Below are 57,671 nucleotides of genomic sequence, written 5' to 3'. Positions count from 1 at the left end.
GAGTCGTCTTAAAGGTATTCAGAATGATAACTAAGAAAGGAAATAGAAATACTAGCAGCAATATATAAAGGGAAATTGTTTTCAAATAGATCGTCGTTTTAAGAACGCGCACTACTCTTCGACCTCCAATTTTTTCAAAAAGTATGCCTGAGTCAACGCGATAATGGCCACGACGGCAAATAATACAACGGCTTCGGACTGCCCTATTCCATATTCATTTGAAAGAAAAGCTTTTTGGACGACATGATAGGACGACAATTCGGTAGAATTGAATGGCCCTCCCTTGGTTAGCGCCAAATTAAGATCATAGGTCAAAAAGGAACGGGAAATCGAAATGAAAATACAAATCACGATCGCCGGCGCGGACAGCGGAAGGATGATTTTTCTGATTTTAGTTAATCCGTTAGCTCCATCAATGCTTGCTGCTTCTAATACATCAACTCGAACGCTCATGAATCCGGCAATATAAATAATCATTAAATAACCGATAAATTGCCAGGCCGATACGATAACCAGTGCCCAGAATCCCTTGTCCGTATCTGTCAGCCAAGAAGTTTCGAATAAGGACCACCCATACTTTTCGCCTACATAAGGAAGGACCTGAGAAAACAGAAGTTGCCATAAATAGCCTAGCACAAGCCCCCCGATGAGATTCGGAGTAAAAAATCCCGTCCTGAGAAATTGCTGTCCTTTAAAACCGCTAGTTAACGCAAACGCAAGAAAGAATGCCGCAATATTGGCAATGGCAACCGTAAAGAATACGTATTTCAACGTGAACCATAACTGGGTAAAGAATACCTTATCCTTAAAAACTTCCACGTAATTAGCGAATCCTAGGAATGTATGGTCTCCTACGCGTACATCCCAACTCGTAAGCGTTAGGTATAGCCCGAATAGAAACGGGATCAAAACAACGGCAAAAAACGCAAATACGGAGGGGCCGCCAAAGAGTAGAAAAGTTCCCGCATTCCTTATCGTCTTCTTGTTTGTCATAGCATTACATCCTCTTGTTATGATTAGTAAATAATCGAAGGGTATCGGTTATCACCGAATACCCCTCTTTTATTATCATACTTGTTGAATTATTATTTTCCCGCAGTTGATTTCCAGTAATCTTGAATTTCTTTGGTTAGTCCCGCGCGATCTAACTTATCGACTAAATACTTCTGCATGGAAGCACCGGTCTTCGCCCACCAATCCGCCGGGAAGTAGTTGGTAACTCCGATGTTTACTGTCTTTCCTTCCGCGACATATTTGGCGATGGCACTAGACATTGGATTTGAACTTTCGACCTTCAAGTTTTTATAAGGCATTGCAAGACCGCTTTCGCCGATAATGGCTTTTTGGCTGGCTTCGCTTGTAATCAACCATTCAATAAACGTCTTAGCCGCTTCTTGTTGTTCGGGCGTGGATCCCGAATTATCGATGGCAAACAATTTAGGCTCCGTATACGCCACTTGCGTATTCCCATAATCCGCAGCGTTATCGCTAATCGGAACCGGGAGTATTCCGAATTCGTTGTCCCGACCTTCAAGCGGCCCGATGACAGCCCATGACCAATCCCCCATAAAGAAGAAAGCAGCCTCACCTTTTGCAAAATCTGCGCTATCTTTATTATAATCGGCAACTAGCGGATCGCTTTTACGCGCATTGTATTTTTTTAGCATATCGAGCGTATCCATCAAGCCGTTGAAAGCTTGGTTCGTCGACAAATCGGCAGTGCCGTTTTTCACATCTTCCACGAATTGACGATTTGTCTCTACGTCATTTGACTGCAAGGAGTACGCCAAGCCTTGATAGTGGGAGCCTAGTGACCAGTCCGCACCATGAATCATGATCGGAGCTTTGCCGGTTGCCTCGATTTTCTTAAACAAAGCTTCAAGATCGCTGCGTGTTTGGATAGTCGCTGGATCGAAAGCCCCGCCAATAGCTTCCTCCACTACGCGTTTGTTATATAACAGTCCGTATCCTTGCGCGGAATAGGGTACGCCGATAAATTTCCCGTCAAGCAATGCACCGTCTATCGCGCCTGTTAAGGCAAGGTCTTCGTATTTGGCTTTCTCGGGTTCCAGGTCGAGAAATTTGTCTTTATACTGAAAAATCGTTCCCGCATCTAGATTCACTACGGTTGCCGGATTGCCGGAGGCCAATAAAGACTGGAACTTCTCGATCTGCGCACCTCCGATAGGCGTCGGAATCAATTCCACGGTCACGTTCGGATGCTCTTCCTTATACACTTTGAATAGGTTCTCGAATACCGTGTTTATTTCTGCCGACGTGTTAAAAAAAGTAATTTTCACTTCTTTTGCCGACTGCGACTCCGTACCCGTAGCTTGTTGCGTTTCGCTCGGCTCGCTTGAAGCTCCCGATGCATTATTTTTTGTATTATCTTGAGAGCAAGCCGCTAACAACGAAAGAACGAATACCATACATACCCCTAAAATTAGTAACTTGGATCGTTTCATTTGTACTCCCCCATGATTGTATTGAAAGCGTAATCAGCTCACTTTCAAATTTATATTAACCGCTTGACATATAATGTGTCAAGCGGTTGACATACATTTATTTTTCCTCCTGTATATCACAAGTCGCCCAGGCTTTCGACCGGAAAACGGACGAAGTGCCGAGCGACAATTGTAAGTTGAAGTAGATGAATGCCTATCGCCGATTCGTATTTCTCTACGTAGTCCCTCTTTCCGCTAACGTGACTTCTAAAGTGTATTTCTTTTCCACCTGCTCGCCTTGAATCTGTTTAATGATTAAGTCTATCGATTGCTTGGCCATTGCCTCAATCGGTTGCCTAATACTCGTAAGTCCGGCCGGCGCAATCAGAGAAGCCAACAACACGTCGTCATACCCAACGATCTTGACATCGTCGGGAATTTTTAAATTCATTTTTGAACACGCTTGAATGGCGCAGGCGGCGATAATATCGCTCGTTGCAAAAATTCCGTCAATGCTATCGTTTTCTTGAAAAAAACGCATGAGTTGCTCCACTGTGCTCTGTTGATTCGCAAAACGATTGATTTCCAGGTGAAAATCCGTGCTCTGTATATCTCTCTTCTTGCATTCCTTGGAATATCCGTCATACCTTAGTCCCGCTAACATGCTTTTGTTATTCAGTAAATCTCCGGAATATCCCTTGATTCCTCCATACACAAATGCGAGTCGTCGGCAGCCCTTTTCGATCAATATCTTAGCCGCCAGTTCTCCCCCGTTATAATTATCGGAGGATACTAGCGGAATGTGATCTGCAATACTTCTGTCAAAGGAAACTAACGGTAAATTCAGTTCCAGATAATCATCGGTCTCCTGCAACATACTTCCCATAATGATTCCATCCACTTGATTCTTTTTCAGCATATCTATGTATTCTTTTTCTTTTGCCCGATCATGTTCGGAATTGCACAATAACAGCTTATATCCGTTTTGGAATGCGTAGTGTTCTATAAATTGCGTAAGTTCGCTAAAGAACGGATGCGCAATTTCAGGAATAATGAGGCCGATCAAATTCGACTTTTTCCTAAACAAGGATCGAGCAAGCTCATTGGGCTGATAATTGATCTCTTTCATAACCTGATATACTTTTTCTCGCGTGGCGCTGCTTATGTATCCCCGATTATTAAGCACGCGGGACACGGTCGTGACCGATACTCCCGCTTTCTTGGCCACGTCATCGATTGACGGCATCGGATTTCCTCCTTTGTTGTATATAAGTCATGCATATAATGTAAGCGCACCAACGATTTAAATACTTTAACGTCGAATCAACGCATGTTAAATTATATCAGGAACAAAATGTTTATGTAGTAAAAATCGGACACCTTACTGGCTGTAGTTCTCCTTGCTTGTTCATATCAAAAAAGCGGCTGCATAAGCAACCGCTTCTCCCGAGAGTATGGTTAACCATACGGATTTAACTAAGTCGATTGCCTCTCTATCAATTTAACCGGCAAAATATTTTCCTTCGATACGTCTTGTCCTTCTATCTGCTCGATTATGAGCCTCACGGCCATTTTACCGATTTCCTTGGTTGGTTGCTTAATTGTAGTAATGCCTGGCGTGATGAGTTGTCCTAGCTGTATCCCGTCATACCCGACAATCTTCATATCTTCGGGAACCGACTTTCCGATTCGATAACATTCTTTAAGGACCTGAGCCGCGATGATGTCGCTGCTAGCGAAGACTCCATCGATATCCGGATGCTCCCGGAACATGGAGGAGACGAGTTGTTCGTATTCATCATAATTGAATCCGTTAATTTCCGTCTGCAATACGATATGCTCGATGCCTTTGTTAGTTATGACTTTCTTAAAAGCATCGTGCCTTAATTTTGCCAATAGATTAAGGTGGAGATTACCGCTGATATGAGCGATTTTCTTGCAACCCTTCTTTATTAGTAAGTTAGTCGCTAGCTCCCCCCCTTTATAATTGTCCGATGAGATATACGGAATCGTATCCGTTATCTGACGATCAAGGGTCACCATCGGCAACTTAATGGAAGTATAATCTTTGGTGTCCATCGTATGGCTGCCCATAATAATGCCATCCACTTGACTTCCCTTTAGCATGTTGATGTACTCTTTTTCCTTCAGTTTGTTTAACTTCGAATTACAAAGCAATAATTTGTACCCGTTCTTGTCCGCATAATATTCGATATATTTCGTCACTTCGCCGAAGAACGGATGGGAGACGTCCGGTATGATAAGACCGATAATGTTCGATTTTTTACGAATTAAGGAACGGGCAACTTCATTGGGTTGATAATTCAACTCTTCCATTGCTTCTTGCACTCTCTTCTTAAGCATCTCGCTGATATATCCTCTGTTGTTCAGAACCCTCGATACGGATGTGACGGTCACGCCGACTTTATCTGCGATGTCCTTTATCGTAGCCATTAAATTGTCCTCCAAGCGTGATCCAGCTCAAACCTCTAATAGCCCAAGTATAAGTTTAGCGCTTATTTAGGTCAAGCGGTTGACATATTCGTACCGACAGATGTTACAAAGGGCGTCCCACGTATCTCCGGAGTAGTAGCGGCCTATGGCCTAATGGTACCGAAGAGCCGTATCGGCATTTGGGCAAGAAACACCGCAGCGCAAGAATAGAACGTATCATGCAACTCAAGCAGACCGATCCGCTTCCGGTCTACCAACGGGAGCGGTAAATATCGATGCCGTTTTTCTTAGCCCGCAAAGTGACTTAGTACTTCGATACTTATTCCGATTACTTTGCGGGGACCACAGCTTCTGCTTCGCTCCCCTGCGCGCGGAACACCCCAAATTGGTTCGATCAATTTAGGGTAAAGCCGTACTTAAAAAGCGATACCTACCCGAAAATCCGGAGTCGGTATCGCTTTTTTCATAATCTAGTCGATTTATTCCTTTCCTTTGGGGCCATTCGATTTCAGAGTAATTTTATACAGGACGGATTGCGCTCCAGCCAAGCTTATGTTTATTTGCCCGGCCCCGTTCGTATTGTACGAGTCATCCGTCCACAGGTCGGTTACCGTATAATTTGTTGCGCCTGAAATGCCTGCCCGGGCCAAATCAACGGTTTTGGTTACGGGGGTCTGTGTATAATTGAACACAGCTAAATAATAGTCTCGCTTGTCCTTCAGTACAAACGTGTCCGCTGCGTTAATCCCCGTATTCCCCTCGACCGGCCGGAATGCTTCGCCCTTGATGGCTACCGCGTTCACTTTCGGATTCGTCAACAGCTCCTCCATATATTGCTGAGCCGTAGGGTCATTCACATCGTCGGAATTCAGGAATACCGTTCCCGAGATCACGGCCGAATTCACCCGCGTCTGCGCTGCGGCAAGCGACCCCCCTTTCAAAAGGGTCATATAGTCAGGATCCGTGTACGTATAGATCGTTCCGTTCTGCCACCAGCCATAGGTCAGATTATTCAATTGGTATTCGGTTGAACTGAGCGTGCCGTCAATATCGGTTGAAATCCGTCTCGAGTGCGCATATTGGCTTGGAAAAAGCGGCGCTATGGACGCGCTGATAAACATTTTTCCGCCCAACACTTTATTAACGTACGCCAATCCCTCATTATAGGCTTGAGTTCCCGTCTTCACGTTCGGATCATAGTGTTGTCCTTCAAGCGAAGCGTGGGTCAAAAAGTCGATCTTGATGTATTCGAAACCAAGCTCAAAAAAATTCTTGTAATAATATTCAATCCGCTGCTTCGTACCCGGATGTGTCGGGTCAAGCGCGTATCCCCCATCCAGCTTGGGCAGGATCTGGCCATTGTAATCCTTCATTATAATTTCGCCATACGTGTATTGCCCATTCGTACCTTCAACCACCTGATTCATATTGTCGCCCCAATAGACGAAAACTCCATCATAAATACCGGGTTTTTGCCCATTCTGACGAATGACTTTCACCGCATCCTTCAACTGTTGCTGCGTCAGCGAATTCCAGTAGGAATCCATGTTGATGTAGATATTTCCCTTATTATTGAAGGATTTGTTTTGTATATTCTCCTTGAAGTAATTGGACACAGCAATCACCTTATCATAACTTAAGGTACCGCCGTAAGCGCCCCAACTGTTCCATCCGACCGGCACCCCTTTCGGGACATCCTTTCCAAAAGCCAGCGGCGGAGCTACGTCTGCATTGGCCTGTCCAAAGCTTTCCAGGCCGTCACGGTAATCTTCATAATAGCCGACCAAAATCTGCGGCGACTTTAACGTCGTACCCGATATCGTGCCATGCGGGATCGTATCATGCGTCGTCGCGATCGATGAAAAACCGCCATACACCTTTAACTTGTTCAATCGATCGTTGCTGCCGCTCCAAGAAATGCCCGTTTTCCAGGTGTCGTGCGTAATCGATCCGATAATCAAGCCGTTCCTGTTATCGTTATTGTAGATGGCTGTTAATTCCGAACTGACATACCAGTCCGTGTTTAAGGGAGTATTGATCGTCCGCGCATTGTACCTCGACCACATATCATTATCGTAAGGAACAACGAGTACCCGGTTATCCGTATAGCTGCCGATGTCGATCCCGCCCTGCGCGTTCATAACGATCGGAGCAATATTATTCGTATGAATAGGGGTCTCGCTATGCACTTCCTCACTTGTCACGAAATACGGCAAATCCTCATAGATTTGATAGATTTGCTTCATCGTTGGAAGGCCGGCCTGGTTATTTTCAAACGTGACCTGAATTCCTTTGCCATGACTATCTTTTATTTTCTTGACACTACCCAGCGAGAAGAGATGCTCGGCGTAATCCTTGCTTGATAAAGACTGATCCAGTTCCACCGTGCTGTAGATGCCTGTAGCCATTACTTTTCCGTTCCATTCGTAGGCTGCAAGGCCAGACTCCGTATTATAGGTAACTTTGTAAGCATCGGTAGAAAGCGTCACCCCTTTTTCGTGTTCCGTTACACGGATGTGACCGAATTTCTTCGAATCGACAGGTGAACCAATATCACCGATCTGTCCATCATTTCCTGGGTTCTCAGGGGGATTTTCTGAGACAGAAATCTTAATCCTATCGATATCCGGCCCCCATCCCCCGTTATCATCGATTAAGATTGTGTTGCTCCCAGCATTCAGCGATACCTCCATATTGAAGCTGCCAAGTGTGTCCCAATTCGCCGTCTTCGGCAACGTTAAGGTATCCGGTGCTCCACCGTTCACAGTCACTCGGATGGGATCGGAGTTTTGTGTAAGATAATCAAGTCTTAACGTATAGATGCCAGGGGAAGGTACGTTAACGTTGTTAAATTGCAGCGATGCACCTTTCCCGAAATCACCTATCTTTTTGCCACCAGAACAGCCGGTCGCGCGATGGCAATCACGAACTGCAGTAGTGCCCGTTAATGTATTATCCGGTGATTCCGCTTCATAGGAATTCAAATCCACTTCACCTGGATCCTCTTCATCTGGAATGTCTGAGACAGAAATCTCAATCCTATCGATATCTGGCCCCCATCCTCCGACATCGAATTTAATGGTGTTGTTTCCAGCATTCAGCGATTCCTCTATGGAGAAGCTGCCAAGCGTGTCCCAATCCGCCGTCGTCGGCATCGTAAAAGTATAAGGTGCTCCATCGTTCACAGTCACTCGGATGGGATCGGTGTTCTGTGTAATATAATAAAGTTTTACAGAATAAGCGCCAGAGGAAGGTACGTTAACGTTGTTAAACTGCACCGATGCGCCTTGCCCGAAATCTCCTATCTTTTTGCCGCCGGAACATCCGGTCTCGGGTTTGCAATCACGAACAGCAGCAGTGCCCGTTAATGTATTATCCGGTGATTCCGCTTCATATGAACTCAAAACCTCGGAACTATTTACAGCAGGATTCGTCATTTCACTGTTTGCTGAAAGTGTAGGAAGGTTGCCAGAGCATGCGATCACAATAAACATAAATAACACCAACAAAACAGTCGTTAATCGCTTCGTCCTCTTCATCATTATCACCCTTTTTAATTGATTTTCCTAAAAAAGCGCTTACATATTTCTGCAAATTTCATGGGACTACATTCGTCTCACCTCCTTCTCCATTTGGTGCTCCAAAAGCCCATGGCTTCGGGAGCACCTTCTTTCCATTAACATCATTTACAAATCGTTCGTCCGAAATGGACGTTCCATATTTTAACCAACCACACCGCTGCGCTCCATACTCTCAACAAAGTTGCGCTGAACGAACAGATACATAATGATCAGTGGCAAAATCGCCAGCAGAATAGCCGTATTCTGAATCATGGACGCATACAACGGGTCTTCGCTTTGCGTCGGGTCTAAGCTTCTTAAGTAAAAGATGATTTGCCCCCATGCTCCGGAAACCATAGAGGACATGATAGGGTTATCATTCAGTATCATTCCGGTGAAAAAGGAATCGTTCCACTGCCATACGAATGAGAACAGCATGACGGTAACTACAGCCGGAATAGCATTAGGCAGAATAATTCTGGTGAAGGTGCCGAATGTACCTGACCCATCTACCCAAGCCGCCTCTTCCAAATCGTTCGGAATTCCTCTGAAGAATTGGCGGAAAATATATACAAATAATCCCGTTTTCAGACCCATACCCAATATGGATGAAATCAGAAAGGGCCACTTGGTATTGATCAGATTCAGCGGATGACCCTGAATAAGGGAAATAAGGCCCAAAATATCAAAGTTTTTGTACTGCAGGTAGGTCGGAATCATTATCGTTTGCGGCGGTACGAGAATGGTGAAGACGACGCAGCCGAACAACAGTCCGCTGCCGCGAAATTTCATCCGAGAGAAGCCATATCCAGCAAGCACGCAGGTAAAGGTTTGCAATAGCATGACCAGTCCGGACAGCACCACCGTATTGAGCAGTACATCCTTATAATTCAGCACTTGGATGACGAGTTTGAAATTGTCTAAGGTGAAGTGCTTCGGTATCAACACGACGCTGCCATCATATATGTCGATGGGATCCTTAATCGCAATCAAGATCTTTAAGATAATGGGATAGAGGACAATGAAAGAAATTCCCGCAATCAGCACCGTACGAATACAAATCCAAAGCCATTCTTTCAGCTTGCTGGCCCAAAAGCTTGTCCCGGACATGCGTTCCCGCAACTGATGCAGAACCCTGCGCGTTTCGCTTGCAGTTTCGGTTTTCATGACAGGCTCCCCTCCTTTTCGGTTAATCATAGTAGAATACTCTCTTGGAAATGAGCAGTGTGAATATCCACAGGAAAATCGAGATGACGACGAAATAGATCCAGGCCATCGATGCGCTGAGCCCGAACTGGAACGACTTAAAGGCCGTATCCCGAATTTGTGTGGTCGTAGGGCTGTTGAGCAAGTTATCGATGATGGAATAAATAACATTCGTCAAAATCAGCGGGCTGATCATTGGAAATGTAATCTTCCAGAACGATTCATAACCTGTCGCTCCTTCAATTTTAGAAGCTTCATAGAGCGAGCCGGATATCGATTGCAAGCCAGCCAGAAAAATTAGAATTTGCACGCCTGAGGCGGTAATGATCTGATAGATCCGATCGACCGCCCCGAGAAAGTATTCAACAATTTGAAAGTTGACGCCCGAACGCAGCAACAGCTTGGCAAACTCTAAATTTTGGAACATGGTGAATTCTTCGTTCGACTGCTGTGACGCACTCCCAACTATTGCCTGTGCGTAATCGCCGCTTTCGGCAGCGGCGATTACGCCGGAAGCCAGAATGACTGGTAGGAAGAAGATCGCCCGGGTCAGCGCTCTTCCCTTAAATCTCTGATTTAGCAGCACCGATGCGAACAAGCTAAAGATGACGATCAGCGGCACATTAATGACCATGGTAAGCATCGACTCGATTAAAGTCCGCACATAAGTCTCATCTTGAAATAGAGCATTTTTAAAGTTGGCCCACCCTGCCGACTCTAGCGAAAATCCAGAATCGTTCACCTTCAACGTACTAAAGCTGTAGCGGAGCGAGTTGATTAGAGGCACAAAAAACAAAAACAGAAATCCGACAAACCAGGGGAGAATGAACCATATTCCTCTATACTTTTGCTTCTGATGCAGCGTCAGCCTGATTTTGGATAGCTTCAATTGCTCTCGCCTCCAGTAAGGTATCCCATAGGCTCAACAGCAATCCCTCCTACGTCGACCGTATAATCGTTATAGTTGACGAATACTGCTGTTCCATCTTCATAGGTAGTTTGATAAACACCCGTCTCTAGCATTTGATGATCCTTTATGACTTGGGTTCGTAATTTGCTCTGCATGGTGTTCAGTTCGTCATATGCAGTCTTTGCCTCATCTATCCAATTCCGATAGTCAGCCGAATACAAGAAATCGAACTCCGTTTCCTTGACAGCTGACGATTTGGCATAAAACCATGTGAAGTTCAGATTAGCCCCTGTCTCAATCGCCTTCAACACGTGGTAGCGCATCGTTTGCTCATCAGAGAGGTTGACTGCCGAACCAGCGTAATCGATATACCCGTGCAGGACCATCTCGTAGAATGGCACGCTCCTGTCCGTAATGTTGTAGCCGCTGTTCTCAAGCGGGGCGTTGACGACACTATCGACGTAAGGCAGTGTATAAGCGTTGCCGCCCGCAACCATTACGTGCGAATCGGAACCCAGCTTCGCCAGTTGTTCCTCCACCGTCCGCTTCGCCTCTTCCCGGTTCATGAATTGCCGCTTATTGAAATCGGAGTTCAACTCATCGCCTAGATCACGCAGGGACAACCCCTTAAGTTCAAGCTTGCCGTATTTAGCCAAAAATTTATCCATCACCGAAGGCAGCTTCACCGGCGAAAGCGCGTAGGACGGCTTCACGCCCGATCTCCTGCCATATCCCGCGAGATGGTACCGGTAGATAGCTGCCACATCGTCGAGCATTGTCCGCGAAGCCATCTTCGTTCGGCTAAAGCCTCCTCCATCTTGCAGCACTCTCAGGAAAGAGACATCCGGAAATAGCTCGATCTCCTTGCCGTCCGCATACTCCTGCAGCTCTGCCAACCCGCGTTTGCCGCCAAGCTTGCTATCAACCGAAACGGAAGTCGGGATTTCGTGCTTCACGCCGCCATTGAACCACCCGGTATAACGTAACTGGATATCGTTGATGCCGCCTGCCTGCAGTTGCTCAAGAATTTCCTGCGCCTGATCGAAGGTCGTCAGCGTCTTGTAGGAGTTGTAAGGTATGCCCAAAAAGAACTTCCGTGTCGGAATTCCTCCGATCAGTTCGAGATCAAACGGGATTTGCTCCTTCTGCTCCAGCTTTTCCAGCCCATACTTATGGATCAGATACGAACGGTAATAAGAGGCCATGCCGCTGTAGTTCGCATCCTCGCCCTGCAGAAATCCGTAGCGAACCGATAGATCTCCCAGGTAAGGCTTCGCCTGAAATTTCGGAACGGTTCGCGTCATCCAATTGGCCGTCAGCTCAAGCGGCTCCCAGCCGGTGATCTCATAGGTACTGTACACATAATTGTACGAATTGGTACGGCCGCTCACATCTGCCTCAATGCGCCCGATCCCGTCTCCGTTTTCTATGATGGCTATGAATGCAACATCGTTCTGCTTCATGCCGAACACAGGCAAGCGGGTTGGCGATCCGCTTGGCTTCTCGAGCTCCTTCAAGCGAGTCGCATCGGTGCCATATAAGGTCTCATTATAGGGATAGGCATCAAGCTTGCCGTTATTGAGGTTAATGAGGGAACCGGAGCCGTCCGGAACGAACATATAGCCTTGCCGATTCATTCCCGCGGCTCCGAAATAGGGCAGGACAGAAATCGACTGCAAAATATAATCATTGCCTTCCATGTTCTCGGTCGACACGTTAACGATAAACTGATCGCCTTCCAAACGGTACGTAACCGGAATCACGAACAGCGCTCGGCTGGCCCCGCCATCCCCATAAGCCTCGCGGTCGACGTTCATTTCCTCTTCGCCGTACCCAGCCTCCTCAAGCGTTTCGAGTGTCCTGGTCAAGGCAAATCCGGTCAAAGCTTTATCGCGCCGCATGTAGATCTTTTTCTCAGGATCGAAAACAAAGCGCGTCAGGATATCTTTCTTGCGTTTTTCATCCGTGATTTTGTCCAAAATCAACGATTGAAACCGTTCCTCTCCAATGGATGGGGGAATTTGCTCCACGCCGCTCAGCTTCTCGCCGATCGTATAGATAATCCGGATGCCGTCTTCAAGCTTCTCCTGTGTAAATTGCCCGTACTTGACGCTCTGATCGAAGCTGTTATATTGCTGTGGTTGGCCCGTCTTCTCCTTATCCGAGAAGTTAACCAGCAATTGACTGGATAGCATCGACTTATTTACACCCGATGCCTTGCTGTCCTCCTCGCGATCCTGTGGATTCGAGAACCAGATCGTGCCGTCCTTCTTGTTTTTGACCGCGATCTCGGTCGTCTGCGGGTTGTAATAGAGTGCCATCGCTTCATTCTCTGCCGTCAGTTCCATCGACTTCCCGATCATTCCCTGAGATGTCGCACTTTCCGAATCAGATTCCGCCACCCGCGCCGTCTCGACGGACAGCGCAGCCGTGGAATCAGTCGCAGCAGCCGCGTTTCCCCCGGTGCTTCCCGCGTTGCTCGTCGTAGCCAGCATACCGACAACGACCGCTGATACGACCGCCACTCTCCATTTGCTTCTCACCTTGCCAACCTCCTTCCTACGTACGGAATGAAATCTCCGTATAGATTGAAAGAACGAAACCGATCATTTGCTGAAGTAGGCTGAAGAACAGCAAGACAAGGAATATGATGATTCCCATAACAAATAACGTAAGCAGCATCGTAACCAGAGTCTTAAGAACGGTATACTGATGCACGGTCATCGTTCCGATAAACAGCAACCAGACGAACCATAACACAGAGAGAGAATCTATCATGTAATAGAAGGCCGATTCCCGCAAAGTAATGACATTGCTGATAAGGATATTGCCGAACCGCATCAGAACCAACGGCAGCAGCGCATAACCGGTCGTCATGACAATCTCCCTGAACTTCCCCTCCCCGTCCATCAAGGTCGTAAGGGACCAGTTCGCCACACACCATAGGAAGAAGGGCAGCACAATAACCTGCAGCTCATATATACTATTTAAGTCATATGGATAGTTGAAATTCACGACAAATCCCGCGTACTGCCGCAGCAATATCGTCGCAATTGTCAGTAACAGCAAAATACCGAGCGCAACGCGCAGCTTGCCTTTATTCTCATACTTCAAATCCCAGAACCCTTGAAAAGGGTGAAGCAGCACATAAAATGGGGTTTTGGTCATCTCACGTAACATTTGACTTCACCTTCCCTCTCGTCCGTCTTCTGAGGATCTTGAACGACCACAACCCTACGCCGAAGACGATAACGGTTGTCATCCCTAGGCCGAAGTTTTCACGCACAAACTCTTTGCGGTATTTGCCGAACGCCTTGGAATAATACTCCCTGTCGTAACCGAACTTCAAATATTCCAGCGCCTGCTTGTACTCTCCCTGACGAAGCAGCCCTTTGCCGATGCCGGCATATGCGATCTCATTGTTAGCATCAAGACGGAGCAGTTCTCTCCACAGACCCTCCGCTTCGTCGTACTTGCCTGAGACCAGCAAGTCATTCGCTTCATTGACCAAGGTGCCGTAGCGGGTCGGTTTAAACCGTGTTATCTGATCCATATCTCTATCCAAGACTAGGAATTGGTCGCCTCTGCGCTCTACTGCGACAGGTGTCCTAAACGTCCCCTCCTGCTCGCCCATGCGACCGAATATATACATCAGATTGCCGTCCTGATCATAGGTGAATATACGGCCTTTTCTTGAATCGAGCGCGCTGTATACGCCGTTCTCCCCAACCTTGACATCGATCAGCAGCGAGCTTTGGCTTGCGGCACCCGAATAAATGTCCCCCATCGGATTGAAATAGCCTTTGCGCCGCATCACATCTTCCCCGCTTGGGTTCAGTCGCTTAATGGGATCCTTGGAGGTGAGTTCGGCTGTCGTCGAATAGATAAACCCTTCACTGTCCATATCCAGGTTGTTGAATTCGAGCGGGATGAACTGGGCCAGCTTGCTTCGCTGCTCTTTCGTTGATAGCCGCTTCCAGAAATAGTCCCACGCATTAAATTTCACCCGGTTCGTCCCCATAAAACCGGTGAACGATCCATCCGCATCCATCTCGATAATGCCGTCGAAGACACCTCTGCCGATAACAAAAATCCGGCCCGCATTGTCTACCGCGACTTTAAGCGGGTAATATTGAAAGTTTGGACCGATGACCTCCGAACGAGGAGCACCGATCTCACGGACAAACGCTCCTTCGCCCGTCAGTTCCACCACACGCCGATTTTCCGTATCGGCGACATAAATATGATTGTTCTTCGTCACGAATAGGCCTTGCGGACTGGTGAACTGTTCCTGCTTGCCATCTCGGACAAATCCCCGGATTTCCCGTACAACCTCCCATTGTTCATCGAAGACGACAATGCGCCGATTGCCAGCATCGAGCACATAGAGCAAGCCGTCCGCTGCGACATACATGTCCGTTGGGTCCTTGAACTTGCCGATTGCAAGCATGCTGCCGTCAACAATCCCCGCCGGGACATAAGCATTCGGAACGTTAACCGCTGCTCCCCAATACGAGTAATTGTATCCCTCGTAAGGAGCGGCTTCGGCTTGAAGCGGCGAAGCGAATAAGCTTAATGAAGCAAGCACAATCGCCGTTATACCCATTGACTGAATGAACTTCATTGCTATCCCTCCGCCCTATTCCTTCATTCCGGAAGTTGCCATCGTCTGAATGATTTGGCTCTGGGTGATGATGAACAGCACCATTGGAACGATCATCAAGAGCAGCGCCACCGCCGCCGCCACACCTGCCCGGGCAATTCCTCCAAGAATAATTTGCCCCATCGCATAGTGCATTGTCTTAAGCTCCTCGCTGTAGATAAAGTTACCGCCGTCTGTCGCCCATAACATCTGGAACAATAGAATAATGAGCGTAAACCACGCCGGCTTGACCAGCGGCATAACGATCTTCCAGAACACGCGGTACTCGCTGGCTCCGTCGATTTTGGCCGATTCGATCAAGGCTATCGGAATCTGTTCAATAAATTGCTTCATCAGATAGAGCCCAAGCGGGAACGCAAACGCCGGAACAATGACAGCCCAATAGGTGTCTATCCACCCAAGCCAGGACATCGTCATATAGTTCGGAATCGCAGTCACCTGCGGCGAGAACATGAGCGACAGAACGACGATGGAGAACAAGGTGCCGGATCCAATGAATTTGTATTTCGCCAACGGGTAGGCGGCTGCCGAGGCGAGCAACACGTGCCCTACGGTTCCAGCCAACGTAATAAATACGGTATTGAAAATGTACCGCGAGAAGGGTACCCACGATTTGGCCATCAGATGAAACAGATCGGGAAAATTGTTGAACGTTGGGTTTCGAACAAATAGGGTAGGAGGAAACAGGAACAATTCATCGAGCGGCTTGAAGGCGTTGTTGATAACATAGATCAATGGAATCACCATGAAAGCTCCAAACAAGCCTAGTAAGAGAAACAGTAAAACGTCTACCTGCCACGAGCGGTTGATCCTTCTTTCCCCGCCCCATCTGAAATTAAGCGTCATTTTCACTGATCCTATTCACCCACCTTGCTGAGCAGCTTCTGAACAATTAAGTTGGTGCCAAGCATAATGATGAACAGAACGGTGGCGATCGCGGAGGCGTAGCCCATCTCGAAGCGGAGCGTACCGTAATCGATCAGGTGTGTGACGACTGTATGCGCCGAATACTGTACGCTCGGAAAGCCTGCCAAATTCATTGCTACTTCCGCTACCGCCAACGAAGATGTAATTTGAATAACTGCCCCGAACATCAGCTGCGGCCGCATGGAAGGCAGCGTGATATACCACAGTTCTTGCCAGCGGTTGCGGATGCCGTCCATCGCCCCGGCCTCGAACAGCGTCTTGTCCACCGTTTGCAAACCGGCTATGAAAGCCAGGAAACTGGTCCCCAGGCTGAGCCACAGCTGCACAACAATAATAATTCCGAGCGTATATTGCGGATTTTGAAACCAGAGGATCGGTTCGTTGATAAACCCGAATCTCATCAGGAAGCCGTTCACAATACCGTAAGAATCGCCGGAGAACATGATTTGCCAGATGAAATAGATATTCCCGGAAATCGACGGTCCATAAAATACGAGCGTCATAAGGGCCCGAGCTTTCGGGCGCAGCTCGTTGATCAGCCAAGCGAACACAAAGCAGGCAATGTAACTGATCGGACCGGTAATGACGGCGAATATAATCGTATTTTTCAAAGCAATGAGAAAGACATCGTCGTCAAGCAACAACCGGGTATAGTTGCTCCATCCCGCCCAGCGCGGAAACTCCAGCATGTTGAAATACGTAAAACTGATGAGCACTGACAGCACAACCGGAAGCACGGTGAATAGAAAGAATAGAACCATATATGGCGCCATTAGCACATAAAGATGTTTGTCGTTCTTTAATCGGATCATTGTAGACTTGAGCTTGCCAGGTTTGGACTTGGCGCCAATACCTCTCTGACGCGAAGGCTCGTTGACCATTGTCGGCAATGCATCAGAATGCCGCAATCTGTTCACCTCCGACTCTGATTCAGATTGATTTCTTGTTGCTTGAATTCAAGCTCTCGATTGATCTCTTCTACATAATCGTACAAGGCATCCCTCGTATTCGTCTTGTTATTGGTCACTTCCCTGAAGGCATTGTCGAGACTGCGCCCGGTATAGTAGCCACCTGGCACTTCCGGTATTCCCTTCACCCACTGCCATTGCTGTTTCAAGTTCCGAATATCTTCGGTCGGCCAAGGCAGTTCCTCCAGCGCTTCGATATTCGCGGTCGGATAACGTGCGGATGCACCCAGCAACGCTTCCATCTCTCTTCCAAAGCGAACCTGCGTATCTTTGCTCGTCCACCACTTCATAAACTCCCAAGCGGCATCCTTATCCTTGGCCTGATTCAGCATAATCACGGCCGATCCGCTACCCGAGACGTCACGTCTAATCGTTCCGTCGGACTGCATAATCCCCGGAACAGGGACAAATCCCCATAGACCTCTTATTTCAGGTGCAGAAACAGACAACGTATTGTAGAAATTATAATCGGTTATGGCCATCGGAATTTCACCTGTTCTAAACCGTGTCGGCAAATCAAACACGAGCGGTAATTTATAGTTGACGTAAATATCCGTCCATTTCTTGAAGGCCTGCATGGAAACTTCCGAATCCAATGCGCTCGATTCTCCGTCCTTGTTGTAAAATTGCCCATCCAACTGGTACAGCAACATAGCGAATGCCTTGCTTGGTTCAAGTACGGAGACGCCCGTTGTTGCCGGAACGGGGAGAGCAAATTCCATTTGCTGCTTTTTCAACACCGGGATGATGTTGTAAACGTCTTCCCATGTTTGCGGAACATTCAACTTGAGATCTTCCAGAATATCCTTACGGTAAAATAGCATCGGGAACAATTGCTGCTCCGGCAATCCATAGACGGCACCCCGGAACTTGTAGGGGGTAATCGCACTATCGAGAAACCGGCTAGCCACCTGTTCGTAATCACTGAATTGTGTCAAATCGACAATCGCATTGCGCATCCCGTAGTTTACCGGAATGTCATTGGCGATTTGCATGGCAACATCGGGTCCTTGCCCTGACAATGTGGCGGGCATAAGCACATTCGGATTGACCAGCTTCAAATCAACGCTAATTCCTGTCTGCGTTGTAAATGTATCGTCAGTCATCGCTTTCAACACCTGAGCCTGATCACGTCCGGCCGTACCGACCCACACCGTAACAACCCTTTCATTTTCACTCGTATTCCCGATGCTGTTATAGTCTGTGGAGAATGAACTGAACAAGGTAGTTAGTTCGTGTTTGACTTTGCTTGCAAAGGACGCTGCCGCTTTCGGCATCTTCTGCTCAGGGGAAGCGAGAACGATATAGTCGATTTCCAAAGGCTGCTCTCTAACCTGCATAATCCAGGTTCCCAGGCCGCCGACATTGGTTTTAAAGGATTCCATGCGAGTTTGCACCGACTCGGGCTTTTTGGCCAAATCCTCTAACTGGTAAGCCATTTTGGTCAGAATCGCAACCTTATCGCTTTTCTCGCCCGTGATCTCGATCAGTTGATTGGAAACGCTATACAGAATTTCGCTGTGCTTTTGAAAAACTTCGGTCATCTCGGGAATTCTTTGGACCAGATTGTAGTCCCGGAACGGATCCGGAACGCTGCCGGTAATCATACGAATTTTGCGGTACATGTCATTGAGCTCCAGAATGCTGGCTTGCACCTGAAGAATAAGCGGCGCAATCGAACCGAGGCTGACCTCCAGCTTCAATTCATGACTCCCTGCCGTCAGATAGAACAGATACGGCTCCTGCACGTTGCCCAGCGTAATCATCTTCCAATCGCTCGAATAGTTGAAAGAGATTTCCTTCATTTCCTGAAAGGGGATTTCATTATCAATGTACAAGGTTCTAGTCGAGTACACCCCGCGCAACAATTCCTGCCTGCTCTTCAAACCCAGTTTGTAAAGACCATCCGCAGGCACATCGATCTTCCACGTTATCGTATCGCCCGGCAAACGCCAGTTATTACCGCCTATTGTATTGATACGAATCTGCGAAACCGACTTCGGCTGGGTGCTCGGACTGGAACGGTCCGTGGTCGGATACAGGATCGGCGAAGATTTGTAGATCGCGTCCTCACCCTGCACTTTAATCAGCCGGCCATCCGCCTCTTGAAGGCCCTGCTCCCGATAGCGTTGCTTTATCTCTTCGTAAGTGGGCGGCTCGTCGATTTGGCCGATTTCAATCGTGTCGACAATGACCGGCTCCTTCATGGAAACCAGCGTAAGGGTATGCTTGCCGGATGATAGATAAAAGGCATATGGCTCCGCGTGATAGCCTTCCGCATCCCGGAAAGGAAGTTCCTGCCAGCCGGAGGTTTCGATTTGGCGGGGGCGGATATCATTCCCTTGGTTATCCTGTTCGACTTGCGTCTTCTCGTTCGTCCAAATTCGCGGAAAAAGGAAGCTTCTTGCGCCTGCGAACGGCAGAGCGCCGTCAATGAGCAGTTGCCTCTCCACGGATGACGATTTGCCTTCAATCGTGTAATAGCGAAGCGTCATATTGTACAGGCCGTCTTCGGGAACCGATACCTCCCACGAGATGGAACCCGTGTCGTAGGTCTCGACAAAGCTCCCCTGTCTGTCTCCTGCCGTGCTTATTTCCCTCGGCTCCGCGCCGTCGAACCGGCTGTAATCGCTGCCGTGAATCACGATTTGATGGTCTGGTCTGCGCGCATCCTGATGCTGCCGCAAATAATGGTCATAGCTGTCCGCTTGCAAAGCTTCTATGCTCTCCAGTTGAATGGACTTGTTCTCACCCGCCGCATGAACCTGCCGCCAGCTGTTTTTCCCTCCTTTAATGGGAAACACAATCGTGCACAGGATTGTCAGCGCGACGGCAATGCGAAACGTTTTAGTCATGATCAACGCATCCCCTGCCTGCAGAAATATTTATCGCCTTGGCATGTACGACTCTAGAAGCAGAATGCCCGGACAGATTGCCCGGGCATTCTGCTCCCATTTGTTCCCGGTTTCTAGTTGCCCTTCACTATTTTGTCCGTACTAGCCTGCATCGTCGGAAGCACTTGTGCGATCCCTGCTGCCGGCGTTACTTTTCCATCTACGACATCTCTGTACAGCTGCCCCATTGCTTCTTCGATTCCGAACCCGCTAATCAGTTCGTACTTCGCAATCTTAAACGTATTCATAGCTTCGTTGACGGAATCTTCATCGCTGAAATAGGATTCAGCGAGCGTGCGATTGTCCTCGTCGATGGTATCGAAATTTTGCAGGTCTTCCCAAATCTTGTAGACGGTCTTCGGATCTTCAACCCCGCGAGGAATCGCATATACGTGCATTTGGTTCAGTCCCATAACGAAATCGGCGCTTTTGGCTTTTGGCCCATTCGGCCATGGAACGAAGCCGTATCCATCTTTCATGTTAGCCAGGAAACGAGGCTCAATTTCAAAAATCCCTGTTGGATAGAACGCAACTTTTCCTTCTGTGAAATATCTCGCAGGATCCTCCCAATCGTTACCTTCATCGCGTTTGAATACTTTGTATTCATTGTACAGTTTGTTCTGGAACTCAAGAGCTTCTATGACTTCAGGAGAATCGGCAACAACCTTCTGTGTTGTCTCGTCGTAAAGGGAACCGCCGTTAGCATAAATCAAAGGAGTACCTACTGAATGGGCAGAACCGGTAAGCCCCCACTGATCAATCTCGCCGCTGCCGCTTTTGCTTATCGTCAGCTTTTTGAGCACATCAACGAAGGTGTCCCAATTCCACGTACCATTTTTAATGTCTTCCTCCGGCGTCGGAAGACCGGATTCTTCAAAAATCCGCTTGTTATAGAGCAAGCCTTTATTATCGAAGAGTGGCGGAGCAGTCAGGAAGCCATACGTTTTGCCTGTCCCATAGCTGGCTGCCTTGATTATCTCATCGGAGAGTTTGGTCTCTTCCTGGACATTCATATAATCATCCAGTGGTACAATGTATCCTCCCTTAATCAGAGTCTGTGGAGTATTCGAGGGTATGTACACGATATCTGCAAGTGGCGCCCCAGCCATAACGGAGGTAGTGATCTTCTCGGCATAAGTGTCCCAATCCGTATTGACGTACTTAATCTTGACGTTATATTTTTTCTCGACTTCACTTATCCGCTTCAATCTTTCTTCGCCAGCAGGCGTATCCGCATTCGGCGTATCGTCCCACCAGTGTGAGATAACGATTTCCCGCCCGCCCAAGTCGTAGGTTTCTTCTGCGGGAGCTACTTCGGATGCGGAAGGTTCGCTGCTAACCGGAGCTTCAGCGGTCGCGCTTTGGGAGGCTGGAGTCGTTTCCGCGGCGCCGTTGTTATTGTTTCCGCTGCTGCAAGCAGCCAAAGAAAATACCAAAACAAGGAAGAAGGTAAGTAATGAAAGCGATTTCGATTTACTCATTTGATATGCACCCCGCGTCACTTTTTTTGTGATGAGACATTAATGGAATACTTTTGTGTTTTAGTTAAATAATGTAATTAAAAACGCAAAGTATGACCTCTCCTAAGACCACTATGTCTATTAAGGCAATTCACCTAAAGTTACATCTCACTCACCCCCTCTAATTCCCCGCATTTATTAACCGCTGCTGCCCCGTACAATTAATTTGGAAGGCACAACCACCTGTACCGGGGTATCTCTGCCCTTGATCTGATCGAGCAGCAGCTTTACCGCCATTCTCCCCATGAATTCAGGCTGAATTCGGATCGTTGTCAGTGGAGGACTCACATACTCGGCCATGTCGATATCGTTGAAACCGACGACTGCTACATCTTCCGGTACGCGCAATCCCACCTCCTTGACTGCGTGCATCGCACCAATCGCCAGCGCATCGTTGGCCACGAAGAACGCCGTTGGCAAATCACCCTTCTGAATGGCTTCGTTCATCATTCTGATGCCCTCGGTTGTCCACCACCCCCCGACATAAACATACTCGGGATTGAACAACTCCTGTTCCTTCATGTAGCGTTCATAGTGGAATTGCCGTTGATCTTTGCCATAGGTACGACTGCCCCCGATATAGCCGATCTTCGTGTGCCCCAAAGCGGAAAGATGATCCAACGCAAGCTTCGTTACCCGCTCGAAATCTATGACGACCGAATCAAAGCTTTCCACATCCGGTGACGAATCAATAAACACGACATTGTTAATTTGCTTGACCTGCTGCAGATTAAAGTCGTAAGGTCTATCGATGAAAATGACGCCGTCCACATCCCCGAAATTCATATCCGGTGTTTCGTACATCGACATCCTGAATTTGTCGGCCGTCCGGATACCAGATGCCACGCATTCCTTCTCAATCCCCTGTCTAATCGCATGAAAATAATGATCGACTTCTTCCTGATCTTCTGTCAAAAACATCACGGTACCGATTTTGATATTCGAATTATCGTTCAATTCAGTCGTATCCTTGTTGCTCGACGTTTTGCGATTACGCGGTGTCCTGTAGTTCAGTTCCTCAGCAATCGCAAGTATACGTTGTCTGGTTTCAGCGGATACCGACAGCGTGTTGTCCCTGTTGAGTACCCGGGAGACGGTCACGCTCGACACACTTGCTAATTTTGCTATATCGCGAATAGTTGCCATGATTTCACCCTCCCTATAAAGGAAATTAATTTTTTATTGTAAATGATATCACGAAAGTTATCTATTAAAGTACATCCTGTACAATATTCAGTGAAATAATATTTATTTCAGTGTTACAATCATATCAGCACCTTGCTTTATACGCAACCATTTTTACATTTTCATGCTGAAAAGCGCTTTCTTCTTGATTTTATCATTAGTTTTAGTCTAAAATCAAAATAATATTTCTTTTTTCACTCAATTATTTTATATTCATTAAGTAAATATTCACTAAAGTGAGGCGAATAGAATTGGCATTGTTGTATGACAAAGAAACATCTCGCTGGCTTCTTCAAGGGACAACCTTATCGTATGGCTTGGGCATTCATGAGAACGGCACTTTGCAGCATCTTTACTATGGTTCCAAAATTCCTTTTATAACAGACCTGCCTGCTCCGAATAAAGCAGCGATCCACCATTCATCCTTCGAGCCCTCGGGGGGCATCATTCAGCAGGAATTTCCGGCATGGGGTGGGATGTACTACTACGAGCCTTGTCTGAAAGCAACCTTCCCGGATCAAGTTCGGGACACCAGGTTAGTGTACAGCGAACATCGGATGGTCGAAGGCGACGAATGCGAAGAACTGATCATTGTATTGAAGGACACTGTCTATCCGCTGCTCGTGCATCTGCATTACCGTCTCTTTCCTAAGCACGACATCATGGAGCGATTTGCCGTAATCGAAAATACAGGCGAACAGCCGATTAAATTGGATCAATCACTTTCGGCGACATGGCATGTGCCCAGAGGCGATCATTACAGACTGACTCATCTAGCGGGCAAATGGATCGAAGAAACCCAAATTTATCAGGACGAGATCACCCCAGGGAAAAAGATAATGGAGAGCAGACGCGGGAATACCGGTTGTCAGGCTAACCCGTGGTTTGCCATCGATCGGGGAACTGCAACAGAGGATTACGGCGAAGTATGGTTTGGAGCGCTCGCGTGGAGCGGCAACTGGAAAATTGCGGTCGAGTACAGCCCGTTCAAGCTGCTGCAGGTAAGCGGCGGGGTACATGACTTTGACTTCTCTTGGCATCTGGCCGGTGGGACCACGTTCCAGACGCCTGCTTTCGTAGGCGGTTTTACTAGAGGGGGCTTCGGTGAAGCGAGCCGCAATTTCCATCGTTACCAACGCGAACACGTACTGCCTAAGCCGAACTCCGAAGGTTTGCGTCCCGTATTGTACAATTCATGGGAAGCAACCTACTTCGATGTCAACGAAGAAGGACAGACGAAATTGGCTGAGAAAGCGGCAGATATGGGTGTGGAGTTGTTCGTTATTGACGACGGCTGGTTTGGCGAGCGCAATCATGACCGCGCCGGACTCGGCGACTGGACGGTCAACCCGGCGAAATTTCCGAACGGACTAAAGCCGCTCATCGACAAAGTAGAAGCGCTTGGCATGAAGTTTGGCATCTGGGTTGAACCCGAGATGGTGAATCCGGATAGTAACCTGTACAGAGCCTATCCGGATTGGGTTTATCATTTCCCTAACCGTCCGCGTACAGAGAGCAGAAACCAATTGGTACTCAATGTCGCCAAATTAGAGGTGCAGGCCTTTATTGGCGAAATGATGGATAAATTACTGAGCGAGAACAATATCTCGTTTGTGAAATGGGATATGAATCGCTCCCTCAGCGAAGTCGGCTGGCTGGAAGCACCGACGGAAATCCAAAAGGAAATATGGGTACGTCACGTACAAGGGCTGTACAACATTCTCCATAATCTGCGCGCCAAACATCCGGAGGTCGCCTTTGAGGCATGCTCCGGCGGGGGCGGACGGATCGATCTGGGCATCATGCAACTAACCGACCAAGTGTGGACAAGCGACAATACCGATCCCTATGAGCGCCTCTTCATCCAAGAGGGATATTCGTTCGCGTATTCTGCCCAAGCGATGATGTGCTGGGTTGCCGATGCAGGCAAGTGGGTGAGAAACCGTGCGGCTTCCGTCTCTTACCGGTTCCATTCCGCCATGATGGGCTCACTGGGCATCGGCGGCAACTTGCTGAACTGGTCCGAGGAGGAGCTAGAGGAATCACGCCTCTGGGTGAAGGAATACAAGGCGATCCGCCACATCGTTCAGAAGGGCGACCAATATCGCTTGATCTCGCCAAGAGCGGGCAATGCGACCGCTGTGCAGTACGTAACAGCCGATCGGCGCGAATCCGTGCTCTTCGCACTGATGCATTCGCAAAAATTTCAAAACCCGTTCCCTCGTGTCTATTTACGCGGTCTGAAACGCGATGCTCTCTACCAAGTCTCCGGCTTCGAGCAGCCGTTAAGCGGAAGCGCGCTGATGAATCGGGGGATTGATCTCGACCTGCGGTCAGATTTGGCCAGCAAACTGGTTAAAATTACGGAAACCTCTTGATTCAACTTGACAGGTACGTTAACTCCAAGATATGAAGCATTAATAGAAAATGGGACAAAAACGGCCTGTTTGCAAGAAAAATGGCAAGGTTTGTGAGACAACAATGACTAATTATTTGGGATATTCGGTTGAAATGACATAGTAAACGAGATTAGCTTTGAGACAAAATAAGAGGCTGTCTCAAAAGTAAGAATTAGCTCACTTTGAGAGTTCAGCTCTCTCGAGGAAAAAACGTGTGAATTGAAAAATGACGGCGTAGGAAGCCTATCCCTGCGCCGTCATTTCGTATTTTTGATTGACTGCTGCCTTCTTTAGCAAATTGTGGGCAAGCGAAAGCCATCCGACCTCAGCTTCTCTCTTGCTTGCTGTTTGAATTGCTGATACCTCAAGCTAACGCTAATTTCCCGATTCCCTTGCGCCTTCTTGCATGCTATCTTGAGTGGGCAGTCTTCGCAGTTCTCGCTTCGATAGTGCCTCTTTCGAATTTCATATCCGCTTTCCGTCGTTTCCTTACTTTCATAGCGAGAGTTTAGCTTGCGGCCAGCCGCGCATGTCCATGTATCTTCCGTTTCGTCGTACTGCCAATTGTCGAGTTTGCTGATATTTTTCTGCCATGATCTGACGGGAAGAGTAGATCCGCTGTGTATAGGCGTAGATGATAACTTTGGTAAGCATCTTGGGGTGATAGCTGTCTCGTCCGCCACCGGGATAGGCAGCAGCGAAGAGGCTGTCGTCGATTCGATTAACAGCTTCGTTGACGACACGAACGAGGTGTTTTGAAGGGATATCTTCCTCGAGATCCATTGGCAGGGTAAGTTGGTCCATGGTATATTGAATGTACAAAGAAACCTCTCCTTTAGTAATGGTTGCTCGACACTTCCATTTTACTAAAGAACGGTTTCTTTTTGTTTGTCTAACTAAAGACAAAAGGGCTTGCCCCTTAGGTCAAATTTTTGACCTTTTGGGACAGCCCCTTCTCTAATTATCGTTGCGTGAAGTAGGACATCATGGCTTTGTTCATGGCGAATCGCACGGCAGACTGGAAGAGCGTCAAGTTATCGGCCAAGCCGAGCGAAGCGAGCGGAGCGACGGCTGACATGATGTTAAGAATTTGGAATCCGAGTTCGTTTCGGTAGACGTCCCATAAGGCATCCCAAGTATCTCCGGCGTCGTAGCCCGCTTGCACCAACTGGATGCACGCCGGGATCCAGTTCCAGCCGAGCCGTTGCATGATCTTCGCGAGATCGTCGGCCTCCCATCCCGCTTCCCGCATAATCGCGAACGGGATGCCTTCCTTGAGGTCGGTCAGCATCGCGCTGATCGCGCTGTCGAGCTCGTCGTTGATGAAGCTTACCCCGATATCCGCCACCTCTTTGAGAGCGAGGTAAACCTGCCAATCGGAAAAGTATTTGGTGCCGCTGGTCGTTTTCGCGATCTTCATCGAATAACCGAGCTCGACGAGCGTCAGTTCCGAATGCCTGGATATCTCGGAGGCAATCTTCTCAAGCGTCCAACTTTGAGAAGGCTTGGCTCCCCAGAGATCTTCCACGTAATACTTCGGATCTTCCTTCGTTGCCTTGAGCGCTTCGACCGAATCGCCGAGCTCCGTCCAGCCTGCCTGATAGAGATGAGTGATCATCCACGCACGGCTTTCGTCCATCGCGTACCCGATGACGGCTGCTTTCTCGATCGGAAGGTTCAACGAGCGCATAGCCGTGTAAATCTGCGCGTTCTCGGCTTCGCTGTCGACCGCGCGTCCGATGTCCTCGAGCGAATAGCCGAGCGACATTAGATTTTGTATGACGCTTTTCCAGTCGTAGCCCCACTGAAGTCGAAGGAGATGGTAGGCGTTCTCCGGCCGCAACCCCAGGCTGCGAAGCTGCGCGATGGCTGTAGCGTCTCCCTTGCCGAATTCCGAGTCCAGCATGACATCGTACAGAATCGTGTAGAAGTAGCCGGCTTCCTTCATCGCGACGAGAATGTCGCCCTGCGATTTGCTCGGCAACGCGCGCTTGAGCGCCAAATACGTCTGCAACGGCGTTTGGTTTAACTTGGACAGCTCAGTCGCGACCTTCGACAAGTCGCCGTTGCCGTACAGTTGCACCAGGACGAGCGCGTATTGTTCGGCGGTCTCGCCGTGGAAATCGTGGCCGATCGCGTAGAGAACGCCCGTTTGCGAATAACCGGCTTGAATCATCAGCCGCGCGAGCTCCATGCCGTCGTCGATGTCGAAGCTCTGCTGTAAGTGAATGACCACGTCGGAAGAGGGCATATTTCTTTTCGTTTGCAGCATGGCGACGTAAACCTCGATACCCGATCGGGCGAAATACGCGCCGACGGCGTTGATGACTTCCTTATCGTTGGAGAACGAGCGAACTTGCAGCAATTCATCCAGCGTATCGACGGCGTTTAACCCGTAGACGCGGGAGAGAATGCCAATCGTGTCGCTTAGCGAAACGCTCAGCGTTTGCAGTACGTGAATGGCATACTTCGGCGTACGGACGTCGGATGCGCGCAACGTCGCGTCCAATCTGTCCGTTACCTCCGGAAAGACGGTCGCTATGACGTTGTCCATCGTCGATACGGCGTTGGCCGAGTAAATATACCCTTCGCAATACGCTTGGAAAATTGCGGCGATCACGTCTTCCCGCGAATAGCCGGCGGCGGCAAGCCCTCTGGCCATCGCGACGGGATCCTCGACGCCCAAAGAGCTCTTGAGATTCGTGGCTGCTTGCGTCGCCGTAGCGGTGTTGCGATCGTGCATCTCTTTGGCCAGCGCGGCGAAAGGATCGACGCCGAATACCTCCCCGACCGCTGCCTGGATATCCGCACCGTCATATCCGTTGACGGTAGCGGTCAGCAACTCCGTTACCTGCCTGATAATCGCATCGGTCGTGCCTCCGCCGAACAAATTGCGCAACGCCATTGTCACTTCGTTCAGGCTGTAGCCGAGGTTTTTCAAGCCGAACGCGATCTCGCTTAATTGAACGCCGCTCTTATACATCATAAATCTTGCGACCTCGACCGGGTTATAGCCTGCGTTCTTAAAGCTAACGGCGTTCAGTTGCAAACCGTCGGCGATCTGGTACGTCGTATATCCCGCTGCGGCAAGATCATGGATCAAAATCGTCGTGTCCGTATGGCCGTATAACTCGGACAAAATGGTTTTTACCGTGTAAATTCGATATAAATCGGGGATGTAGGAGCCCCGTAAAGCGCGAATCGCCTCGATCGGAGTTGCCCCGTAAAGGTCCTTCAGCACTTCGCCCACGAACAATATGTCCGACTGGCTACCTTGATAGAGCCTCGTGTCGTTCAGCACTCTGAGCATGTCGGCCATCGTCGCCCCGCTCGTTTCTTTCATCGCGCGAACCGTGTCCAGCTTGGTGAAGGCCGCTTGCAAGTCAGTGGCGAGGTTGTAATTGTTGGCGAGTCCCGCTCCGATCAGAAACCCGGCGATTTCCGCAACGGAATAACCCGGAATCGGCTGGTTCGTCTCCGTATTGGTACCTCCCAGGGCGAGCAGCTTGACAAAGTTCGCATTGGTAGAGCTCCGGTAAACCTTGTAGGAAAGGGAATTAAGCACGGACCTCAAGCTGGCAAGCTGGAAGCCCACCTCTCGCAATTCGATGATCGCGTTGCTCGCTTGTTGCTCGGTCAGCGTGCTCGATGGCGCAAGGAACTGCAGGAGCTCGCTCAGATTGAAGCCCGCCTGGCCGAGCGCGTAGGCGATCGTCTTTTGCCCGTCTTGCTTCGTGAGAGCCGTCGGAATACCGAATTGCGCAAGCATTTCGGCGTTTTGCAGGAGCGTCCCGCCGTACGTCCGTCGAACCGCGTCCGCGGCTTCGCCGATCTCGACACGAGGAAGATCATTATAAATCGGCGGGTCCGTTACGAGCAATTGCGACATTAGGTCGTTCCTCGACTGAACGTCGCCGTGCGCTTTCAATTGGCCGGCGATTTCGACCGCCGAAAAGCCGCCGCGGATCATATGCTGGGCGGTGTAGTTGACGCGACCGCCGGAGGCCGAGAAGAAAAACTCGTAAAACTCCTTGGCGTTATACGCGAACTTCATCGCCGATTCGATAGGCACCACGTAACGCAAACCGCTAAATACATCGCCGGTCGAATAGCCTGCTCCCCGGAGCGCAAGAGCCATTTCCTTAGGCGTCGCGCCGTAATCGAGGTACAGCATGTCGCCCACGTCAACGGCGGCGTACCCGTTATCCTTGAGAAGCGCCGCGATTCTGTCCGGATCGTCGCCATAGACGTTCTTCAGCGTTAGGCCCGCGCGGCTGGCGTCGATGCCCGCCGCTTTCATTGTCGTGGCGGCTTGACTGTCGTCGTTTCCGTATACCTCTTTAAGCACCTGTCCCACGTCGTTGGAGAAGCTTGTTATCGTATTCAATATTTCCACGGCGCGTACATTCGTCGTGTCGTAATATTTCCGCAACGATTCCGTCAGCTTGGCGTTCGGGAAGAACCAACTGATATCCGAGACTTGCTCGTCGGTGTAGCCCGCCTGATGCAGCGCCCTTACCCAATCGTCGGATTCGCCGTTTAAGTATGCGAAGTTTTTGCCCAAGTTGTTGACGTTCAGGATGCCGGCTTCCTTCATGCCAAGCAACAGATGATAGACGCTGATGCCGCTCGGCAAAAGCATCCCTGGCATGTTCTCGTTGCTGATCCCGTACACGGTATTCAGTGCTTTAATAAGTCCGTTCGTGTTGTAGCCGCCTTCGATCAGCGCCTTGGCGGCGGTACTTGCGTCCACTCCCGCGTTGTCTTTCAGATCGGTTGCGGCGTCGACGGCCGTCATGCCGAGCATCCGATCGTAAGCCGCTCTACCGCTAGGCGCGCTGCCGTCGGTAAAGATTCGGTGGGTTAACGCTGGCAGCACCTTGCCATCGGCCGATCGGATCGCTCCCGGCATGTAGCCAAGCTCCAGCGCATTCGGATGTACCGCCGTGCCGAGCGTCAGCTCGATCCGGGTCTTCGTTTCCGACAGCGATACTCCCTCTATCGAGACTGGCGCGCCGGAATCCGCAAGCGAGAAGCCCGAGGGCGATTCAGGCAAATCGGCAAGCGGTTTGCTGAACGATATAATCAGTTTCGTCAAATCCGGCGTCACTAAGGCACCGGTGACGGCGGGCAGATCGGGAACAAAGACCGTCTTGCTTCCTCCGAACGTATATCCCGGCATGACGAGCGATAAGGAATACGTGGCGCCGCCCGTCAAGAAGCCGTCCGCCCGATAATTCGCTCCTTCATCCGCGCTGCGGAGCTTGGATACGAGCGCGGGCATGCCGTCTTCATTCACCATGACGACGTTCGCGATCGTCATGTTCGGAACCGCCGGCGTAAACTTCAGATCGAAACCGGCTGCCGACGGACTGCTTACCGTTACCGACACCGGCGTCACGACCGGCCCGCCGCCCGAACCCGGACCTGTACCCGAGCCCGGACCCGAGCCCGGACCCGAACCTGGGTTCGAACCCGAGCCGGAGCCCGAATTCGAACCCGAGCCGGAGCCACCCGAGCTCGAGCTCGAGTCGGAACCCTCCACGGCCGATCCGCCGATTTGGGCGGAAATGCCGTCCGCCACGATCATCTGATCCGGCTTTTGCTCGATCGTCACGCCGGCAACCGTAACGGACGCGGTGCCGATTTTGCCGTCTCCTTTGATCGTTGCCGCCGCGTCCGCGTTCACGACGCCGACTTGAACGTTCGCGTTCAACGTCACGTTCGCGCCGGCGGCTTTGTCCGTCAAGGTCAGACTGTCGACCTTGCCGCTCGTAACGGTCACTTGCGCGGCCGCCACGAGCACGACGTTCGGGAAGTCGCCGTCCAGCGTCACTTCCCCGGTCGTCGATACCGTTACGGTGCCGTAGCTCGCCCCGCTTCCGCCCGCTACCTGCAGCGTCGCTCCCGATTCGACCGTCACCTGATCGACGGCCGTCGAGCCCTCGATGACGACCCGGACATGTCCGTTCACTTTCGTCACGAATACGCGGGTCAGCGTCGAATCCAGAATGTGCACGCTGTTATGGCCGCCGCCTTTGACGGTCGTCGTCCCTTCGACGACGACGCGGTCGAGCGTAACGTCGCCTTCGCCGATTCCCTCTCCGAGCAGCAAATCCCCTTTGATCGAGACGTTTCTAAGAACGACGTTCGGTACGTTGATCGCCACGTCGCCCTCGATCGTCGCCGTCCCGGAAGCCGGGCCGTACGTTCCGGCTTTATCGATGGAGGCCGGCACGGTAGCGTTCTCCGGCACGGCGACATTCTCCGACGCGCGGGCCCGATCGAGAATAACGACCGTCTCGGCGCGCGTCAGCGACTTGCCGGGCTTGAACCGGTTGCCCTCGGCTCCTTTCATGATCCCCGCCGAGACGACGGCGCCGACGGCCTCGCGTCCCCATACCGCGATTTGCTTCGCGTCCGCGAACTTGGAGGCTTGCGCTTCGTTCGCCTTTGCCGACGTATCCAGCTTCAACAGGCGCGCAAGAATGACCGCCGCCTCTTCCCTCGTTATTGATGCTTCCGGCCGGAACAAGCCTTTGGCGTCTCCCTGCATGTATCCGGCTTCTTTGGCGCGCGCCGCGTCCGAAGCGTACCACTTCCCGTCCGGCACGTCCGCGAAGGAACCGGCCGCCGCCTTCGTATACCCATAAGCCCTGTTGACGATCGCCGCCAGCTCCGCTCGGCTTACGTCGGCGTCCGGACGAAAGCTACCGTCCGGAAAGCCGTTAATCAACCCGTTATTCAACCAAGCCTGAATGGCGGTCTTCGCCCAATGGCCGGCAATATCGGACGGTTCGGATTTCGGGTTTGCCGACTCGGCCCCTACCGCCGCGATGAGTTCTTCCAAAGCCTCGGATGCCGGAGCTTCCGCGTTAGCCCGTTCCGGAGCCGGAACGAATTGCGCAAGCAACGTTAAGACAAGCAAACACGCAACGAACCGAATTCCCCATCCTTGCATTTTACTTACCACTACAACTCCACCTTTCGAAATCCGCCTAAAAACGACGCTTTTTTCTCAAGCATACAAGCCTCCGGTAAAATACCGGTAAAATGGCTTGCATTTTGTCGAAAACCAGCCCCGAACACGGTAAAAAGGACGAAGCAGCCGTAACGCGCAGCTTCGTCCTTGTTATCCCTTACCCTTGCGATTAGTGACCGAATTACACGTTATGCATCATATCTGCCTAGCGATCGTTCTTTCATCCGCTTCCGCCGACTTTCGGTGCCACTCTTCGCCCGTTGGATCGTATTCCGCATTCGTCATTCACTCCCCTTCGACTAGTACCTCTTGGACGATACTCCTCAAGACTTGATTGGAATACAAAGCTTCGCCCTCTGTATTTTCAGCTACTAATCGAATACTTGACATACCGGTAACATCCTTTCCCTCGGGACCCGTAGGCTTGATATCTGACGCCCAAAATTATTGTCACAACAACAACAACAACAACAACAACAATAATAAAAAATTGCTCACCCTCGCGTTCGGTCAATCGGCCTTACATCATCTAACCAATCCTCTGCCTATCCGCAAAATAGCCAGACCGGTTGCCCACAGGATCAAAGCGGAACCAAGGCCCGTTATTGACATAAATGCATTGACTTGATGATCCCCTATCATGAACTCCGAAGGCACGAACAGCCATGTAACGATAGCGAGCAAACATAGGAGCGCGCCTGTCCAATAATAAAGTCTGACTTGGAATAGAGGAGCCAAAGGGAAAAAATGAACGCCGACAATAATAGCTATGACAAGAGGGATTAGTTCAGTGTGCCCGGTAGCGTTGCAAACAGCAATCGTAATTGCGACAGCAATTCCTTCCGCAGCGAAAATAAGGTTGAACCATAGTCTTGTATGCTTTTCTAACCGTACGTCTGTTGAAGATGCCTGATTCGTTAATTTTCGAGATGCGCTTATGAGTGAAAATCCTCCGATGAACAGTGACGCGCCTATGATTCCAGCAATGACTAACAACAATGGAAGCCCCCGGCCTTGCAGTCCCATAATTCCAGTGTAAGCCCACAGAGTTCCGAAAAGTGCCATAAAAAATACGCCGGATGCCGTTCCAACAACCGCGGCTCTTGGAATAATGTTTGGTGTATGAGTCATAAATGAAAATCTCCCTTCAATTCATGTTGTAGTTAGCGATTTAATAGTGAATCCCTTACTGGGATGCTTTCAGTATAAGAAAAAGGATGAGCCTATGTTAGTACATAAGTTCATCCTTTGAACATGAAAATAATCATATGCTACGGGTTAACCCTATGATCTTTCTCACCCCTTGGTTCCGAAGCGGCAAGCTCCTCTGATAGATATGGTGTTTGCGGTTGATTGTGAACCAGCACTTGATCCGCGTCGCAAACACCTTCTGTTCCCGCATGCGCTCAAACGGAACTTCTTAGCCGACATTATCCACTCATATAAACTCTTATTAAACATAAATTTGAAATCCTGCCAATGAGCGAGCATTCGTGAGAAAATCCTTATTCTCTGAGGGAGGCTTAATGAAACTCTTCTTCTTCAGATCCCCTCGGCTCCAAATTCGAAGCCGCGTGACAAACTATGCAAGTTCTTGTCTTCACGAGAATCGATGTATGTTCTTGTCCTTCTAAATCAACGCGGCCCGATAGATAAATTGCCCGAACCGATTACAACTTGAACCAGCGTGAAGCCTTCTCCGAAAACGACATTCTTAATGTCCTCTCCGTCCGTCGACTGCTTTGCCCCATCCCATTCGTTGCTGAGATCGCCTGAACCTGAATACAACTTAAATTGGGCGGAAGCCGGCTTGATATCCGTCTCAATAACGACCTCACCATTGCTTAAATTTATATCCATCGGATGTTTCAATTCGTCTAGTTCCACTCGAATGTTACTTCTGTGACCATTAACATTGAGTTCAGCATCTACATCATATATTTTAATGTCCCCGCTGGACACATTGATGGTAAGCTTACTTGCCTCTAGCTTCTCAATAGTAATATTGCCCGAGCTGGCATTGAGATCGATCTTCTTAGCGTATACTTCCGTGATGTCAGAATCGCCGCTGTCGACATGAGACGTGAGCGTGCCGGTTGTCAAATCTCTCATATCCATTTTGCCCGAATGTCCAATTAGATTTATTGTATCAGCCGACAATTCCGATATGTTCGAGTCGCCGTTGTTCGACTCAAGAACGAACGAACTATACTCCTGCTCAGGCAATTCTAACTTGAGGTTAAGATTGCGAAAGGTGTTGCCGATAGAGGCTCGGATATCGCTTTCCACGGAAACGTTGACTGCGTCACCGTTCCGATTCAAATTCAATTTAATTTTGTCCACATATTTCTCGCTTGCTTGACCAGTTAAATAGGCTTTAATTTTGCTGGTTGAACCCTTCACAACCTGGAAATCAGTGCTTCCGGATTGTACCTTAATATTTCTTACCCCTTCACCTTCTACCGTCTGATTCTGCTCAACCTTCACGCCTCCAGGATCGAACATGTTACCAATACTAAATGTCCCTCCTATTCCAATCAATCCGATCACCAGCAAAATGAAAGCGACTATAATCCATTTTCTCATTATCTTTTCTCCCTTACATAAAGTAAAAAAGAATGCACCAAAATAGAAAACCACACAATAAGGAGTAAACTACTTACTATCATTGCTGGAGTAATCGCGGTAATGGAATATCCTTGATAGGTCTGTACAAACATACAACATATTGCTGATAGCCATAACCAAGCCGACGTATGGACTATGCGGACAGAACGGGAAAAGTCGAGTCTTGATCGTTCCAGAAACCATGCAATCAAGGGAATTGCCTGGAGCCCGTGGAAGCCAAGAAAGTGAATCGTCATCACATTACCGCCTGATCCTGTTATTCTGCTTGATAGAATAATCATCCAGATGCCTGAAGAAAACCCTAGCATAGTTGCAATAAAACCATACCGTATGCCTAGGACTAACAAAGGACGTTCTTGCATTGGTTTTTTGGCAAGAAATTTGATCAGAATGATTACATACAAACCTACAATCGTAAGCGATATAACACCAAACAATATACCAGGTAATTTATTTGTCAAAAAATCACCTTGGCCAAATCGTGGATCCACACCGCGATAGGTCTGAATCACTTCTACCATATAGGCATATAGTACAGTTATGATTAACAGCCAACTAAATCTTTTTTGCCCTGTTACACTAAACTTAGCTAACGGCATCATAAAGAATGTAGTTATTAAAAAGACTCCCAAGGCAAAATTAAAAGTTATCGGCTTGATCCAATCACCGTAAGGCGGAGCATTGTTACCATGAACTAGCATAAAAACCAAACATAATAGCGCTAATAATATCCCGAAGACTCCTGTTAAAAACAATCCTTTTTCTTTTCTAATCAATAACGTTTTCTGTAATAAACCAATTCCGGTCTCATGTATGATCATTTCTATCTGCTCCTTTTATCAATTGCTTCTGCTTCAGCATATCAACTATTAAAAGAAACGAAATCTGCAATACGATAGATTTTATAACAAAAAAAACACGTACACTTGTACGTGTTTCCATACTATTTACATAGGTAACATGTAATTAGTCATGCTCAGAGTTGGACGATACCCTCTTTAACTGCAAAAATCGCTACCTGCGTCCGATCACGAAATTCCAGTTTGGCAATAACATTCGACACATGATTCTTTACGGTTCCCTCGGTAATAATCAACTCATCTGCTATTTCTTTATTGTTCAAGCCTTGGCCTAACAGTTTCAACACCTGTATTTCACGGTCAGATAACAGATTGAGCAGCGCCACTCTTGGGTCCTTGCTTGGAGAAATAGCACCTTCAATTGAATGGTCGCTTTGATGCTTTTTCCTTTCGCTGAGCAAATGGTTTGTGATATCTGGTTGGAAGACCATTCCGCCTAAATAGACTGTGTGAATCGCATTTACGATCGCTTCCGAGGGAATATCCTTTAATAAGTAGCCATGAGCGCCTTGGTCCAATGCCGTGAAAATCAATTCACTATCATCGAAAGTAGTCAGTATTAACACCTTTACATCTATAAGATGACTGCGGATTAAGCGTGTCCCTTCTATGCCATCCAGTATAGGCATCCGTATATCCATTAGAACGACATCTGGTTTTTGGACAATTGCTATTTCATACGCTTCTCTTCCATTCGACGCAGTATCGATAACTTCTATATCTGTTTCTTGACTGATAATCGTCGATAATCCTTCACGAAAGAGACGCTGATCGTCTACAACCATCACTCTGATCATTGGGGTTTCCTCTTAAAGGGAATAAGAACATGAATCTTAAAACCTTTCTCTTGAAAAGAGTCAATTTGCAAGGTTCCCCCATGTTCTTGAACTCGCTCTTTCATATTAAGCAATCCAAATTCTGGTGCGAACTCAGCTTTACCCGTTCCATTATCCTTAATCCTCAATTCGATTTGCTGCTCTGAGCATTGAAGAGTTACCCATGCTTCAGTAGCGTCTCCATGCTTTTTTGCGTTGGTTAAAGATTCTTGTACAATTCGCGATAAGTTCAAACGTAACGCATCCGGTATAACGGGAAATTCTTGATCGACTTGTACCGTTATTCTCATGTCTGTCATTTCAGCAAATTGCCCCGCTAACCTATCGAGCATTTCCTTGATCGTTCGTTGATTATCGTCTTCTCGCATATCGCGAACGGAAAGCCGAATTTCTTGCAAGGCGGAACGTGCTAATTCTTCACAATGCATGAAGCTCATCTTGCTCTGATCCGAATGACTCTCTTGCAGCTTGCGAGCAACCTGCAGTTGCATAAGTAAAGCTGTCAATTTGTGACCTACGGTATCGTGAATTTCTCTGGCTATCCTTATCCGCTCGCGGCTGGCTGATAAAGACTCCACTTTATGCGAATATTCGATCAACTGCTGGTTAGACTTTTTTAATTCGGCATTCAACAAAGCAGTTTGGCTGCGGGCATGCCGGTAATAGCGGATTAATGAGCCTACCAAACTGGCGAATACGACAAAGGTTCCACTTACAAAGTACATAACGATTTGAAATTTTCCGAATTCATGTTGTTCAAGTATAATCTGTATCCCGATATTGAGTGGAACGAAAATAAACCAAACTATGGTAACCGCACGTATTTCTATGTACATGAAAAGAAACAAGCCTACTAAACCTAAAAAAAGCAGATCCGGATAATCCCCACCCAAATATACGTACCCATAGGGGGCTGTGATCGCGGTATCAACGACTGCTAATGTGAGTACCTGCGCGGTACGGCTTGCAAAATAATAGAGAAAGTGATTGATAAATAATATCAACATACTGACAATAACAAAAGCTTTTACCCAACCTACAGTATTATCGTTAATAAATAAGTACATACAGCTAAGTATGATAAAAAAGCTCAAGCGAAGAATAGATAAAAGCAAATAACTTGACGGGTTATTCAGCTTCTCTAACTTTGAATAGTTTGCCACACAAAATTCACCTCTTGTTGAGTATTTGTCGTGAATAAAGGAATTCATGGATGTAATAGGTATTTGTCCTGCCGATTTCTTGCTGATGCTGGGCAACAAAAAAGAATAAGCATCCTCATTCATTTTTGAATTAATTAATTCAGTCCCTCTTACGAATAAGAATAATACCACACCAGTGGGTCGCTCTGCTACGAAGATTAAATCACAAGGGAGACAAAATCACTCAAGCCTGCCTCCACCCATGCGTTGATAGCTATCAACTCTATAGTTGATTCATTTACCATCAAGATCCGCGAAAAATGATACGAAAAGTTTGGTTCTAAAAAAGCGATCATTCATGGTAGCAACTACCTGAATGATCGCTTTTTGTTAAGTCAAATGCATAAATATACATTCTAATGAAATGTGGAGTTTTTCATATAATCAATTTTGGAACAAATCTAATTAAATATGGAATATCACACATTATTTATTTCGGGTTTTTTGCCGTTAATTCATCTCAATTACACTTGCTATACCCGCAATTCCCGCACGTTTTACATCCCTCAACGTTAAGCAGAGAGGCCGAACCGCAGGATGGACACAGATCCTTCGAGGTGTAAGTGATTTTATTCTTCTCCGTAACGATCGGGTAGCTGGTTGCCGCGATCGGAATCTCGGTAGCCGTTGCGTGTTCGTGATCGTCGATGCCGGCATGGGTTTCCAATGCCTGCGCTACCGCGTCCGCGATGGATTCGACGCGATTCGGACCGAAGCCGACCGCGCCGGAACCGCCGATACCCTTCAGATGCTTCACGAGCAACTGAACTTTGTTTCCGTGATCTCCATACCGAAGGAAGAGCGAGCAGACGCGTCCTAGTGCTTCCGCCATCGCGAACACGTCGGATCCGGCTTTGCCGACGTTTAAGAAAATTTCGCCTGGCGTGCCGTCGATGTCGTTCACGGTAATGTACGCCATTCCGAACGGCGTATTGTATTTGTAAGTCGCGCCGCGAAGCACCTTCGGACGGCTCTTGTATTGCTTATCGAACACTTGCTTCTGCTCCGGCGACACGCTTACGTTAAGCACCGCGTTCAGCGTTTCCACCGGGCTTTCTTCCGGAGCGGCAACCGCTACGGCTGCGGGAGCTTCCGCTTCTTCCTTCTTCTCGTCCTTCGACGTCGTGCTAAGCACTTGAACGTCCCGGCTTCCGTCGCGGTAGATCGTTACGCCTTTGCAGCCGAGCTCGAACGCCAGCTCGTATAGCTCCGCGGTCTCTTCGACCGTGAAGTCGGCCGGACAGTTCGCCGTCTTGGAGATGGAGCTATCCACCCAGCGCTGAATGGCGGCTTGCGCGCGGATATGATCCTTGGCGGACAAGTCCATCGAAGTGACGAACCATTCCGGAAGCGATTCGCCCGGGTTCGCGTCCTGCCATTCCTGCGCGATCGGAACGAATTGCTTGTCGTAGCCGAGTCGGCTTTGACGGAAAAATTCGAAAGCGAAATACGGCTCAATGCCCGTAGATGTTCCGACCATCGTTCCCGTAGAGCCGGTAGGGGCTTGAGTAATGACGGTAACGTTGCGCATGCCGCGCTTCTCGATCGCTTCCCCGACTTCCGGATACGTTTCGACCATGTTTTTCATGAAGCCGCTTTGCATGAAGGGCTCCAGATCGAACGCCGGGAAAGAACCTTTCTCCGCCGCGATCTCCGTGGACGCAAGATAGGCCTCGCGAGCCATGAAGCCGTATAGCTTGTCTAGGAACTCCAAGCTCTCCGGACTTCCGTAACGCACTTCCAGACGAATCATCAGCTCCGCCAATCCCATTGTGCCGAGACCTACGCGACGCTCGTTCTTCTGGTTCTTCTCGTTCTCCGGGAAGTGGTAAGGCGTCGTGTCGATGACGTTGTCTAGGAATCGGGTGGAGTAACGGACGACGCGCGATAGCTCATCCCATGCGACGTCATGAGTTTCCTCATCGTAGAATTTGGATAGATTGATGGCGGATAAGTTGCATACTCCCCATGCCGGCAGCCCTTGCTCGCCGCATGGATTCGTGCAAATAATCGGATTGAAGTACCAGCTGTTGGACATCTGGTTATAGTATTCCATGAATACGACGCCAGGTTCGGCCGATTTCCATGCGCCTTCGATAATACTGTTCCACACTTCGCGAGCCCGAACGGTACGGTAGTGAGTCACGTTCTTGCCCAGCTTCTTCCACTTCTCCAAGTCGCCGTCCCACAAGGTATCGTAATCCGGATCCTTCGCGTCGGGGAATACCAAATCCCAGTTCGCATCCTCTTTGACCGCTTGCATGAAGGCGTTGCTTACGCACACCGACAGGTTAGCGTTCGTCACTTGACCCATCGTCTGCTTAACCGTGATGAAATCCTGAACGTCCGGATGCCAATCGTTGATCATAAGCATCAAAGCCCCGCGACGGCTTCCGCCCTGCTCGATCAAACCGGTCGTGTAGCTGAACAATCCGCCCCACGACACCGCGCCGCTGGACGATCCGTTTACGCCTTTGACGATCGCGCGACGCGGACGCAAAGACGATAGATTAATGCCGACTCCGCCTCCGCGAGCCATGATCTCGGTCATCTCGGACAAGGTCTGCATGATTCCGCCCCGGCTATCATGAGGCGAAGGGATAACGTAACAATTGAACAACGTCAGCTCGTCGCTGGCGCCCGCGCCCGCGGCGATCCGTCCGCCCGGAACGAGCTTCCAATCGTCGAGCAACCAACGGAACTTCTCGGACCATTCCTTCTGCTTCTCTGCTGTATCTTCTACGGATGCCATGGCATTCGCGAGTCGCGACCACATTTCATCCGGTGTCTTCTCGATAGTTAAAGTTAGCTTCTCTACGGACGATTGAACCAACTCTCCGTTACGAAGCTTAACGGTTACGTTTTGGCCTTCCCGCTTGACGACTTCCCCGACTTCTTTTGCCGGAAACTTAGGATCGTCCTTCGTAAGAGCAAGTACGATGTCGCCGACTTTCGTTTCGTTGGTATCGGCATTCTTTCGCGCGTAACGATCCAAAAATATTTTCTCGCTCAAACCTTCCAACCGTTTCGACTGCATTGTTTTCAATCCGGTACCCTCCCGAACTCATAGTCATTTCGCGTTTCACACGGCTCGCAACACGATTTAGTGTATGTATATTATACAATATATTGTGTGCGAATACCATTATACCGCACCATATCTGGTGCTTCTATAGGATATTGTACTTAGTTTTGTTTTGAATCCTCCTCAATTGCTCATACTAGGAAATGGACGCAATTTCGAATAAAGACATGATCCGGCGATACTCTCTTGGCTGAGCGTTAAGGCAGCCGATTGTCCGGTCGTCGACCAGGAGGACTCACAGTTGCAAACCCCATTCCCTTCTTCCGCCGGTGCTCCGTTCGGCGCGGCCTCACCTATCGATCAACCGTTGTCCGAGCTGCCCGCGGCACCCGAAACCGAGGATGGTGCATACGTATATTCCCCATTCAAATCTCCGGCAAGCTTCTCTTCCGATCCTGCTCCGCGCAAGCTTCATCCTTTGGTAGAGATGCACGTCGACCGCTCCGCCTTCGATGAGTTGGAACGGCGAGCGGAACGCAACGGTCCTTGGGATGATTGGTCGATGTATCAGCTTGCGTTGGAGGCGGAGGAAGCATCTCTCGTATCGGATTTTCACGCGCTGCGTTGCTTGGCATTGCTGCCTCATTTCGAACCGTTGCCCCATCAAATCGATACCGCTCGCAAAGTCCTTCACGAAATGCGGGGCCGCGCGATCTTAGCCGACGAGGTCGGCTTGGGCAAGACGATCGAAGCCGGTCTTATTCTGAAGGAATATCTCATTCGCGGGCTCGTGAAGAAGGTGCTGATTCTCGTTCCCGCTTCGTTAGTATTGCAATGGGTCCGGGAACTAAACAGTAAATTCGACATTCCCGCCATCGCGCAAAGAAAGGCTTATACATGGGACAACGATATCGTCGTCGCTTCCATGGATACGGCCAAACGCGATCCTCACCGCGCGATGCTGCTGGACAGCGAATTCGATCTTATTATCGTGGACGAAGCTCATAAGCTGAAGAACAAGCGCACCGGCAATTACCAATTCATCAACGAGCTTCGCAAAAAATATTGTCTCCTGCTGACCGCGACTCCGGTGCAGAACGACATGTCGGAGCTCTATAACCTTATCACGCTACTCAAGCCCGGCCAGTTAGGGGGAGAAGGCGATTTCGCCGCGAATTTCGTGGCCGACCGCAGAATTCCCAAGAACGAAGCCAAGCTCCACGAAGCGCTGGGCCAGGTGATGATTCGCAATCGCCGCAGCGACGGCGGCGTCGAATTTACGAAGCGGTTCGTGACGAACGTTCCCCTTCGTCTCTCGCCGGACGAGATGGCCCTCTACGAAGGAGTGACCAATTACGTCCGCAATCACGCCACGTCCGAGAGCGGAATCGATCTGACGAGCATGCTCTCGCTCGTAACCTTGCAGCGGGAAGTCTGCTCCAGCCGCGATGCCGTATTCCTCACGCTCATCAATCTCGACAAAAAAATGGACCCCGACTCTCCACTGAGACCCAAAATTCTGGAGCTCGTAGATCTCATTCGAAGCATCAAGGCGAATACGAAAGCCGAGAAAACGATGGAGCTCATCCAGGGAATCAACGACAAGGTCATCGTCTTCACGGAATACCGCGCCACGCAAGATTACCTTATCAAGTATTTCAAGGAACACGACTTGTCGGCCATCCCTTATCGCGGCGGAATGAACCGCGGCAAGAAGGACTGGATGATGGACCTGTTCCGAAGGCGCGCGCAAGTCATGGTCGCGACCGAAGCCGGGGGCGAGGGCATTAACCTTCAATTCTGCCACAACGTCATCAATTTCGATCTTCCTTGGAACCCGATGAGGGTCGAACAGAGGATCGGCAGAGTGCATCGCTTGGGTCAGACGGAAGACGTGCAAATCTATAATCTTTGCACTCTGGGAACGATCGAAGAACATATCGTACACCTGCTCCACGAGAAGATCAATATGTTCGAATTGGTTATCGGCGAGCTTGACGAGATCATCCACCAGCTTGAGAAGGAAGATTCCCTGGAGAACCGATTGGCCCAGATGGTTCTGGAATCCACGGATGGCGAGGAATTGCGCAAACGCATAGACGGACTCGCGGACTCGCTACTCGCGGCGAAAAATCAACTTCACGGGGAGACACCGACATGAATACCAAACAAGTCCAGAAATTCGTCGTCTCCTTTTTAGATTCAACGGGTAGCCATCTCATCGAGAAGAGCCCCAGCCACGTCACGGTGAAGCTATCGCCCAACGCCGATCGAGCCTTGACGAACCGCCCGTACTACTGGGGCTTCGTCGACCGAACGGGTGCCGATCCGGAAACGATGACTTTCCGCTGGTCGTTCGAGAATCCGTCGATGGCCGACAGAGCTTCCGCTTCCCCCGTCTCTTACGTCATGACGGAGTCCGGCAGAATCGTGCAGGAAGACGTCTACTTCGGCTCAAGAAGATTGCACCAGCTATTCGATGCCTCGCAGCAAGGAGGCAAATGCGTCACTTTGTTCGAGGAGCCGCCGCGCGGCAAAGTCGATCCGCTTAGCTCGCTCCCCTATACGGCGTGGCTGGGAGTTAATTTCAAAGTCGGGTTCGAATGCGATATGAAGAGGGAAGAAATCTACTCTTGGGGGATTTCTCTCGCCACGGGCGTTATCAACGAGAAGTTTATGGACACGCTGATGGATAAACGGCTTACTCCCCGTCTGCCGTCGAACATTCATCTCTTGAAGAACGGCCTGTCGCTGCGCAAAGGAATGTCCCATCTCGAGACGACGATGGAGAGAAAGCTGCGGAATACCGATTTCGCCTGGGCCGAGGAGGCCGAGAGTCGACGTCAGGACGAGATGAATCGAATCCGGCTTTATTACGAGCCGATGCTGGAGCACATGAATCACCCCGACCAGCTTGAGCAGAAGGAAGCTGTAACCGTTCGTTTCCATCAGAGAGAGCAGGAGATCGATTGGCAATATCGGCCTCGAATCCACGTTACCGTCATGAACTGCGGTATTTTTCACCTTCCCGGCATCGATTAGGCGTCGTTGTGCGTCACTAAGCGCTTATATCCCGAATTTCGGCAAAAATAGAACGTGGTTTCCTTCGGCGGCGTGACACGTTGTAACAGTCTCGGCATAGGCTTGTCCATTACAATAAGAAGGAATAAGACTTGGCAGGCTCGCAATTCCCGAATACCATCCCAACAAATTGCAGGTGAGGTTCCCTCATGTTGTTCAGTCCAAGCAAGAGTCGCATGCGTAAACCGCGAATACTCGTTGCGCTTGCGTCGTGTTTAGTCGCCCTATCGGTCGTCTCGGCGTTCCCAGCCTCTACATCGGCCTTATCGGCGCCAGCCCGGCAGAACGGCCTTCCCTCGAAGCTCGAGAAGCAAGTCGAAGAATGGGTCGTCCGGCTGGCGACGCACCAACCGTTCAAAGCATGGCAAACCGCCGACCCGCAAATAGAAGCGCTCGGTCCCGGCACTCACGGTTGGTTGGTTCTGTTCACCAAAGACGGCAAGAATATCGGATATATGGTCGTTCATGCGGTTACGGACGGTACTTTCAAGCTTGGCGAATACGGTGTCGGACCCTATCCCCTCTTCTCCGAGACCTTGCTGAAGCACTCCCTTATCGAAAGCGGGCTCATGCCCGCAGAGGGATTGAAATCGATCAAGACTTCCAGGCATTACGTCCATCCTTTCGCCGCTGCCTGGGAAGTCTCGATCGGCGAAGAAACGTACTGGTTCGATGCCAAAACCGCCGAGCAGCTTCCGGTCGACGAAGCGGCTTGGCACAAGCTGTTTCCCGCGGACGCGGCAGCATATTCGGGACCTCAATCAGGCTCCCGCATCGTATCCGGCAAGCTGAACGAGCCTTTCGACGCATACGAGAGGCTGCCTTGGCTCACCAAAGAGGCTCCTTTCTCAACGAAAGAAGCCTCTAGCCTCCAGCGCCGTCTTGACGGCAAGGAGTACCATTTACGTTATGTAACGGAACCGTTCGGAGAAGCCATGCTCTATGCCGTACCCGTAATCGGATACCAAAGCTGGTCGAACGGCCGTTTGGATTTGGCGATCGATATGGCGGGAACGCGTTACGTTCCTTTCGGGTCGCTGCTGGGCAAAGGACTATTTTATCGATAAAGGTTTGATTGACGGACTTTGACGGACTATCACAAAGTACGTTTCTGATCTAATGAGCGCACCTCCGGGTGCGTTTTATTCTTTTTGTCCACCCTGTTGTTCCACCACATCATAAGCCCCATCGGAGCGACTCCGAACCACTTCGTCAACCACGGCTCGCGGCTTACTTTCTTATGCTTTTTCTCGTTCTCGTCCGCCGGCGTGTCCATGTAGCTAACGACCTGTTCCGTTACGTACTTCAAATATTCAGAGCCATCCATTCTCATCGCCTCCTTGGCTATAGCATGCCCGGTTGAACCCGATTGCAACCCTTCTTATGAAGATGCAGGATTTCGGTGCATTCGTTTGCATGAGGATGGTTAAAATGTGCCACGATAACGGAAGATGGAACGGCGATAATAAATTCACGTGGAGGCGAAGCGCCATTGACTCGTTTGGTGTTGCTAATATTCTCGTTGTTGCTGATGACCGGATGGAAAATGGAGCCGCCTAACGTCAAGCGGGCATTGCCGTCAGCCGATGTGTTGATCGACGCGGGACACGGCGGAATCGATAGCGGTACGCTCTGGAAAGACGTATTGGAGAAGGACATCAATCTTGCGGTTTCGCGTAAGCTATACATCCTCCTACGAAGCAAAGGACTTAAAGTCGTCCTGAATCGTACGGGAGACTACGCGCTAAGCGACGACAACCGCTGGCACCTGACGCGATCGAGGCATCGACGGGATCTGTCTCAAAGAAGAGGCTTGTCAGATGAAATCGGGACGTCTTTGTTCGTGAGTATACACGTGAATTGGTCTCCCAAAGAAAGAAAAAGGGGACCTCTCGTCATTCATAAAGCCGAAGGACGAAGCGCCTTATTGGCGAAATTCATTCAAGACAGCTTGAATCAGCAACAGGGAAGGGATCGCCTCCCCCAAATCGCCGATCAGTACTATTTGCTTAATCGGGTTCAAATTCCCAGCGTAATCGTGGAGATGGCTTTCCTTAACGATCCGGGCGATCGGGCGATGCTGACATCCGTTCCCGGACAGAATCGGTTAGCGTCAGCCATCGCCAACGGAATCATGGCGTATCTCTATTTCTGCCCTTGAACGAAAGGTTGTCCTTGCACGAACGGTTCAGGCAATGGGAGAAGTTGCGTTAAGGGAACGAAGGTCGCTTTCTGACTAAGCTCGGGTATTACGCTCTTGAGAACGCCTGAAGTATGTAATCCCGGAGGACCGACATGGCCGATGACGATGCAACGCTCGTTCTGCGTTAGAAATTTCTTCATGACTCCGATTTGCCGCAACACATGGTTCTGGGTATAGACGTCATCCAGAAATACGTCGTTATGCAACGTGACGACCCCAACTTCCTTGGCGATTTTGGGTACGACGGTTCTGTAGGAGGTACGGCTATCGAGGAAGAACAGTCCTTTCTCCTTGCACACTTGAAGCACAACCCGCATGACTCGCTTGTCCGCCGTCGCTTTGGAGCCCATATGATTATTCATGCCGATCGCATGCGGAACGTCGGCGATCGCCGCTTCGACGCGCTTGCGGATCTCTTCGTCCGTCAAGTCCGTCGTAATCGAACCCGGCCCGAGCCAGCTGCGAAGCCCTCTTATCGGCTCCATCGGGAGATGCACGATAACGTCGTGGCCTTTGAGAAACGCGGCTTCCGCATCCTGCTTCGTCGTAGGCAAGAACGGCATTACCGCGACGGTTAGCTTGATCGGGAGCTCGAGCATCTGATTCGTTCCCTTCATTCCGTTGCCGAAATCGTCGATGACGACCGCGATTTGCCGTGGGGTTGTTTGGGTTGCGACAGGCTCCTTGGCAACCGTAGCCTGAGCAGTTAAAACCCCGATCAGCGCCAGCCCGACGCTTAGAAGAGCCCCTCGCCTCCATGGACTTGTTTTCATGGCGATTATTTTCACGTTCTTGTCCTCCTCTGAGTCTTTCCCGCTTCCTATAAGTATCCTCCTATTTGGTAAAATTTATGTACTCGACGTGACTCTCGCACGATATGACTTCTCCATGAAAGCGTTATCTCGCCGGACCCACGAATTCGAGAAGCGTATGATTGAAACGATTGGAATTCGGCCAATTGCGGAACTTTAAGATTTGTCGCCGGCATGAAGTCCCGGGAATTCACATAAGAACCGAGCGGAGCGTAAATCGACCATTCCGCCTTATTTCGGCCGTCGAGCATTTCAAGTCGGTTTAAAGCAGCTACGCCTCCTTATTTCGGCCGTCGAGGCACTTCAAGTCAGTTTAAAGCGGCTACGCCTCCTTATTTCGGCCGTCGAGGCATATCGAGTCGGTTTAAAGCGGCTACGCCGCCTTATTTCGGCCGTCGAGGCACTTCAAGTCGGTTTAAAGCGGCTACGCCTCCTTATTTCGGCCGATAAGTTAAGACACTTCGAGCAACGCAAAAAACCCGTTGAACGGCAACGGGTTTAATTATCGCATCAAATAATTACTGAGGGGCCGCGGTCGTCGATTCCCGCAGGACAAAATCCCCCGCGAGCAGAATTTTCTCCTTCGGACCGTCGGGATGGGCGATTCGCCATAGGAGCGTCTCTACCGAACGTTGTCCGAGCGCTTCCTTGTTCACGTGCACCGTGCTCAAAGTCGGCGAAGATAAACCTGCGTCCTCGATATTATCGAATCCGAACACCGAGCATTGGCTCGGCACGTCGATTCCGAGGCGCATGAGTACAGTCATGACGCATATCGCGATCGAATCGTTGGCGCACACGAACGACGTCGGCATCCGTTCCGATTGCTGCATGTCCTTCAGAATGCGATCGAGCTCCTCGGTCATCTCCGATCGGTTAATGCCTTTAAGCTCGAGCAATTCCCTGTTTTGCTCCAGCTCCACGTCCTGTTCCTCCAGCATGGACCGGAAGCCGAGCCAACGATCGTGGAAGCTACGCGAATACCGAATATCTCCCACGAATTGCAGCTTGCGATGTCCGCTGCCGAGCAAATAATTCGTCGCTCTGCGAACGCTCGTAATTGTTCATGAACAATACATCGGACGGAATCAACGAATCCTCATGATCGACGAGCACGAACGGGATGCCAAGATTGCGAACATCTAGCAGCAGTTGATTGGATATCAGTCCTACGCCAACCAGCCCCAGCACCGCGTCCGGATTGACCAGCTTCGTGAAGTTGTCGGTAATATGCTCCGTTACGATCATCATGCCCAGGTGATTCTCTTCCAGCCCGGTCGTAATGCCATCTATGATCCGTCCCCAGAACGCGGATTGCCTGGTTTGTTCCCGAACGTTCGGAATGAGCACGATAATCGTATTGCGATCCCCGGACGGAGGCCGACTGGGCACGCTCCTGATTACAACCGGCTTATTGCGCTTCTGAACGAAATAGCCGAGTTGGGTAGCCGCGCGAATGATTTTCTCTCGCGTGTCCGGGCTCACCCCGGATTTACCGGAAAGGGCTTTGGATACGGCGAATTTGGAAACGTTCACGTGATCGGCGATTTGCTGCATCGTTACTGTTTTCGACATGTATGGTTCCACTCCGCTCATTAGAACAGCTGACGATAGCATAATAACAAAATCTTTTGTTATCATAACACAACCATTTCGTTAGCGGCACTTTCGCAGCAACCTTCTCATGCCATCAGTCCTCCGTCCATAGGCAACAAACGGTGAACTCGCCGCGAAAGCAAGCCACCTTAGGTATTCGATATCCAGCTTATCATAATTTTATGCTAACAAATGCTAACGGTTACTTCTGTCCGGTTTCGGGTAATAACTATAAACCTTTAGTTCGACTTCGAAAGGAGTGAAGTTCGCATGAAACTTCCCGTCAAGAAAGTCGCGTTCCTGCTTGCAAACGGTTACGAGGAGTCCGAGATGACGAATCCCTACGACGCGATTACGAAGAACGGCCACGAAGCCGTCATAATCGGTTTGCGGAAAGGTATTGAAATAGCCGACAAGAAAGGCAGCGTCCGTTATACGTCCCACCTCTCGGCGAGACAAGCAGAGGCATCCGATTACGATGCCGTAATTATACCGGGAGGCGGTTCGCCCGCCGTCCTTCGCCGAAGCAAGGATATGGTTAAGTTCGTGCAAGAAGCCGACAAGAAAGGCATTACCATATCCGCGATCTGCCACGGACCGCAATTGCTCATTACCGCAGGAGTGCTGGAAGGCAGAACGCTGACCGGTTATGCGGGGATTGCGGAGGAAATCGAGCAAGCGGGAGGTCATTTCGTTAACCGTGAAGTCGTCGTGGACGAGCATCTGATCACGTCCCGAGATCCGGGCGACGAGCCGGCGTTCATCCAGGCAACGATAGATAAGCTTGGCGTAGCCGCTTATTAATTGTTCGAATCGTTCAATGTTATGCCGAAATAGCAGTCCCGGAACGTCCTCGCTAGTGTTAAAATGTTAGAAAAGGGGGCGCGGGTATGGAAATGCTGAAGAGGATAATCATAGATGAAGGAATCGTTCTTAGCGAGCAAGTGTTGAAGGTCGATTCTTTCCTTAACCATCAGATCGATCCCTTGCTCATGCAGGAAATCGGAAGGACGTTCGCAAACCGGTTCGGGGAGGACGAAGTCACGAAGATCGTGACCATTGAATCGTCGGGCATCGCTCCCGCGGTGATGGCGGGTCTCGAGCTTGGCGTTCCGGTTATTTTTGCCAGAAAAAGAAAATCATTAACGCTTCAAGACGGCTTATATACGGAGAAGGTCTACTCCTTCACGAAGATGGAAGAAAGCGAAGTGTCCATCTCTAAGAAATTCCTGTCTCCGAACGATCGCGTGCTAATCATCGACGATTTCCTCGCGAACGGCGAAGCCGCGTTAGCCATGGCCAGAATAGTCGAACAGGCCGGTGCGAGCGTCACCGGTATCGGTATCGTCATCGAAAAAGCGTTCCAGAACGGTTCGGGCAAGCTCAAGGAGCTAGGCTACCGGGTCGAATCCTTAGCTCGCGTGTCATCGCTTGCGAACGGCACGGTCGAGTTCGCCGAATAAACGAAAATGCGTAGGTGCGGGATCGATTCCCGTACCTACGCATTGCTTACTTAACGAGCTTCGTCGCGGTTTCTGCTGCGCATGCCGGCTAATCCGATTAAGCCGAGCAAGCCTAACCAACCCCAGTCGAAGTCTCTCTTGGTCGTCGTTTCCAAAGCCCTGACAGTGTTGTTCGTACGCTTGGTCATATCCGTGCCAACGCTGTTCATTCTCGCCCTCGTCGTATCGTAGGCGCCGTAGGTCCCGTTCGTGCCGTACATCCTGTTCGAGCCGTAGGTTCCCGTCTTACCGTACGTCGTACTGTTTTTGTTGATTCTGCCGTCGGTCGTTCCGTTCATGCCGTTCGTACCGTAAGTGGAGCCGATTCCGTTACTGGTACCCGTTACCGGCCCGCCGTCGGTCAATGTCGTATAAGGATGATTACTGTAGGGCGTACTGTTGGTATTCTGCGCATATGCAGGAACCATCAGTACCAACGACAAACTCGCGAACACCGTCAAGCCAGCCAGAAGCTTTCTCAAATTGAAACCCTCCTCGTTTGATTTGTTTACCCCCATAAGGTGTCCCCGCGAAATCAAAATATTCTGCAGAGGTTACCCATTTCAGGTATACTTTGAGGAGAATACTACGTCACAATTTCAATGAGGTGCCCAATTGAGCCAACAGCCCAAACCGAAACAAACGAATCCGCTTGTCATCTCCATGCTCGGCCTCATACTTGTGGTCTTCGGAATCGTCGATATCATCACCGTTAATAAATTGCTCGGCACGGTACTTCTGGCCGCCGGTCTCGTCTTGGGAATAAGCGGCTTGCAACGCTATAAATTGCTGAAAGCCCAATTAAAGCAGAAAAAACAACCTTAACCGGTTTAGGTTGCGGCTGGATATGCATTAAGCCTCGGCAGGACGCGATCATTCGTGCCAGTCGAGGCTTTTCTTCTATGTATTAGCCTGATTTTCGGCTCATCTGGGTATTTGTACTGTCCATATATTGATCTCGACATAAGCTACTTACGTGACCTATCGTCACAATAAACGCACGGTGGTGATAGACATGGGATACCCTGTTGCAGGTGAAGGTTGCGGCGTTGGTGGTGGCGGAATGGGTGCCGCTGCATTCGCACTTGTACTTTTCGTCCTCTTGGTAATCATCTTGCGCGCAGGTTATTAATTCATAATAGCTAAGCTTATGTCTCGCCGGACCTTAGCGGTCGGCGGGACATTTCTTTGCATTTCTCAAGATTTCCTGATTTCTGAAGCAAAATGGGACTTGCCGTCGAAGGCAAGTCCCATTTTCATTCTAACGAAATTCGATTCCCGCTTACCTGCCTCTGCGCCCGCCGCGGCGCGCTCTAGCCGCGCGGATCTTCCGAAGAACCTCCGCCAGATCCGTTCCGCTTTCTTGAATCGTAGCAATCTCGGCATCCGACAGTGCCAGCGAGGAAACCACGAGAGACGATGCTTGGTTGTCGAAATTCAGTACGGAGAGATCCGGTATGCTCGCGGTTGGATTGAATTTAACGAAATCGCCCGAATAGCCGGTTCCCTCGAATAATACGACTGTTCCCGTCAATCCCGCGGCCGTGGTAAACCTAAGACTCTCTATCGTGTTGTTCAAGCCGACGGAGGTCAAATTCCGAATTCCAAGACTACCCCGTAATCTTCTGGACGTACCGGTAAAATTCGTTCCCGCAAACAGTTCCAGAAAGGGGTTTACCGCTTTCGTCCCCACTCTTTTCGCTACTGGTTTTTTCCTAATCAACATAACTCCTCCTTTAGATTGTAATAATTCAATCTATGGAAGCGGATGCGATAGGGTTTGTCCATATTAACCAAGTCCATGTCTATTTCTTTAATATTCCGCTATTGCTAAGCCACAGTTCTTCCCAATGTTCGGGATCAGTTGGACATTTCTATCAACAAATCGATTTCCCTATTATTTTCCTATTTTATCACTAACATCCTAATAACTTTGATTTTCTGCGACTCTTGCTCGAAATATTCGTTTGGAAGCGCTTCATCAATCTCGAACGATGTTGAAAAATAGCGCAATAAAAATAGTTCTGTTCTCACTTCCATTATTAACCAAATGTCATATAATAGATTTACAACTTGTAAGTGGTGACTCAGCTTTCAAAAAAAAGGAGGAAGCTGTTATGGATATTTTTCAATCTCTTACGATAATGTTTGCTTTTGGGGTGTTTATACTCACATTGTTAACTTATATTGATAAGAGGAAATAGTCCGCCACGCGACAGTTGCCCTAGTCTGCAATAATGAACAAATCACCAGTTACAAGTTGTTTTTTTTTTATAATAACATCGTTATCAGAAAAAAAGAGCAGAAGGCTTTAAGCCTCCCGCTCCGTCCGTTATCTGAATTGACTTGTTTGTCCCGCTAATTGTTGCTCGGCGATTTGTACGAGACGACGGGTAATGTTGCCTCCGATGCGCCCCGTATCCTTAGTCAGCATGCTTCCGTAATAGCCATCCTGAGGCATTGAAATTCCGAGCTCTTGACAGGCTTCGTATTTCAATTGAGCCAAGCCTTTTTGAGCTTGCGGAACAACGTTTTGGTTGCTGTTTCTGTTTGCCATTCATTATCACCTCCAGTATTTACCGCGTATTATGCTTCTTCAAACTCCACGTTATGCATCGATTTAACGCAAATTCATGCAACGAACCCACTTTCTACGAACTACTCCTCGTCGACGGGATTCGGGATACGGTCCTTATATACATCCCAATAGAAATTTCCGTTAGAGCTCCTAACGGCATAGAAGATATCCGGTATGGCGAGGCCATGCTTCTTAAGCTCCGAGTCGAGCCATTCATTCAAAGCGTTGTCCTTCAGATTCGCCTTCACCGTTTCCCCCTCCATGATTAGCTCGACGGGAAAAGACGTCGGTTGAGTCGCGATCGAAAAGTCTTTTTTTACAAGCTGTTGAAACTCGGGCTTTTTCAGAATTGACAGCTTACCGTTTAACTCCAGCACGGCGTATTCTACTTCCTCGATATTAAAGCAGTCTTTCAGCCTTAACTCTTGGTTTAACGTATCCAACGTAAAATAAATCCGCTTCAGGTTCTCTTCGAGAATTTTCCCTTTTTCGATCACAATCGTCGGTTTCCCCGAGATCCACTTTCTTGAACTTCTGAATTTAAGGGCAAGCAAGGACAACAGGAATACGCACAAGGTGAACGTGAGTATCGAAGCGATAAATATGCCTGTATGTATTTTGATGTTGAAAGAAAGATTACCCGCAATCGTTCCCAATAGGATGACGAACGCGAAATCGAAGTAACCCATCTGAGATATCGCTTGTTTGCCCAGCAACCGGGCGATAACGATGACCAATACAATCGCGATTATCGTTCTAATCCCCACTTCGATATATACGGGCAAGACGAATGCACTCCCTCCTAGTTTTCTCTTTGCACGCGTGAAAATCATCCTCCTAATATCTGTGCGGATATGGCGATTTATCCAAGACGAGTATCGGCTCTACAAAAATGTTGGTGTTGTTGGATAGAGATGGCATTTTTTTCGGTAATAATGTTACAATTAGCAAAATATCGTCGTTTTTTGTCGTAAAAGATAGGGACAAGAGACATACCGGGAGGAACAATGCGGGATGGTGAGCAATAAAACGATTATTGGGCATAATTGGTTTTTTGTCCTATCCATTTTCATGCTTATTTGCGGGGTATCGATCGTTTGGATGTTATTCGCGCCAACGCCGTATGCTCCGACAACCGCCAATGAAATCGTATTGCATGAAAATGAAGGCATCTATTCCGTGAATGATCGGATGGATGTTTTCGTAGACGAGGATGGCAAGAGGAAGCTTGCGGATATTCAAACACCCGAAGTGGCTACGCGATTTCAACCCGCATTTGGCAAGTCCGCATTCGGATTGACTGCAGGTACCTATTGGATCAGGACGACGGTCATTAATCAATCTCCGCTTGAGCAATGGGTCATTCGCCTGAACAATTCGGTTATCGAGCAGTTTGAATTGTACATATTGGACGGAAAATCCGCCGGAGCCGCCCCGCCTAGGATCATCGAGAAAGCGGACGAGCATTTCCCCTCTTCTTATCTCCATTTGCCCGCGAACGACCCGGTCGTCATCTATATGAAAATCGTCATTAACGGTTCGATGATTATCCCGATCGAATTAATGGATAACCATTCCTTTCTAGTTAATCTTAAAAACGATTATTTGTTTTTCGGTCTGTATTACGGATTCGTGCTGATGATGGCGGCATACATGCTATCGCTATTTATTTTCAATAGAATCAAAGCCTATTTATATTACTCCCTTTACATATTGTGTTTCAGCGTTTCACAGCTCGTATGGAACGGATTACTTCAGGAATTGCTTGGAAAGGAAAGTCGATTATTGGCCTTCCTGCTAAGCGTATTCGGTAATTACGAAGGCATTGACTACTTTTTCTTCATTGCCTGCCTCTGGTTCGGACTCTTGTTTCTTGGCAAAATACTGCAATTGGAAGTATATGCTCCGCGCATGCTCATCATATACCGGATACTCAATATCGCGTCACCTCTAATTTTGATCGCTTCCTTGTTTCACTTTCCCGGATATGAAACCTTAGCCATCTTATACGAATCGGCGTTTGCCATACTCCTTATCATCAGTACGGCATGGAGTATGTACAGAGGAAATCTAGCGGCTCGCTACGTCGTTCTGGCGGCGATTCCTTTCCTTGGACTAGCCATGCCTACGATCTTGAATACGTTTAGCTTGATGCAAGAAAGCTTCTTAACCCACTATGGATTTCAATTAGGCTCCATTGCCGAATTCATCATGTTCTCGATTGCTCTATCCTATCAAGTAAGGCAGAACCGCATAGATAAAGAAAACGCTCTTCAGCAGATCAAGGTTAACGAACGAATTCAACAAGCCCGCAACGAGCTGCTTCAGAACATCTCCCATGATATTCGAACGCCGCTTACGATCGTGCAAGGCGGAATCCAAGCGATGATCCGCGGCGTGGAAATCGCCCCCGAAGGGAACGACAGATTTCTCAAAACCATGTATACCAAGGTTCTCTACATTAATACGTTCATTGATAATCTATTCGAATTAAGTCGCCTCGAGCAAGCTAAGGAAAGATCATCCGCCAAATCGATCCGCTTCGCCGATTGGATTGCGCAAGAATTCGATTCGTTCTCCTCTCAGATTCATAGCGACGGATTACAATATAAATCTACGGTTGCCGTGGATCCTCAGCTCGTGATTACGATCCATTCTCACGAAATACGGCGCGTAATTGCCAATCTCGTGCACAATGCTTGCAAATTTTCTCCAAAGGGAGGAACTGTTCATCTTCAAGCCAACTCCGGCGACGGCGAAGTTCTCGTATGCATAGAAGACGAGGGAATGGGCATTTCTCCGGAACATTCGGATAACGTCTTTAACCGGACCTATAAGGTCGATCCGGCTAGTCCGATGAGCGGAAGCGGGCTGGGGCTTGCGATTGCGAAAGAAATCGTCGACCTTCACAATGGGCTTATCTGGATAGAGAGTAAGCTTGGTGAGGGCAGCCGCTTCTACTTTAAGCTGCCCGCGGTTTGATTCTAAACGAAATAAAGTCGACAACGGTAATTTACCGATGTCGACTTTTTTGTGGAGCCATCTTATGCCATTTAGCCCTCAAACACGATATTCATCTCGAGAACGTCGCTTGTATTCAGCGTTATCGGTATCGATAATACGGTCATTTTAACCGCGGATATTTCCATTTGAGTTCCTACTATGACGGTTGGCGGAGTGATATCCAATGTAATGCCTTCCTGCGAGAAATGACTCATCGCATTGCCGCAAATCATATTGGCCAATTCGGAGATCGCGCTTTGCTCCAATGCGCCCAAGGAGGTGACCGTTGCCCCTCCCATCATGGAAGAAACGATTTGCAATAGACTCGTAATTGACCCCCCTAAATACATTTGACCTCGTATATCGCCTGTAATTCCTACGAGAGTTAATACCTCAAGTCCCGAAAATGGAGAGCTCTTGATGGAAGGGCTCCCGACACGACATGGCAATTGGAACTGTTCGAATACATGGGTAGCCGCTTTAACGAACGAATTAATGTATACTGCTTTCAATGGTTTTCACTCTTTCTTGTATAGACATAAAAAACCTCCCGAATAGGAGGTTTTGAGCACCTTCTTATTTCGGCAACTGGCTGGCTTGACGCATTTCGATGCGCTGTAGCCCCTATAGCTTTGCGACCCCGTTTTTCAACGGGTGTGCCTTTTCTATTTATTGAAAAAATAGGTAATCCGACAAATAGACTTATAGTTCGACAATACTACTCATTGAAGAAACTGTCAATTACTTAGGTTAAAAGATACGGGTTGAAGGTCATACTAAATGGTTAAATTTTCTTCTCGATGATTCTAAACGAGGCGGTAGCCAATGAACAAAGCGTATCCTTCTCGCTTCTGAGCGTTGCCTGCGTCGTAACCGTTTTACCGGAGACGTGCACGATTTCGGCGATCGCCGTCACTTTCCCTACCCTAACCGGAGAGGTGAAATGAACGTTCATGCTCGAAGTCACCACGTCTTCCCCCGGCCTTGCCGCCATTGCTATTATCCCCATAGCCGAATCCAGCAAAGTCGCGTGAACTCCTCCGTGCAGAATTCCGATCAGATTAAGATGATGCTCCCGTACATCGAGCGATACGATCACTTTCGTCTCGTCCATATATTCCAGCTCGCATCCGACATGACCCCAGAACGTATTCCGCGCGATTTCCGCCAGCTGTTCCATTCTGCTCCGTCCGTTCGTCGAATCCATTTCCGTTCCTCCTTCCCCTCTGGCTAGTACGCGAATTTCTCCGATTGAATAACCTGAGCTGCGATCTGGCGTTTGGCTTGTATCGTATTCCATGCCGTGCGACGGGTTAACTTCTTAAGCACCGAGAGCTGCGTACGCAATGCGTCTCCGTCATCAATGGCCGATAATGCTTCTTTGGCGAACGCTTCGATATTCTCGAAAGCTTCGTGGACGAAAATACGGGTCATCAGGGAAGCCGTGGCCGCTTTCTGCTCTCCCTGCTTGCTGATCCGTTTCTGCGTGCGCAGCAAGGCGCTTTCCATGGCGAAGATCTGAATCATCATATCCGCCAGCAGGCTAAGCACTTCTTGCTCCTGCTCCAGCTTCAATTGATATTTCTGAACGGCTGCTCCTCCCGCCATGAGGAAAATCTTCTTCGCCGTCGCTACGAGATGCTCCTCTTCCTCTAGAACGCCTTCGAATGTTTGACCCGGCACGTATTGCAACAGCTCGGACTGGAGCGCTTTCGCTTTCTGAAGCAGCGGAAGCTCGCCTTTCATGGCGCGTTTGATCAGCGTTCCGGGAATGAGCAGCCGATTGATTTCGTTCGTCCCTTCGAAAATCCGGTTGATGCGCGAGTCCCGATAAATCCGTTCGATCTTGTATTCCTGAATAAAGCCATAGCCGCCGTGTATTTGTACCCCTTCGTCCGCAACGAAATCCAACGCTTCCGAACCGAATACCTTGTTGATGGAGCATTCGATCGCATACTCCGCGATCGCTTTGGCCGACTGGACGCCGGCTTCCGGACTGTCGTGATCGATTTGGCCGAGCCTTGCGTCCATTAAGCCGGCGGTACGGTAAACCATGCTTTCCAGCACGTAAGCCCGAATATTCATTTCGGCGAGCTTCTTGCCGACCAGCGGGAATGAGGAGATGGGCTTGCCGAATTGCGTGCGCTGATTGGCATACTTGGCGCTCAGCTCTATCGCTTGCTTGGAAGCTCCCAAGCAGCCGGAAGCCAGCTTGAAACGGCCGATGTTCAAT

At 49.2% G+C, this 57,671-nt stretch carries 45 protein-coding genes, 1 pseudogene and 1 riboswitch (2 of these 47 cut by a window edge); of the genes and pseudogenes, 10 read left to right on the top strand and 36 right to left on the bottom strand.

Annotation, left to right across the window (positions count from 1 at the left end; all coding sequences use genetic code 11):
• The 16 genes from DFP95_RS20360 to DFP95_RS20285 form a co-directional block, all read right to left on the bottom strand.
• On the bottom strand, nt 1-112 hold the 5' portion of the coding sequence (locus DFP95_RS20360; protein WP_115994527.1) for a carbohydrate ABC transporter permease. Its footprint begins 713 nt before the window's first position; the window shows 112 of its 825 coding nt (coding positions 1-112); it begins with the start codon at nt 110-112; the stop codon falls past the left edge of the window.
• A complete protein-coding gene (locus DFP95_RS20355) occupies nt 112-993 on the bottom strand; it encodes a carbohydrate ABC transporter permease (RefSeq protein WP_115994526.1) in 882 nt (293 codons plus the stop codon). Before DFP95_RS20355 ends, DFP95_RS20360 begins: the two co-directional genes overlap by 1 nt.
• A gap of 92 nt (nt 994-1,085) precedes the next feature.
• A complete protein-coding gene (locus DFP95_RS20350) occupies nt 1,086-2,465 on the bottom strand; it encodes an ABC transporter substrate-binding protein (protein ID WP_115994525.1) in 1,380 nt (459 codons plus the stop codon).
• 214 nt (nt 2,466-2,679) lie between these two features.
• Complete coding sequence (locus DFP95_RS20345) at nt 2,680-3,690, bottom strand: LacI family DNA-binding transcriptional regulator (protein WP_115994524.1); 1,011 nt, start codon at nt 3,688-3,690, stop codon at nt 2,680-2,682.
• Nucleotides 3,691-3,920: 230 nt separating this feature from the next.
• Nucleotides 3,921-4,898 (bottom strand): LacI family DNA-binding transcriptional regulator, encoded by a 978-nt coding sequence (locus tag DFP95_RS20340; RefSeq protein WP_115994523.1) that lies wholly within the window; start codon nt 4,896-4,898, stop codon nt 3,921-3,923.
• Between the two features lie 479 nt (nt 4,899-5,377).
• Nucleotides 5,378-8,440, bottom strand: coding sequence for a CBM35 domain-containing protein (locus DFP95_RS20335; protein ID WP_115994522.1), 3,063 nt, complete (start codon nt 8,438-8,440; stop codon nt 5,378-5,380).
• A gap of 180 nt (nt 8,441-8,620) precedes the next feature.
• Entirely contained in the window at nt 8,621-9,625 is a 1,005-nt protein-coding gene (locus tag DFP95_RS20330; RefSeq protein ID WP_115994521.1) for a carbohydrate ABC transporter permease, read from the bottom strand.
• A gap of 22 nt (nt 9,626-9,647) precedes the next feature.
• A complete protein-coding gene (locus DFP95_RS20325) occupies nt 9,648-10,553 on the bottom strand; it encodes a carbohydrate ABC transporter permease (protein WP_115994520.1) in 906 nt (301 codons plus the stop codon).
• The gene (locus DFP95_RS20320) at nt 10,550-13,117 is read right to left on the bottom strand and encodes a DUF5696 domain-containing protein (protein WP_115994519.1); all 2,568 of its coding nucleotides are present in this window, start codon (nt 13,115-13,117) and stop codon (nt 10,550-10,552) included. Before DFP95_RS20320 ends, DFP95_RS20325 begins: the two co-directional genes overlap by 4 nt.
• 16 nt (nt 13,118-13,133) lie before the next feature.
• Nucleotides 13,134-13,754 carry a Yip1 family protein gene (locus DFP95_RS20315; RefSeq protein ID WP_115994518.1) on the bottom strand — a complete coding sequence of 207 codons (621 nt, stop codon included), beginning with the start codon at nt 13,752-13,754 and terminating at the stop codon, nt 13,134-13,136.
• Nucleotides 13,744-15,198, bottom strand: a complete 1,455-nt coding sequence (locus DFP95_RS20310) for a gluconolactonase (RefSeq protein ID WP_115994517.1) — start codon at nt 15,196-15,198, stop codon at nt 13,744-13,746. Before DFP95_RS20310 ends, DFP95_RS20315 begins: the two co-directional genes overlap by 11 nt.
• Before the next feature lie 15 nt (nt 15,199-15,213).
• The gene (locus tag DFP95_RS20305) at nt 15,214-16,083 is read right to left on the bottom strand and encodes a carbohydrate ABC transporter permease (RefSeq protein WP_115994516.1); all 870 of its coding nucleotides are present in this window, start codon (nt 16,081-16,083) and stop codon (nt 15,214-15,216) included.
• An 11-nt stretch (nt 16,084-16,094) separates the two neighbouring features.
• Nucleotides 16,095-16,976 (bottom strand): carbohydrate ABC transporter permease, encoded by an 882-nt coding sequence (locus DFP95_RS20300; protein WP_245987784.1) that lies wholly within the window; start codon nt 16,974-16,976, stop codon nt 16,095-16,097.
• Between the two features lie 101 nt (nt 16,977-17,077).
• Nucleotides 17,078-19,987, bottom strand: coding sequence for an extracellular solute-binding protein (locus tag DFP95_RS20295; RefSeq protein ID WP_115994515.1), 2,910 nt, complete (start codon nt 19,985-19,987; stop codon nt 17,078-17,080).
• A 113-nt stretch (nt 19,988-20,100) separates the two neighbouring features.
• Nucleotides 20,101-21,507, bottom strand: coding sequence for an extracellular solute-binding protein (locus DFP95_RS20290; protein WP_115994514.1), 1,407 nt, complete (start codon nt 21,505-21,507; stop codon nt 20,101-20,103).
• A gap of 177 nt (nt 21,508-21,684) precedes the next feature.
• On the bottom strand, nt 21,685-22,692 hold the full coding sequence (locus DFP95_RS20285; RefSeq protein ID WP_115994513.1) for a LacI family DNA-binding transcriptional regulator: 1,008 nt from the start codon (nt 22,690-22,692) through the stop codon (nt 21,685-21,687).
• A 290-nt stretch (nt 22,693-22,982) separates the two neighbouring features.
• On the opposite strand from DFP95_RS20285, the gene DFP95_RS20280 reads away from it, so the two are divergent.
• Nucleotides 22,983-25,109, top strand: coding sequence for an alpha-galactosidase (locus DFP95_RS20280; protein ID WP_245987776.1), 2,127 nt, complete (start codon nt 22,983-22,985; stop codon nt 25,107-25,109).
• A gap of 311 nt (nt 25,110-25,420) precedes the next feature.
• On the opposite strand, the gene DFP95_RS29470 is transcribed toward DFP95_RS20280, so the two are convergent.
• From DFP95_RS29470 to DFP95_RS20240, 9 genes and pseudogenes are all read right to left on the bottom strand, one after another.
• Nucleotides 25,421-25,813 (bottom strand): transposase, encoded by a 393-nt coding sequence (locus DFP95_RS29470; protein WP_425453306.1) that lies wholly within the window; start codon nt 25,811-25,813, stop codon nt 25,421-25,423.
• A pseudogene (locus DFP95_RS29465) lies at nt 25,725-25,952 on the bottom strand (transposase); the annotation flags it as partial. The pseudogene DFP95_RS29465 and the gene DFP95_RS29470, both read right to left, overlap by 89 nt.
• Nucleotides 25,953-26,091: 139 nt before the next feature.
• Entirely contained in the window at nt 26,092-32,103 is a 6,012-nt protein-coding gene (locus tag DFP95_RS20270; protein WP_115994512.1) for an S-layer homology domain-containing protein, read from the bottom strand.
• A 534-nt stretch (nt 32,104-32,637) separates the two neighbouring features.
• Nucleotides 32,638-33,243: a DUF7010 family protein gene (locus tag DFP95_RS20265; protein WP_115994511.1), complete on the bottom strand. Its 606-nt coding sequence runs from the start codon at nt 33,241-33,243 to the stop codon at nt 32,638-32,640.
• Between the two features lie 504 nt (nt 33,244-33,747).
• Nucleotides 33,748-34,698: a DUF4097 family beta strand repeat-containing protein gene (locus tag DFP95_RS20260; protein WP_115994510.1), complete on the bottom strand. Its 951-nt coding sequence runs from the start codon at nt 34,696-34,698 to the stop codon at nt 33,748-33,750.
• Nucleotides 34,698-35,561 carry a hypothetical protein gene (locus DFP95_RS20255; RefSeq protein ID WP_115994509.1) on the bottom strand — a complete coding sequence of 288 codons (864 nt, stop codon included), beginning with the start codon at nt 35,559-35,561 and terminating at the stop codon, nt 34,698-34,700. Before DFP95_RS20255 ends, DFP95_RS20260 begins: the two co-directional genes overlap by 1 nt.
• A 155-nt stretch (nt 35,562-35,716) precedes the next feature.
• Nucleotides 35,717-36,397 (bottom strand): response regulator, encoded by a 681-nt coding sequence (locus DFP95_RS20250; protein WP_115994508.1) that lies wholly within the window; start codon nt 36,395-36,397, stop codon nt 35,717-35,719.
• Nucleotides 36,394-37,698: a sensor histidine kinase gene (locus DFP95_RS20245; RefSeq protein WP_181907539.1), complete on the bottom strand. Its 1,305-nt coding sequence runs from the start codon at nt 37,696-37,698 to the stop codon at nt 36,394-36,396. The genes DFP95_RS20250 and DFP95_RS20245 overlap by 4 nt, the downstream gene beginning before the upstream one ends.
• Nucleotides 37,699-38,098: 400 nt before the next feature.
• Nucleotides 38,099-40,684, bottom strand: coding sequence for an adenosylcobalamin-dependent ribonucleoside-diphosphate reductase (locus tag DFP95_RS20240; RefSeq protein WP_115994506.1), 2,586 nt, complete (start codon nt 40,682-40,684; stop codon nt 38,099-38,101).
• 466 nt (nt 40,685-41,150) lie between these two features.
• Here DFP95_RS20240 and DFP95_RS20235 point away from each other — a divergent pair, with 466 nt between their 5' ends.
• The 3 genes from DFP95_RS20235 to DFP95_RS20225 all read left to right on the top strand — a co-directional run bounded on the left by DFP95_RS20235 (nt 41,151) and on the right by DFP95_RS20225 (nt 44,811).
• Nucleotides 41,151-42,824, top strand: coding sequence for a DEAD/DEAH box helicase (locus DFP95_RS20235; protein ID WP_115994541.1), 1,674 nt, complete (start codon nt 41,151-41,153; stop codon nt 42,822-42,824).
• Nucleotides 42,821-43,705, top strand: a complete 885-nt coding sequence (locus DFP95_RS20230) for a YqhG family protein (protein WP_115994505.1) — start codon at nt 42,821-42,823, stop codon at nt 43,703-43,705. Before DFP95_RS20235 ends, DFP95_RS20230 begins: the two co-directional genes overlap by 4 nt.
• A gap of 188 nt (nt 43,706-43,893) precedes the next feature.
• On the top strand, nt 43,894-44,811 hold the full coding sequence (locus DFP95_RS20225) for a hypothetical protein (RefSeq protein ID WP_115994504.1): 918 nt from the start codon (nt 43,894-43,896) through the stop codon (nt 44,809-44,811).
• 29 nt (nt 44,812-44,840) lie between these two features.
• Here DFP95_RS20225 and DFP95_RS20220 read toward each other — a convergent pair whose 3' ends face one another.
• Entirely contained in the window at nt 44,841-45,071 is a 231-nt protein-coding gene (locus DFP95_RS20220; protein WP_115994503.1) for a YqzE family protein, read from the bottom strand.
• A gap of 165 nt (nt 45,072-45,236) precedes the next feature.
• On the opposite strand from DFP95_RS20220, the gene DFP95_RS20215 reads away from it, so the two are divergent.
• Entirely contained in the window at nt 45,237-45,905 is a 669-nt protein-coding gene (locus DFP95_RS20215) for an N-acetylmuramoyl-L-alanine amidase (protein WP_245987772.1), read from the top strand.
• On the opposite strand, the gene DFP95_RS20210 is transcribed toward DFP95_RS20215, so the two are convergent.
• The 3 genes from DFP95_RS20210 to DFP95_RS29715 all read right to left on the bottom strand — a co-directional run bounded on the left by DFP95_RS20210 (nt 45,890) and on the right by DFP95_RS29715 (nt 48,334).
• A complete protein-coding gene (locus DFP95_RS20210; RefSeq protein WP_115994539.1) occupies nt 45,890-46,720 on the bottom strand; it encodes a divergent polysaccharide deacetylase family protein in 831 nt (276 codons plus the stop codon). The two genes, DFP95_RS20215 and DFP95_RS20210, sit on opposite strands and share 16 nt — an antisense overlap.
• A gap of 557 nt (nt 46,721-47,277) precedes the next feature.
• The gene (locus DFP95_RS29720; protein WP_342768271.1) at nt 47,278-47,757 is read right to left on the bottom strand and encodes a substrate-binding domain-containing protein; all 480 of its coding nucleotides are present in this window, start codon (nt 47,755-47,757) and stop codon (nt 47,278-47,280) included.
• Nucleotides 47,732-48,334, bottom strand: coding sequence for a LacI family DNA-binding transcriptional regulator (locus tag DFP95_RS29715; protein WP_342768266.1), 603 nt, complete (start codon nt 48,332-48,334; stop codon nt 47,732-47,734). The genes DFP95_RS29720 and DFP95_RS29715 overlap by 26 nt, the downstream gene beginning before the upstream one ends.
• A gap of 291 nt (nt 48,335-48,625) precedes the next feature.
• Between DFP95_RS29715 and DFP95_RS20195 the strand changes: the two genes are divergently transcribed.
• Together DFP95_RS20195 and DFP95_RS20190 are read left to right on the top strand one after the other, a co-directional pair.
• Nucleotides 48,626-49,159, top strand: a complete 534-nt coding sequence (locus DFP95_RS20195; RefSeq protein ID WP_115994501.1) for a type 1 glutamine amidotransferase domain-containing protein — start codon at nt 48,626-48,628, stop codon at nt 49,157-49,159.
• Nucleotides 49,160-49,245: 86 nt separating this feature from the next.
• On the top strand, nt 49,246-49,818 hold the full coding sequence (locus DFP95_RS20190; RefSeq protein ID WP_115994500.1) for a xanthine phosphoribosyltransferase: 573 nt from the start codon (nt 49,246-49,248) through the stop codon (nt 49,816-49,818).
• Nucleotides 49,819-49,868: 50 nt separating this feature from the next.
• Here the strand turns inward: DFP95_RS20190 and DFP95_RS29460 are convergent, their stop codons facing one another.
• The gene (locus DFP95_RS29460; protein WP_115994499.1) at nt 49,869-50,339 is read right to left on the bottom strand and encodes a WGxxGxxG family protein; all 471 of its coding nucleotides are present in this window, start codon (nt 50,337-50,339) and stop codon (nt 49,869-49,871) included.
• A 133-nt stretch (nt 50,340-50,472) separates the two neighbouring features.
• Here DFP95_RS29460 and DFP95_RS20180 point away from each other — a divergent pair, with 133 nt between their 5' ends.
• Nucleotides 50,473-50,682 (top strand): DUF3185 family protein, encoded by a 210-nt coding sequence (locus tag DFP95_RS20180; RefSeq protein WP_115994498.1) that lies wholly within the window; start codon nt 50,473-50,475, stop codon nt 50,680-50,682.
• 457 nt (nt 50,683-51,139) lie between these two features.
• Here DFP95_RS20180 and DFP95_RS20170 read toward each other — a convergent pair whose 3' ends face one another.
• Nucleotides 51,140-51,583 (bottom strand): hypothetical protein, encoded by a 444-nt coding sequence (locus DFP95_RS20170; RefSeq protein ID WP_115994496.1) that lies wholly within the window; start codon nt 51,581-51,583, stop codon nt 51,140-51,142.
• A 268-nt stretch (nt 51,584-51,851) separates the two neighbouring features.
• Here DFP95_RS20170 and DFP95_RS29710 point away from each other — a divergent pair, with 268 nt between their 5' ends.
• Nucleotides 51,852-52,061, top strand: coding sequence for a putative holin-like toxin (locus DFP95_RS29710; protein ID WP_342768270.1), 210 nt, complete (start codon nt 51,852-51,854; stop codon nt 52,059-52,061).
• Nucleotides 52,062-52,189: 128 nt separating this feature from the next.
• On the opposite strand, the gene DFP95_RS20165 is transcribed toward DFP95_RS29710, so the two are convergent.
• Both DFP95_RS20165 and DFP95_RS20160 read right to left on the bottom strand, forming a co-directional pair.
• A complete protein-coding gene (locus DFP95_RS20165) occupies nt 52,190-52,414 on the bottom strand; it encodes an alpha/beta-type small acid-soluble spore protein (protein WP_115994495.1) in 225 nt (74 codons plus the stop codon).
• Between the two features lie 101 nt (nt 52,415-52,515).
• Nucleotides 52,516-53,220: a DUF421 domain-containing protein gene (locus tag DFP95_RS20160; protein ID WP_115994494.1), complete on the bottom strand. Its 705-nt coding sequence runs from the start codon at nt 53,218-53,220 to the stop codon at nt 52,516-52,518.
• Between the two features lie 229 nt (nt 53,221-53,449).
• Between DFP95_RS20160 and DFP95_RS20155 the strand changes: the two genes are divergently transcribed.
• Nucleotides 53,450-55,417, top strand: coding sequence for a sensor histidine kinase (locus DFP95_RS20155; RefSeq protein WP_115994493.1), 1,968 nt, complete (start codon nt 53,450-53,452; stop codon nt 55,415-55,417).
• Between the two features lie 71 nt (nt 55,418-55,488).
• Here DFP95_RS20155 and DFP95_RS20150 read toward each other — a convergent pair whose 3' ends face one another.
• The 3 genes from DFP95_RS20150 to DFP95_RS20140 all read right to left on the bottom strand — a co-directional run.
• Nucleotides 55,489-55,950, bottom strand: a complete 462-nt coding sequence (locus DFP95_RS20150) for a chemotaxis protein CheX (protein ID WP_115994492.1) — start codon at nt 55,948-55,950, stop codon at nt 55,489-55,491.
• 68 nt (nt 55,951-56,018) lie between these two features.
• A riboswitch (cyclic di-GMP riboswitch) is annotated at nt 56,019-56,109 on the bottom strand.
• 113 nt (nt 56,110-56,222) lie between these two features.
• Entirely contained in the window at nt 56,223-56,645 is a 423-nt protein-coding gene (locus DFP95_RS20145; protein WP_115994491.1) for a PaaI family thioesterase, read from the bottom strand.
• 23 nt (nt 56,646-56,668) lie between these two features.
• On the bottom strand, nt 56,669-57,671 hold the 3' portion of the coding sequence (locus tag DFP95_RS20140; RefSeq protein WP_115994490.1) for an acyl-CoA dehydrogenase family protein. 779 nt of this gene lie beyond the right edge of the window; only the last 1,003 of its 1,782 coding nucleotides appear in the window; its start codon lies beyond the right edge, outside the window; it ends in the stop codon at nt 56,669-56,671.

The organism is Cohnella lupini (assembly GCF_003386205.1).
Lineage (GTDB): Bacteria > Bacillota > Bacilli > Paenibacillales > Paenibacillaceae > Cohnella > Cohnella lupini.
Note: the sequence above shows the minus strand (reverse complement) of the source record. Positions and strands in the feature narration are given on the sequence as shown.

Excerpts from the sequence above, each read along its gene's own strand:
- DFP95_RS29715 (WP_342768266.1), bottom strand. The coding sequence starts at position 48,334 with ATGTCGAAAACAGTAACGATGCAGCAAATCGCCGATCACGTGAACGTT.
- DFP95_RS20315 (WP_115994518.1), bottom strand. The coding sequence starts at position 13,754 with ATGTTACGTGAGATGACCAAAACCCCATTTTATGTGCTGCTTCACCCT.
- DFP95_RS20355 (WP_115994526.1), bottom strand. The coding sequence starts at position 993 with ATGACAAACAAGAAGACGATAAGGAATGCGGGAACTTTTCTACTCTTT.
- DFP95_RS20340 (WP_115994523.1), bottom strand. The coding sequence starts at position 4,898 with ATGGCTACGATAAAGGACATCGCAGATAAAGTCGGCGTGACCGTCACA.
- DFP95_RS20210 (WP_115994539.1), bottom strand. The coding sequence starts at position 46,720 with ATGAAAACAAGTCCATGGAGGCGAGGGGCTCTTCTAAGCGTCGGGCTG.
- DFP95_RS20295 (WP_115994515.1), bottom strand. The coding sequence starts at position 19,987 with ATGACTAAAACGTTTCGCATTGCCGTCGCGCTGACAATCCTGTGCACG.
- DFP95_RS20145 (WP_115994491.1), bottom strand. The coding sequence starts at position 56,645 with ATGGATTCGACGAACGGACGGAGCAGAATGGAACAGCTGGCGGAAATC.
- DFP95_RS20285 (WP_115994513.1), bottom strand. The coding sequence starts at position 22,692 with ATGGCAACTATTCGCGATATAGCAAAATTAGCAAGTGTGTCGAGCGTG.
- DFP95_RS20350 (WP_115994525.1), bottom strand. The coding sequence starts at position 2,465 with ATGAAACGATCCAAGTTACTAATTTTAGGGGTATGTATGGTATTCGTT.
- DFP95_RS20155 (WP_115994493.1), top strand. The coding sequence starts at position 53,450 with ATGGTGAGCAATAAAACGATTATTGGGCATAATTGGTTTTTTGTCCTA.
- DFP95_RS20235 (WP_115994541.1), top strand. The coding sequence starts at position 41,151 with ATGCACGTCGACCGCTCCGCCTTCGATGAGTTGGAACGGCGAGCGGAA.
- DFP95_RS20195 (WP_115994501.1), top strand. The coding sequence starts at position 48,626 with ATGAAACTTCCCGTCAAGAAAGTCGCGTTCCTGCTTGCAAACGGTTAC.
- DFP95_RS20300 (WP_245987784.1), bottom strand. The coding sequence starts at position 16,976 with ATGATCCGATTAAAGAACGACAAACATCTTTATGTGCTAATGGCGCCA.
- DFP95_RS20190 (WP_115994500.1), top strand. The coding sequence starts at position 49,246 with ATGGAAATGCTGAAGAGGATAATCATAGATGAAGGAATCGTTCTTAGC.
- DFP95_RS20255 (WP_115994509.1), bottom strand. The coding sequence starts at position 35,561 with ATGATCATACATGAGACCGGAATTGGTTTATTACAGAAAACGTTATTG.
- DFP95_RS20230 (WP_115994505.1), top strand. The coding sequence starts at position 42,821 with ATGAATACCAAACAAGTCCAGAAATTCGTCGTCTCCTTTTTAGATTCA.
- DFP95_RS20225 (WP_115994504.1), top strand. The coding sequence starts at position 43,894 with ATGTTGTTCAGTCCAAGCAAGAGTCGCATGCGTAAACCGCGAATACTC.
- DFP95_RS20305 (WP_115994516.1), bottom strand. The coding sequence starts at position 16,083 with ATGACGCTTAATTTCAGATGGGGCGGGGAAAGAAGGATCAACCGCTCG.
- DFP95_RS20165 (WP_115994495.1), bottom strand. The coding sequence starts at position 52,414 with ATGGCAAACAGAAACAGCAACCAAAACGTTGTTCCGCAAGCTCAAAAA.
- DFP95_RS20335 (WP_115994522.1), bottom strand. The coding sequence starts at position 8,440 with ATGATGAAGAGGACGAAGCGATTAACGACTGTTTTGTTGGTGTTATTT.
- DFP95_RS20170 (WP_115994496.1), bottom strand. The coding sequence starts at position 51,583 with ATGTTGATTAGGAAAAAACCAGTAGCGAAAAGAGTGGGGACGAAAGCG.
- DFP95_RS20250 (WP_115994508.1), bottom strand. The coding sequence starts at position 36,397 with ATGATCAGAGTGATGGTTGTAGACGATCAGCGTCTCTTTCGTGAAGGA.
- DFP95_RS29710 (WP_342768270.1), top strand. The coding sequence starts at position 51,852 with ATGTTGAAAAATAGCGCAATAAAAATAGTTCTGTTCTCACTTCCATTA.
- DFP95_RS20290 (WP_115994514.1), bottom strand. The coding sequence starts at position 21,507 with ATGAGTAAATCGAAATCGCTTTCATTACTTACCTTCTTCCTTGTTTTG.
- DFP95_RS20345 (WP_115994524.1), bottom strand. The coding sequence starts at position 3,690 with ATGCCGTCAATCGATGACGTGGCCAAGAAAGCGGGAGTATCGGTCACG.
- DFP95_RS20220 (WP_115994503.1), bottom strand. The coding sequence starts at position 45,071 with ATGGATGGCTCTGAATATTTGAAGTACGTAACGGAACAGGTCGTTAGC.
- DFP95_RS20265 (WP_115994511.1), bottom strand. The coding sequence starts at position 33,243 with ATGACTCATACACCAAACATTATTCCAAGAGCCGCGGTTGTTGGAACG.
- DFP95_RS20310 (WP_115994517.1), bottom strand. The coding sequence starts at position 15,198 with ATGAAGTTCATTCAGTCAATGGGTATAACGGCGATTGTGCTTGCTTCA.
- DFP95_RS20260 (WP_115994510.1), bottom strand. The coding sequence starts at position 34,698 with ATGAGAAAATGGATTATAGTCGCTTTCATTTTGCTGGTGATCGGATTG.
- DFP95_RS20330 (WP_115994521.1), bottom strand. The coding sequence starts at position 9,625 with ATGAAAACCGAAACTGCAAGCGAAACGCGCAGGGTTCTGCATCAGTTG.